This window comes from Marinomonas sp. MED121 (assembly GCF_000153025.1).
Lineage (GTDB): Bacteria > Pseudomonadota > Gammaproteobacteria > Pseudomonadales > Marinomonadaceae > Marinomonas.
Genome location: NZ_CH672431.1, coordinates 322,942 through 378,764, shown reverse-complemented (window position 1 = coordinate 378,764; position 55,823 = coordinate 322,942). Strand labels below are relative to the sequence as shown.

48 protein-coding genes and 1 pseudogene (1 of these 49 running past the window's edge) are annotated in these 55,823 nt (G+C 42.4%); 34 read left to right on the top strand and 15 right to left on the bottom strand.

All coding sequences use genetic code 11. The annotated features are described in order from the left end of the window. The first annotated feature begins 12 nt into the window (after positions 1 to 12). The 19 genes and pseudogenes from MED121_RS13270 (at position 13) to MED121_RS13180 (ending at position 21,197) form a co-directional block, all read left to right on the top strand. Positions 13 to 1,005 carry a BMP family ABC transporter substrate-binding protein gene (locus MED121_RS13270; protein WP_009834224.1) on the top strand — a complete coding sequence of 331 codons (993 nt, stop codon included), beginning with the start codon at positions 13 to 15 and terminating at the stop codon, positions 1,003 to 1,005. Between the two features lie 302 nt (positions 1,006 to 1,307). Beyond that, entirely contained in the window at positions 1,308 to 2,867 is a 1,560-nt protein-coding gene (locus MED121_RS13265) for an ABC transporter ATP-binding protein (protein WP_009834223.1), read from the top strand. Continuing rightward, positions 2,864 to 3,961, top strand: a complete 1,098-nt coding sequence (locus tag MED121_RS13260) for an ABC transporter permease (RefSeq protein ID WP_009834222.1) — start codon at positions 2,864 to 2,866, stop codon at positions 3,959 to 3,961. Before MED121_RS13265 ends, MED121_RS13260 begins: the two co-directional genes overlap by 4 nt. 10 nt (positions 3,962 to 3,971) lie before the next feature. Beyond that, positions 3,972 to 4,940, top strand: coding sequence for an ABC transporter permease (locus MED121_RS13255; RefSeq protein WP_009834221.1), 969 nt, complete (start codon positions 3,972 to 3,974; stop codon positions 4,938 to 4,940). 1 nt (position 4,941) lies between these two features. Then, positions 4,942 to 5,352, top strand: coding sequence for a cytidine deaminase (locus MED121_RS13250; protein ID WP_009834220.1), 411 nt, complete (start codon positions 4,942 to 4,944; stop codon positions 5,350 to 5,352). A gap of 111 nt (positions 5,353 to 5,463) precedes the next feature. Next, a complete protein-coding gene (locus tag MED121_RS13245; protein ID WP_009834219.1) occupies positions 5,464 to 6,273 on the top strand; it encodes a purine-nucleoside phosphorylase in 810 nt (269 codons plus the stop codon). Positions 6,274 to 6,276: 3 nt separating this feature from the next. Beyond that, the gene (gene deoC, locus MED121_RS13240; RefSeq protein WP_009834218.1) at positions 6,277 to 7,077 is read left to right on the top strand and encodes a deoxyribose-phosphate aldolase; all 801 of its coding nucleotides are present in this window, start codon (positions 6,277 to 6,279) and stop codon (positions 7,075 to 7,077) included. Position 7,078: 1 nt separating this feature from the next. Continuing rightward, complete coding sequence (locus MED121_RS13235; RefSeq protein ID WP_009834217.1) at positions 7,079 to 8,317, top strand: phosphopentomutase; 1,239 nt, start codon at positions 7,079 to 7,081, stop codon at positions 8,315 to 8,317. Positions 8,318 to 8,409: 92 nt separating this feature from the next. Beyond that, positions 8,410 to 9,414: a Gfo/Idh/MocA family oxidoreductase gene (locus MED121_RS13230; protein ID WP_009834216.1), complete on the top strand. Its 1,005-nt coding sequence runs from the start codon at positions 8,410 to 8,412 to the stop codon at positions 9,412 to 9,414. A 186-nt stretch (positions 9,415 to 9,600) separates the two neighbouring features. Continuing rightward, positions 9,601 to 9,852 (top strand): Trp family transcriptional regulator, encoded by a 252-nt coding sequence (locus MED121_RS13225; RefSeq protein WP_009834215.1) that lies wholly within the window; start codon positions 9,601 to 9,603, stop codon positions 9,850 to 9,852. 13 nt (positions 9,853 to 9,865) lie between these two features. Further along, on the top strand, positions 9,866 to 11,263 hold the full coding sequence (locus tag MED121_RS13220) for an anthranilate synthase component I family protein (RefSeq protein WP_036180472.1): 1,398 nt from the start codon (positions 9,866 to 9,868) through the stop codon (positions 11,261 to 11,263). Positions 11,264 to 11,265: 2 nt separating this feature from the next. Then, positions 11,266 to 11,928, top strand: coding sequence for an aminodeoxychorismate/anthranilate synthase component II (locus MED121_RS13215; RefSeq protein WP_009834213.1), 663 nt, complete (start codon positions 11,266 to 11,268; stop codon positions 11,926 to 11,928). Positions 11,929 to 12,147: 219 nt separating this feature from the next. Continuing rightward, on the top strand, positions 12,148 to 12,720 hold the full coding sequence (locus MED121_RS13210; protein ID WP_009834212.1) for a hypothetical protein: 573 nt from the start codon (positions 12,148 to 12,150) through the stop codon (positions 12,718 to 12,720). Between the two features lie 35 nt (positions 12,721 to 12,755). Next, positions 12,756 to 13,511, top strand: coding sequence for a hypothetical protein (locus MED121_RS13205; protein WP_009834211.1), 756 nt, complete (start codon positions 12,756 to 12,758; stop codon positions 13,509 to 13,511). A 32-nt stretch (positions 13,512 to 13,543) separates the two neighbouring features. After that, positions 13,544 to 13,874: pseudogene (locus tag MED121_RS13200) on the top strand (anthranilate/aminodeoxychorismate synthase component II); the annotation flags it as partial. A 261-nt stretch (positions 13,875 to 14,135) separates the two neighbouring features. Then, complete coding sequence (locus MED121_RS23755) at positions 14,136 to 17,147, top strand: EAL domain-containing protein (protein WP_009834209.1); 3,012 nt, start codon at positions 14,136 to 14,138, stop codon at positions 17,145 to 17,147. A gap of 86 nt (positions 17,148 to 17,233) precedes the next feature. Next, entirely contained in the window at positions 17,234 to 18,250 is a 1,017-nt protein-coding gene (locus MED121_RS13190) for a sensor domain-containing diguanylate cyclase (RefSeq protein ID WP_036180470.1), read from the top strand. An 88-nt stretch (positions 18,251 to 18,338) separates the two neighbouring features. After that, positions 18,339 to 18,803 (top strand): DUF2271 domain-containing protein, encoded by a 465-nt coding sequence (locus MED121_RS13185; protein WP_009834207.1) that lies wholly within the window; start codon positions 18,339 to 18,341, stop codon positions 18,801 to 18,803. An 84-nt stretch (positions 18,804 to 18,887) separates the two neighbouring features. After that, on the top strand, positions 18,888 to 21,197 hold the full coding sequence (locus MED121_RS13180; protein WP_009834206.1) for a PepSY domain-containing protein: 2,310 nt from the start codon (positions 18,888 to 18,890) through the stop codon (positions 21,195 to 21,197). Between the two features lie 106 nt (positions 21,198 to 21,303). Here MED121_RS13180 and trpA read toward each other — a convergent pair whose 3' ends face one another. Further along, a complete protein-coding gene (gene trpA, locus MED121_RS13175; protein ID WP_009834205.1) occupies positions 21,304 to 22,095 on the bottom strand; it encodes a tryptophan synthase subunit alpha in 792 nt (263 codons plus the stop codon). Then, on the bottom strand, positions 22,092 to 23,387 hold the full coding sequence (gene trpB / locus MED121_RS13170; RefSeq protein ID WP_009834204.1) for a tryptophan synthase subunit beta: 1,296 nt from the start codon (positions 23,385 to 23,387) through the stop codon (positions 22,092 to 22,094). Before trpB ends, trpA begins: the two co-directional genes overlap by 4 nt. Positions 23,388 to 23,612: 225 nt before the next feature. Between trpB and MED121_RS13165 the strand changes: the two genes are divergently transcribed. Further along, entirely contained in the window at positions 23,613 to 24,182 is a 570-nt protein-coding gene (locus MED121_RS13165) for a TetR/AcrR family transcriptional regulator (protein ID WP_009834203.1), read from the top strand. On the opposite strand, the gene MED121_RS13160 is transcribed toward MED121_RS13165, so the two are convergent. Further along, the gene (locus tag MED121_RS13160) at positions 24,127 to 25,389 is read right to left on the bottom strand and encodes an MFS transporter (RefSeq protein ID WP_009834202.1); all 1,263 of its coding nucleotides are present in this window, start codon (positions 25,387 to 25,389) and stop codon (positions 24,127 to 24,129) included. The two genes, MED121_RS13165 and MED121_RS13160, sit on opposite strands and share 56 nt — an antisense overlap. A gap of 172 nt (positions 25,390 to 25,561) precedes the next feature. On the opposite strand from MED121_RS13160, the gene dacB reads away from it, so the two are divergent. Further along, entirely contained in the window at positions 25,562 to 27,052 is a 1,491-nt protein-coding gene (gene dacB / locus MED121_RS13155) for a D-alanyl-D-alanine carboxypeptidase/D-alanyl-D-alanine-endopeptidase (RefSeq protein ID WP_009834201.1), read from the top strand. Positions 27,053 to 27,065: 13 nt separating this feature from the next. Here the strand turns inward: dacB and MED121_RS13150 are convergent, their stop codons facing one another. Further along, complete coding sequence (locus MED121_RS13150) at positions 27,066 to 28,244, bottom strand: MFS transporter (protein ID WP_009834200.1); 1,179 nt, start codon at positions 28,242 to 28,244, stop codon at positions 27,066 to 27,068. Positions 28,245 to 28,543: 299 nt separating this feature from the next. Here MED121_RS13150 and MED121_RS13145 point away from each other — a divergent pair, with 299 nt between their 5' ends. Genes MED121_RS13145 through MED121_RS13125 form a run of 5 tightly spaced genes read left to right on the top strand, consistent with a single transcriptional unit; the run spans position 28,544 to position 34,491 of the window. Then, positions 28,544 to 29,566, top strand: coding sequence for an ABC transporter permease subunit (locus MED121_RS13145; RefSeq protein WP_036180722.1), 1,023 nt, complete (start codon positions 28,544 to 28,546; stop codon positions 29,564 to 29,566). Position 29,567: 1 nt separating this feature from the next. Further along, the gene (locus MED121_RS13140) at positions 29,568 to 30,614 is read left to right on the top strand and encodes an ABC transporter permease subunit (protein ID WP_009834198.1); all 1,047 of its coding nucleotides are present in this window, start codon (positions 29,568 to 29,570) and stop codon (positions 30,612 to 30,614) included. A gap of 22 nt (positions 30,615 to 30,636) precedes the next feature. Further along, positions 30,637 to 32,454 carry an extracellular solute-binding protein gene (locus MED121_RS13135; RefSeq protein WP_009834197.1) on the top strand — a complete coding sequence of 606 codons (1,818 nt, stop codon included), beginning with the start codon at positions 30,637 to 30,639 and terminating at the stop codon, positions 32,452 to 32,454. Next, a complete protein-coding gene (locus tag MED121_RS13130) occupies positions 32,454 to 33,524 on the top strand; it encodes an ABC transporter ATP-binding protein (RefSeq protein WP_009834196.1) in 1,071 nt (356 codons plus the stop codon). The genes MED121_RS13135 and MED121_RS13130 overlap by 1 nt, the downstream gene beginning before the upstream one ends. Then, positions 33,517 to 34,491 (top strand): oligopeptide/dipeptide ABC transporter ATP-binding protein, encoded by a 975-nt coding sequence (locus MED121_RS13125; protein ID WP_009834195.1) that lies wholly within the window; start codon positions 33,517 to 33,519, stop codon positions 34,489 to 34,491. The genes MED121_RS13130 and MED121_RS13125 overlap by 8 nt, the downstream gene beginning before the upstream one ends. Positions 34,492 to 34,499: 8 nt before the next feature. On the opposite strand, the gene MED121_RS13120 is transcribed toward MED121_RS13125, so the two are convergent. The 3 genes from MED121_RS13120 to MED121_RS13110 all read right to left on the bottom strand — a co-directional run bounded on the left by MED121_RS13120 (position 34,500) and on the right by MED121_RS13110 (position 39,567). Next, the gene (locus tag MED121_RS13120; RefSeq protein WP_009834194.1) at positions 34,500 to 36,278 is read right to left on the bottom strand and encodes a cache domain-containing protein; all 1,779 of its coding nucleotides are present in this window, start codon (positions 36,276 to 36,278) and stop codon (positions 34,500 to 34,502) included. A gap of 321 nt (positions 36,279 to 36,599) precedes the next feature. Beyond that, complete coding sequence (locus tag MED121_RS13115; RefSeq protein ID WP_009834193.1) at positions 36,600 to 37,421, bottom strand: hypothetical protein; 822 nt, start codon at positions 37,419 to 37,421, stop codon at positions 36,600 to 36,602. Between the two features lie 373 nt (positions 37,422 to 37,794). Continuing rightward, on the bottom strand, positions 37,795 to 39,567 hold the full coding sequence (locus MED121_RS13110) for a GGDEF domain-containing protein (protein ID WP_050764584.1): 1,773 nt from the start codon (positions 39,565 to 39,567) through the stop codon (positions 37,795 to 37,797). Between the two features lie 322 nt (positions 39,568 to 39,889). Between MED121_RS13110 and MED121_RS13105 the strand changes: the two genes are divergently transcribed. After that, entirely contained in the window at positions 39,890 to 40,267 is a 378-nt protein-coding gene (locus MED121_RS13105; protein WP_036180465.1) for a hypothetical protein, read from the top strand. Positions 40,268 to 40,343: 76 nt separating this feature from the next. Next, on the top strand, positions 40,344 to 41,744 hold the full coding sequence (locus tag MED121_RS13100; protein WP_009834190.1) for an MFS transporter: 1,401 nt from the start codon (positions 40,344 to 40,346) through the stop codon (positions 41,742 to 41,744). A gap of 84 nt (positions 41,745 to 41,828) precedes the next feature. Here MED121_RS13100 and MED121_RS13095 read toward each other — a convergent pair whose 3' ends face one another. The 6 genes from MED121_RS13095 to MED121_RS13070 all read right to left on the bottom strand — a co-directional run bounded on the left by MED121_RS13095 (position 41,829) and on the right by MED121_RS13070 (position 46,686). After that, a complete protein-coding gene (locus tag MED121_RS13095; protein ID WP_009834189.1) occupies positions 41,829 to 42,929 on the bottom strand; it encodes an LPP20 family lipoprotein in 1,101 nt (366 codons plus the stop codon). A gap of 1 nt (position 42,930) precedes the next feature. Next, positions 42,931 to 43,530 carry a penicillin-binding protein activator LpoB gene (locus MED121_RS13090; RefSeq protein WP_009834188.1) on the bottom strand — a complete coding sequence of 200 codons (600 nt, stop codon included), beginning with the start codon at positions 43,528 to 43,530 and terminating at the stop codon, positions 42,931 to 42,933. A gap of 62 nt (positions 43,531 to 43,592) precedes the next feature. Beyond that, complete coding sequence (locus MED121_RS13085) at positions 43,593 to 45,284, bottom strand: hypothetical protein (protein WP_009834187.1); 1,692 nt, start codon at positions 45,282 to 45,284, stop codon at positions 43,593 to 43,595. Between the two features lie 207 nt (positions 45,285 to 45,491). Beyond that, a complete protein-coding gene (secB, locus tag MED121_RS13080) occupies positions 45,492 to 45,950 on the bottom strand; it encodes a protein-export chaperone SecB (RefSeq protein ID WP_009834186.1) in 459 nt (152 codons plus the stop codon). A 54-nt stretch (positions 45,951 to 46,004) separates the two neighbouring features. After that, positions 46,005 to 46,259, bottom strand: coding sequence for a glutaredoxin 3 (gene grxC, locus MED121_RS13075; RefSeq protein WP_009834185.1), 255 nt, complete (start codon positions 46,257 to 46,259; stop codon positions 46,005 to 46,007). Positions 46,260 to 46,269: 10 nt separating this feature from the next. Continuing rightward, the gene (locus MED121_RS13070; protein ID WP_036180462.1) at positions 46,270 to 46,686 is read right to left on the bottom strand and encodes a rhodanese-like domain-containing protein; all 417 of its coding nucleotides are present in this window, start codon (positions 46,684 to 46,686) and stop codon (positions 46,270 to 46,272) included. A gap of 128 nt (positions 46,687 to 46,814) precedes the next feature. On the opposite strand from MED121_RS13070, the gene MED121_RS13065 reads away from it, so the two are divergent. Then, positions 46,815 to 47,495 carry a hypothetical protein gene (locus MED121_RS13065; RefSeq protein ID WP_009834183.1) on the top strand — a complete coding sequence of 227 codons (681 nt, stop codon included), beginning with the start codon at positions 46,815 to 46,817 and terminating at the stop codon, positions 47,493 to 47,495. 80 nt (positions 47,496 to 47,575) lie between these two features. Here the strand turns inward: MED121_RS13065 and MED121_RS13060 are convergent, their stop codons facing one another. Next, positions 47,576 to 48,373: a DUF1338 domain-containing protein gene (locus MED121_RS13060; RefSeq protein WP_009834182.1), complete on the bottom strand. Its 798-nt coding sequence runs from the start codon at positions 48,371 to 48,373 to the stop codon at positions 47,576 to 47,578. Between the two features lie 143 nt (positions 48,374 to 48,516). Further along, complete coding sequence (locus MED121_RS13055) at positions 48,517 to 49,383, bottom strand: LysR family transcriptional regulator (protein ID WP_009834181.1); 867 nt, start codon at positions 49,381 to 49,383, stop codon at positions 48,517 to 48,519. A 193-nt stretch (positions 49,384 to 49,576) separates the two neighbouring features. On the opposite strand from MED121_RS13055, the gene MED121_RS13050 reads away from it, so the two are divergent. The 5 genes from MED121_RS13050 to MED121_RS13030 all read left to right on the top strand — a co-directional run. After that, positions 49,577 to 51,124 (top strand): aldehyde dehydrogenase family protein, encoded by a 1,548-nt coding sequence (locus MED121_RS13050; protein WP_009834180.1) that lies wholly within the window; start codon positions 49,577 to 49,579, stop codon positions 51,122 to 51,124. A gap of 89 nt (positions 51,125 to 51,213) precedes the next feature. Next, positions 51,214 to 52,482 carry an FAD-binding oxidoreductase gene (locus tag MED121_RS13045; RefSeq protein ID WP_009834179.1) on the top strand — a complete coding sequence of 423 codons (1,269 nt, stop codon included), beginning with the start codon at positions 51,214 to 51,216 and terminating at the stop codon, positions 52,480 to 52,482. A gap of 176 nt (positions 52,483 to 52,658) precedes the next feature. Next, a complete protein-coding gene (locus MED121_RS13040; RefSeq protein ID WP_009834178.1) occupies positions 52,659 to 53,582 on the top strand; it encodes a LysR substrate-binding domain-containing protein in 924 nt (307 codons plus the stop codon). A 103-nt stretch (positions 53,583 to 53,685) separates the two neighbouring features. Further along, on the top strand, positions 53,686 to 55,215 hold the full coding sequence (gene gpmI, locus MED121_RS13035) for a 2,3-bisphosphoglycerate-independent phosphoglycerate mutase (RefSeq protein ID WP_009834177.1): 1,530 nt from the start codon (positions 53,686 to 53,688) through the stop codon (positions 55,213 to 55,215). Between the two features lie 37 nt (positions 55,216 to 55,252). Then, positions 55,253 to 55,823, top strand: the 5' portion of a protein-coding gene (locus tag MED121_RS13030; RefSeq protein ID WP_009834176.1) for a peptidoglycan DD-metalloendopeptidase family protein. The gene runs 569 nt beyond the window's last position; the window shows 571 of its 1,140 coding nt (coding positions 1-571); its start codon is at positions 55,253 to 55,255; its stop codon lies off the right edge, out of view.

The window sequence follows — 55,823 nt, the reverse complement described above, 5'->3', positions numbered from 1 at the left end:
AGAGGAATTCTAATGAAAGGTGTCTTTCTTGCATCCGCTACGGCGCTAGCAATTGCTGCTTCAGCTCAAGCTGCAGATATCAAACCTGCTGTTGTTTATGACCAAGCGGGTAAATTTGATAAATCCTTCAACGAAGGTGTATACAATGGTATCACCAAATTCACACAAGACTCTGGTGTTCAGGTTCGTGAATTTGAGCCAAAAAATGAAGCTCAGGTAGAACAGGGCCTTCGTCGTTTAGCAAAACGTGGACACTCTCCAATCGTTGCTGTTGGTTTCTCTATGGCATCAGCACTTGAAAAAGTGGCTAAAGATTTCCCTGACACTAAATTCACCATCATCGATATGGTTGTAGGCTTGCCTAACGTTCAATCTATCGTCTTTAAAGAGCACGAAGGTTCTTTCCTTGTTGGTTCATTAGCTGCTATGGCATCTAAGACAGACAAAGTTGGCTTTGTGGGTGGTATGGATATTCCTCTTATCCGTCGTTTTGCTTGTGGTTATGAGCAAGGCGTTAAATACGTTTCTTCTAATGCAGACGTATTCCAAAACATGACAGGTTCTACACCTTCTGCTTTTAATGACCCAACTAAGGGTTCTGAATTGGCTAAGAGTCAGTTCTCTAAAGGCGCAGACGTAGTATTCGCAGCCGCTGGTGGTACTGGTATCGGTGTTTACCAAGCCGCGAAAGATGATGGCAAATTCGCTATCGGTGTTGATTCAAACCAAAACCACATCCAACCAGGCACTATGCTGACGTCTATGGTTAAGCGTGTTGACCTAGCGGCTTACAATGCTTATACCGAAGCGAAAGACGGTACTTGGAAGCCTGGCGTGACTGTTTTAGGTCTTGCTGAAGGTGGTGTTGATTGGGCACTTGATAACAACAACGCAGCCCTTGTATCAGATGAGATGAAAGCAAAAATTTCAGCTATCCGTGCTGATATCGTAAATGGAACTATTTCAGTTCACGATTACATGTCCAACAATTCTTGCGACATTTAATTTAAAAAGAAACAGTCGTCTGTCATAAGCAGACGGCTGTTTTTTTTGCTTACAATAAATTTTTGAAACTAATGTATTTTATAGAAACTTTTGTTGCAAAGATCACATTAGTCGCTATTGCTTAGCCTTTAAATAAAGATTAAGTACTTTTTAAGCACCGAATTTAAACTTTAAAGTGAAGCCTTAGCCAAGATATAAAAAAAATGCAGCAAACTAAGGTAGCTAGATCCTTGTTCTGAGTGTATTTTGAACAGTGCTGAAATGGCTATCTATAATTAACCGCAGATAAATCACAAATTCTTATGAATAATACTACAAGCCCATACGCGATCGAATTGCGCGATATTAGTAAGCGCTTTGGAGCAGTCCAAGCCAATAAAGACATTTGTCTTCAAGTACCCGCTGGCACAGTTCACGGCATTATTGGTGAAAACGGCGCCGGCAAATCTACTTTAATGAGTATCATCTATGGCTTTTATGAAGCCGATACTGGTGATATTGAAGTGGGTGGTGAACTTGTCAATATCCGCACCTCCGAAGATGCTATTCGTTTTGGCATCGGCATGGTTCACCAACACTTTATGTTGGTTGAAAACTTCACCGTTTTAGAAAACGTTGTTTTAGGTGCCGAAGGTGGCGCTATGCTTAAAGGTGGTTTAGATGCTGCTCGTAAAGAGCTGAAGCGACTTGAGCAAGAGTACAACCTAGATGTTGATGTAGATGCGGTGGTCGAAGACCTTCCTGTTGGTTTGCAACAACGAGTTGAAATCTTAAAAGCACTTTATCGCGGTGCGAAGATCCTCATATTAGATGAGCCAACTGGGGTGCTAACGCCACAAGAAGCAGATCATCTGTTCCGAATTTTAAAATCCCTGAAGGAACAGGGTGTGACTGTCATGATTATTACTCACAAGCTGCGTGAAATCATGGCATCCACAGATAATGTCTCTGTTATGCGCCAAGGCCAAATGGTTGCCCACAGGGTAACGGCTGAAACGGATAAAGAAGAGCTTGCTGAATTAATGGTAGGTAAGAAAGTTCGCCTAGTGGTTGATAAAGAAGAGGCTCAACCAACCAATGTTGCCCTTTCTGCTAAAAACCTAAGCTGGTTCGATGAGCAAGGGGTTAAACGCCTTAAAGATGTCAGCCTAGAATTAAAAGCAGGTGAAATTGTTGGTATTGCCGGCGTATCGGGTAACGGCCAAAGTGAATTGTTAAATGCTTTATCTGGCATAACACCTTTATCTGATGGTGAAATTCATTTCAACGGTGAAGTGATTACCGCCAAGAATAAGAAAAATGCGTCGCAAATGCGTGATCTGAAAATGGCACATGTGCCAGAAGATCGTCATAAGATGGGCCTAGTCACTGGCTTCGAGGCTTATGAAGCGGCGATTTTGGGCTATCACAACTCTGAAGCTTATAACGGTAAAATCTTATTAGACCGTAAAGCTATGTTAGATGAGTGTAATGAGCGTATGCAAAAGTGGGATGTTCGTCCTGCGGATCCTTTCTTGAAAACAGCTAACTTCTCCGGTGGTAACCAGCAAAAAATCGTTATTGCCCGTGAAGTAGAGCAAAACCCGGATGTGTTATTGATTGGCCAGCCAACACGTGGTGTGGATATTGGTGCGATCGAAAACATCCATGAAGAAATTGTTAAATTGAGAGACTCAGGTAAGGCGATCTTATTGGTTTCTGTAGAACTGGATGAAATTATGGCCTTAAGTGACCGAATTATCGTTATGTTTGATGGTGCGGTTGTGGGCGAAATTGATGCTAAAGACGCGGATGAACGCACACTTGGCTTGATGATGGCGAATGCCTTGAACGAAGAAGAAACAGCAGGAGGCCAAGCATGAGTCAGCCGAAAGTTCCGGTATGGGTGAATCTGGCCCTTATCCCTTTTATTAATATTATGTTGGCCTTTTTGGTGTCAGCCTTGGTTATTTTAGCCATAGGTGAAAACCCAATTGAAGCCGCAGGTTATCTAGTTTACGGTGCTTTTGGTTATGAGGAAGGTATAGGTTATACCTTGTATTATGCCACTAACCTGATTTTCACGGGTTTAGCGGTATCCATTGCTTTTAAAGCCGGTATCTTCAACATTGGTGGTGAAGGACAAGCTTATATAGGTGGTTTAGGTGTCGGCCTTGTGTGTCTTGCCGTAGACCAAACTATGCCTTTCTACGTGATTGTCCCGTTAGCTATTATTGGTGGTGCGGCATTTGGTGCCGCTTGGGCGTATATCCCAGCGTATCTAAGTGCACGTCGTGGTAGCCATGTGGTAATCACCACCATCATGTTTAACTTCATTGCGTCTTCTTTGATGGTTTATTTGATGGTGAACTGGCTTAAACAAGAAGGCCGTATGTCACCTAATAGCCGTACTTTTGAAGAGTCGGCTTGGCTTCCATACATGCATGAAATGCTGGCAGCGATTGGGATTAACATTGAGCAATCACCGCTTAACGCCTCTTTCCTTTGGGCACTAATTTGCTGTGTTCTGATTTGGGGCTTGGTATGGCATACACGTTGGGGCTACCAGCTACGTACTGTTGGTACTAATGCAACCGCGGCGGTTTATGCCGGTATCGATAACGGTAAAGTAACTATTTGGGTAATGCTTATCTCTGGTGCTTTAGCCGGTTTTGTTGGCCTGAATGAAATCATGGGTGTTCACCATAGTTTATTGCTTAACTTTACCGCAGGTTTTGGTTTTGCAGGTATTGCTGTGTCCTTGATGGGACGAAATCATCCGGTCGGCATTATCCTAGCCGCGATATTGTTTGGTGCGCTTTATCAAGGTGGCTCCGAGCTTGCTTTTGAAATTCCAAGTATCACGCCAGAAATCGTGGTAGTGATCCAAGGTCTAGTTATCCTCTTTTCTGGAGCGCTAGAGCATATGTGTAAAGATCGTGTTGAAGCTTTCTTCACTCGTACTTCAGCAGCTTAGGAGATAGCAGATGTTTGAAACACTTATTCTTATTTTAGATGCCACGTTACGTGTCTCTACACCGCTTATTCTTGCTGCTTTAGCAGGTTTGTTTGCTGAACGCTCTGGTATCGTAGATATTGGTTTGGAAGGTAAAATCCTTGGCGCGGCCTTTGCTGCCGCAGCCGCTGCTGCCGTATTTGGTTCTGCTTGGATAGGTTTACTCTTTGCGATTATCGCGTCGGTTGCCCTAGCGCTCATACATGGTTTTGCATGTATCACTCACCGTGGTGATCATATTGTCAGTGGTGTAGCGATTAATACCATAGTCGCCGGACTGACGGTTACTTTAGGCCTTGACTGGTTTAGCCAAGGTGGTCAAACACCCGCTTTGACAGGTGATGCAAGATTTACCTCTATTACTTTCCCATTTGCTGATGCGTTAGCGGATGTACCTGTCATTGGTCTTATCTATTCAGAGTTATTAAGCGGTCACAATATTCTTGTTTATCTCGCCTTTGCGATTGTGCCTTTTGCAGTTTGGATTATTTACAAAACTCGCTTTGGTTTGCGTCTTCGTGCAGTAGGTGAGAATCCGCATGCGGTGGATACCGCAGGTATCAGTGTTGCCTTTATCCGTTATCGCGCCATGATTATTTGCGGCATCTTATGTGGTTTAGCCGGTGCTTATCTATCGACTGCTCACAATGCTGGCTTCTTGAAAGACATGAGTGCGGGTAAAGGTTATATCGCTTTGGCGGCTTTGATCTTTGGTAAATGGCGTCCTGTCCCTGTGATGTTCGCATGTTTGTTATTTGGCTTCCTAGATGCTGTAGCGGTACGTATGCAAGGTGTTCAGGTACCTGGTATTGGTGAAGTGCCAGTACAGGCAATCGAAGTATTACCATATGTTCTGACAGTGCTATTACTTGCTGGCTTTATCGGTAAGGCGGTTGCTCCTAAAGCCGTTGGTCGACCTTATGTGAAAGAGCGGGGCTAGTATGTCATCTTCTTTAGATGTGAAAAAAGCCGTAGAACTCGCGAATAAAGCCATGAGTAAGGCCTATGTGCCTTACTCAGAGTTTAAAGTGGGTGCCGTTATCGAGACACTAAACGGTAAGGTTTATTCTGGCTGTAATGTTGAAAATGCTGCATATCCGGAAGGCACATGTGCCGAAGCGGGTGCGATTTCAGCTATGGTGCTTGATGGTGAGCAGAAAATAGACAATATTTATGTATTGGGGAATGGTGAACAGCTGGTCACTCCTTGTGGCGGTTGTCGTCAAAAAATCAGAGAGTTCTCAACGCCTGATACTCAAATACATATTTGCGGCCCAGAAGGCGTACGCAAAACCCTATCAATGGAAGAGCTTCTTCCCTTCTCATTCGGGCCTGAAAATTTGAACAAATAACAGGCTCATATTCACGCTTTCCAAGAGGGAGAGCGTGAATTCAAATCGCCAAGGAACCGCGTACTTATCACAGGAGTGGCTTACTTTATTAATTTAAAAGGAAAGACGTGTATGAAGGCTTATCAATTAAGTGCAGATTATTTGCAACAGAAAATCGGTGACCGCAAACCTGAGGTTGCTATCATTTTAGGCAGTGGCTTAGGTTCATTAGCTGAAGTAATCCAAGATCCTATCTATATCCCTTACGGCGAAATTCCAGGTTTCCCTAAATCGAGCGTCCATGGTCATAAAGGCCGCTTGGTGATTGGTCGTTTAGGCAATAAAGAAGTGGCTTGTATGCAAGGCCGTTTCCATGTGTATGAAGGTATTGCGCCTGAAACATTGCAAATCCCGATTCGTACTTTAAAGCTGATTGGTTGTGACACTTTATTGTTAACTAATGCGGCTGGTAGCTTGAACGAAGATATGGGCCCTGGCAGCCTAATGCTGATCGAAGATCACATCAATTTCTCCGGTGTTAATCCCTTAGTAGGCGAAAACGACGAGAGCATTGGACCAAGATTCCAAGATATGACTCGCGCCTATGATCCTGAGCTAAGTGATGGCATTAATGAAGTGGCAAAAGGGCTTAACATCAACCTGTTTAAAGGGGTTTATGTATGGGCATTAGGGCCAAGCTTTGAAACACCTGCAGAAATTCGTATGTTTCGTACATTAGGTGCTGATGCTGTCGGTATGAGTACTGTTCCAGAAACTATCGTAGCGCGTCATTGTGGTATGAAGGTTGCGGCAATTTCGTCTATCACCAACCTAGGTGCTGGCATGTCAGGTAACTCATTAAGCCATGAAGAGACACTAGATGAAGGCCAGAAAGCAGCAGCAGAATTGAGCAAGCTAGTCATCGCTTGGTTGGAGAGTTAAGCCATGTCTGATCAAGTAAAATCTGTCGCTGAGATGACAGACGCCGAATTAGCGAAACTGGCTCTTGGTCTATTGGATCTAACCAGTTTGAATGACGATGATACAGAAGCCAAAATTTCGTCTTTGTGTGAGCAAGCGCAAATTGAAAATGTCGGTAAAGTAGCAGCATTGTGTATTTATCCAAGATTCATCCCTTGGGCAAAACAAGAGTTAGCTCGTCTTAATATTGCTGATGTGAAGATAGCAACCGTCAGTAATTTTCCACAGGGAAGGGATAACTTGGCTGCGGCTGTCGCTGAGACGAAAGCTTGCCTTGCTTATGGTGCGGATGAAGTTGATGTGGTTTTCCCTTATCGCGCTTTAATGGAAGGGAATGAGTCTATTGGCTATAAGCTTGTGAAGGCTTGTAAAGCTGCCTGTGGCGAAAAAACACTTAAGGTCATCATAGAGTCAGGTGAATTAAAAACGCCTGAGTTGATTGCTAAGGCCAGTCAGATTTCAATTGCAGCTGGTGCTGATTTTATCAAAACCTCAACCGGTAAAGTGCCAGTAAATGCGACACCAGAAGCCGCTGATATTATGCTAACGCAAATTATCGATAGCCAAAAAGCGATTGGTTTCAAACCTGCTGGTGGTGTTAAAACAGTCGCTGACGTCAGAGAATACCTGACTTTGCTAGAATCTAAGCTAGGTAAAGAGGCGTTAACTGCGACCACTTTCCGTTTTGGTACTAGCTCACTATTAAAAGCCTTGTTAGAGGCAATGGGTGAAGCAAGCGACGGAATCACAACAGGAGCATACTAGTATGAGCCGAGCAATCATTTTAATGATGGATTCTTTTGGTGTGGGTGCGGCGCATGATGCGGCGGACTTTGGTGATGTGGGCTCAGATACCTTTGGCCATATCGCAAAAGCCTGTGCAGAAGGCCAAGCAGAAGTGGGCCGAACAGGTCCTCTTAAGTTGCCTAACTTAGAGAAAAAAGGCCTTGGTCATCTTGCTAAGGCCAGTACCGGAAATTATCCACAAGGCTTTGAATATCGTGGCCCTGTGGATGCTTTGCATGGTTATGCACAAGAGCTAAGTAGTGGCAAAGATACTCCAAGTGGCCACTGGGAGCTTGCTGGTGTACCTGTCTTATTTGATTGGGATTACTTTCCTAATACGCCTAAGTGCTTCCCTGCTGACTTTATGGCGGAGCTAAGCAAACGTGGCAAGCTAGAAGGTGTTTTGGGTGAATGTCATGCCTCAGGCACGGAAATTATTGCAAGCTTAGGCGAAGAGCATATGCGCACGGATTTCCCTATCATCTACTCGTCTGCTGACAGTGTGTTGCAAATTGCAGCCCATGAAGAAAGCTTTGGATTAGAGCGTTTATTGAGCTTGTGTCAGATCGCTCGTGATCTACTGGATGAAATGAAGATGAACATTGGCCGAGTGATCGCGAGACCTTTTATTGGTACGAATGGGGATGACTTTGCCCGTACCGGAAATCGTCGTGATCTTGCGGTTGAGCCGCCAGCTAAGACAGTGCTAAACCATCTTGCAGACGCCGGTGGTCAGGTGATTAGTATTGGTAAAATTGCCGATATTTATGCTCACTCTGGTATTACCCATAAGGTGAAAGCAACAGGGTTAATGGCCCTCGTTGATGCGACGATTGAAAGCATTAAAACCGCACCTGATAATAGTCTCATTTTCCCTAACTTTGTCGACTTTGATTCTTCCTACGGACACAGACGTGATGTCTCAGGTTATGCTGCGGCATTAGAAGCCTTTGATGCCCGTTTGCCTGAAATTGAAGCGGCGCTTAAGCCGGGTGACAGAGTCTTTATCAGTGCCGATCATGGTTGTGACCCAACCTGGCCTGGTAGTGATCATACTCGTGAGCATGTGCCTGTGATTTGCTTTGGTCCTGGTATCGAGGCAGGGGTTGATGCTGAATCAACCAGCATAGGTACCCGTAAGAGCTTTGCGGATATTGGTCAGAGCATTGCCTCTCATTTAGGATTAGCCAAGCTAGGTTATGGTGAAAGCTTTTTATAGCTAGTTAATCTCTATTATGAATCCAATAAAAACGTCCTTCTGGGCGTTTTTATTTATTGGTGATTAATGTATCTAATGAAAAGAAGGGAAATATGTCAAAACCACTTAACTGGGGCATTCTAGGTACCAGCTTTATTTCGGCAGTGATGGCGGACGCGATTTTAGCTGAGGCCAATACACATTTATACGCTGTTGCTGGTCGCTCTCTCGCGCCTTTAAAGGACTTTACCGATAAGTATGACTTCGACAAGGTCTATCAAGATTACGATGCCTTGATTGCAGATCCACAAGTGGATGTTATCTACATTGCTTTGCCGAATCACTTGCACCATGAGTATGTGATTAAAGCGGCGCAAGCAGGTAAGGCCATCTTATGTGAAAAGTCCTTGTCTGTGGATATGGCGAAAACCCAAGCAGCGTTAGATGCAGTGGCTGAACATAAGGTCTTTTTTTTGGAAGGCTTGATGTACTTAACTCACCCTTTTGCGCAAAAGATCAGCCAACTGCTGCAAACCAAGGTAATTGGTGAGGTTAAAGCAATACGTGGCAATTACAGTGCGGCTATCAGTGAATTTGTGAATCCAGAGAGTAAAGGAACTTTATATAACTTAGGCTGTTACCCACTTTCTCTTATGCATCTGGTACTGCAACAAGCTTTTGGTGATGATGTTTTCTCTGACTATCAGATTCAGGCGTTTGGTCGTCGTGGTAAAGACGGTAACATTTGTGATACCAGTGCTAACTTCCTATTTAACAATGGTGTACAAGCGCAACTGCATACAGCAGAAGACTTTGGTATGCACTCAAGCTTCAGTATCTTAGGTAGCGAAGGTTATCTCGAGCTGAAATCAAACCCTTGGTTACCCCAAGCAAAAGGTAACAAAATCTACTTCGCCAAATATGATGGGGAAGGGAATGAAACTGAGTTCGAGCATATTGAAGTGGATGCGCCAGGTAATGGTTTTGTCTCACAAGTGACTCAGGTTCGTGAAGCGTTAGAGCAAGGTTTACTTGAACTTACGCGCCCTGCGACACGTCCTCAAGACTCCTTTACCATGATGCAGTTATTAACGGACTGGGAAGCCGCTGCCTCCTAAAACCTTAGGATTGCGTGAAATGGAAGGTCGCTCAGGCGGCCTTTTTTATGCCTAGTACCAAGGATTTATATAAGAGATGTGGCATAGGTGAGAATAAAAACTGAAAATCTATTGTACTAGTACATGAATACGGTATTATGTGCGCATATTAGATAAATGGCGTTTAGCTATTAGGTGGAGTAAAGAGTGAAAGATCTAATCACCTACTTAAGAAGTGCAAGCTCAGATGACGAGATGCAGAACAAGCTGACAGGGCTTTTGACCCCAAGTGAAGTGCTCGAAATGAGCAAACGTTTGCAAATATTTGCCATGCTCAAAGAGGGTGTGCCGCAACGAGAAATTGCCAAACAACTGGGTGTCGGCATAGCGACCGTGACGCGAGGTTCGAGAGCCTTAAAAGAATTAGAACAAGCCTCATCAGATAAAGATGAGCAATAAGATGGATATAAACATGAGTGTAAAACCAGAAGCCATTAAGTTGCCGAGAAAGCCTCACTATGTGAATGTCACGGCAGATTGTGATTTTTTTGATTTGTTTAAAAAAGTCGAAAAGCGTTTTGATACCTGCTTTATGTTGGAGTCTTTGGGTGAAGATAGCTTTATCTCACGCCATTCCATCATAGGTTTTGACCCAGAAAAAATCCTCTGGGCGCAAGGCAATACGCTGACAATTGAAGAAAGAGATGGTTCTTCACAAAGTTATCAGAGCGATAATCCTTATTACTTGCTACGTGATATCGTACCGCAAAATATCTTGTCACGAAAATACTCAGGTGGTTTAACCGGCTATGTTGGTTATGATGCCATGAACTACTTTGAGCCTAGCTTGAGCCTCAATGTCAGCGATATGTTTGAAGCCTTTAAGTTTGGCCTTTATACGGATGGTTTGATTCTCGACAAGATGACAGGTGAGATCTTCTACTTCTATTATCGTGATAGCCGTATGGAGTTAATCGAAAGTATGTTGGCAGAACCTACTCCTGAAAATGGACCGCTTGTGGTAACACCACAGGGTGAATCCATGAGCAAAGCAGACCATGCTAAGGCCGTGGCTAAGGTTAAACAAGACATCATTGATGGCAAGATCTTCCAGACCGAAGTGGGCTTTAAAAAGTGGTTCACCCTAGAAGGCGATAATATCAATATCTATGAGAAATTGCGTGAAGTGAATCCATCGCCTCAGATGTACTATCTAAAGTTCAACGAACAAAAAGTCATTGGTGCTAGCCCTGAAATGCTATTCCGCTTACGCCAAGGGGAGATGGAAACCTTCCCACTTGCGGGGACCGCGAAACGTGGTGCTGATGAAACAGAAGACAGAGCCTTGGCCCGTGCTTTATTAAATGATCCAAAAGAAATTGCCGAGCATAATATGATCGTCGATTTACACCGTAATGATATTGGCCGTGTGGCGCAATTTGGAACGGTAAAAGTGCGTAGTTTGATGGATATTAAACGCTTTAGTCATGTACAGCATATTTCTAGCGAAATCGTGGGCATCATGGCAGAGACAGAAGATATGTTCTCAGGTCTTGCTAGTAACTTCCCAGCAGGTACTTTAACAGGTGCCCCTAAAATTGAAGCCATGAAGATTATTGATGATCTTGAAGGTGAAGGTCGTGGCCCTTATGGCGGTGCAGTGGGTCATTTCTCCTTTAACGGTGATTGTACCTTTGCTATTCCCATTCGTACTGTGTTTGCTAATGGCGAAAAAGCCTATGTGCAAACCTGTGGTGGTAATGTGTTTGATTCCAACGCCGAAGATGAATACGAAGAAATCCAACGCAAGTTCGCCGGAACCAAGCGCGTACTTGATCAATTTGCCCCAGCTGATAAAAAAGGAGCCTGAGTATGAAGGTTTATATTATTGATAACTATGACTCTTTTACTTACAACCTTTATCAGTTCATCGGTGAAATTCTGACCAGTGAGAAAATGCGTGGCAACATTCAAGACTTCAGTGTCGTGGTGAAGCGTAATGACGAGGTCAGCATTGAAGAGCTAAAAGCCCTGTCACCTGATCGTATTATTATCTCACCAGGACCCGGCTCTCCTGATGATGAAGCCTACTTTGGTGTCTGTGCAGACATTATCCGTGACCTAGGTAAAACCACCCCTATGATGGGCGTGTGCCTAGGTATGCAAGGAATGGTGCATGTGTTTGGTGGCAAGGTGGTGAAAGCCCCGCTGCCTATGCATGGTAAAACGAGTCCGATAGCCCACAACGGCGAAGGCATCTTTAAAGACATTCCTGACCAGCTAGAAATCATGCGTTACCACTCTTTAGTAGCAGAAAACGAAAGCTTCCCTGAGGCTTTAGAAGTGACCTCTAGTGTGGGTGAGTTGGCAGAAGCTGATTTTACTAACTTGGATGTGATTCGTGCTGGTGGTGATTTTGAAATCATGGGAGTGCGCCATAAAGAGTACCCAATACAAGGGATTCAGTTCCACCCAGAATCTTTTGCTACAGAAGGCGGTAAGGACTTGATTAGGAACTTCTTGTTTCAGTTTTAACTTAAACTAAGCCGCAATTTTCTAAAAAGCCTCGAAGAGACATCTTCGGGGCTTTTTGACTTCCAACTCTGTCGCTGCTTTGAAAATGTTCAGTAAATCTGCTTGATAATTAAGTTGAAGATGTTAAAACGCATTAAAAATCAATGTCATATGATTTTCTCACAGGGAGGTGAGTATGTTTGCCTCTTCATATCTTATTTTTAATGCGAAACATATTTAATGAAAGTCCTCGTTTTACTCTCTGCACTTTTTGTCTCAGGTGTTCTTAATGCTGCTGGTTTTGCTATCTCTAAAACAAAAGATAGTTTTAGTTTTGATAACCAAAATTACAACTCAAACTCTTACGCTACCAAACTCGTTTTTAGTGAGAGTCATCCTATTTACTTGGAGTATCGTCAATCTCAGGCTACTGATGAGTTTGACTTTTATCAAATCGGTTTGGGGGCCCTTTATAGTCTTAGTTCAAATAAACATTATGATTTTGGTACTGATTTTTACTTAGGTTATCTTGTTGCAGAAAATGACAGCTCAGAAAATGAGTTTGAATTTACAAGTATTGGTATTGGAACTTATTTTGATTATAAAGTGACGTCTCGTTTTATCATCAGTAGTTGGGCTGGTTTGCAGCTATTAAGAGAGATTACGGAAAATACAACTTGCGAAGATGGCTCGACAACAGACAGTGTGGGCAGTGGTACTTGCTCAAGTCATGGCGGAATTGCTTATTACAATGACAAATTAGGTGATGGGACCGCCAAATCATTTTCGCTTGGTTTTAAGTACTTTCTCTAAGCTTGTTCTAATTATTCGTGCCTAAGGAAAGGTAAATGAAAGATAAAAATATCTATATTCTAGTTCTTGTACCGTTAGTTTTATATGGAGTGGCTTGGTTGCTATATTCTCATCATGTTGGCAGTAACGTTTCAACAAAAAGTGATGATTGGGGCTACTTTGGCAGTTATATTGGTGGCGTCTTAGGGCCAATTTTGACCACTGCCAGTATTTTATTTGTTTGGTTTCAGTCGAAGAAAGGGCTAGAGCTTCAGCAAGAACAGTTACAACAGCAAAATTTCCAAAGCTTCATAGAAAATTATAATCACGCATTTCAAGTGCTTCAACGAGCTGAAGAAAAAGAGGTCTTCTTAGGAGGTGGTTTAAATGGTTATTTTGTTCATCATAACTCTGAAGGAACTTATAAAATAAAAAGTTTAATTGAAGATATTAAGGCGGAAATATCAAGCTCTTTCCACGAAAGTGATCTTAATAAGCATCAAGGAGAAATTGAGCATAATTTTGGAAAAATTATGGCATATCACCGAAATGCTAAATTAGATAAAGAGCTAGGTGATATGGAGCGAGATTACAGAGCTCTAGAAATATTTTTTATTGAATATATTGCAGCCTTATCCTCCTTGTATTATTTGTTTGCTAACTTCAAAAGCTTTTCAGACAGTCAAGCTAAACATCGTGATGTTCTTTTTTATGGTTTGGAAAGGTATGTTGATAATGGTAAAACCCCTCATCTGATGAAAGTATTTGATATTGGTTACGGCATATCTAAACACAACCCTTTGGTTTCTTAGTACTTTTTGAGGTTTATACTTATGAGTTCTGGCCTATGCACGGTAAAACTAGTCGCTCTTAAGTTAACCCATAACGGCGAAGGTATCTTTAAAGACATTCCTGACCAGCTAGAAATCATGCGTTACCACTCTTTAGTAGCAGAAAACGAAAGCTTCCCTGAAGCCTTAGAAGTGACCTCTAGTGTAGGTGAGTTGGCAGAAGCTGACTTTACTAACTTAGATGTGATTCGTGCGGGTGGTGACTTTGAAATCATGGGTGTACGCCACAAAGAGTATCCAATCCAAGGCATTCAGTTCCACCCAGAATCCTTTGCGACAGAAGGCGGTAAGGACTTGATTAGGAACTTCCTTTTTCAGGTCTGATTAGTACAATAAGCCAAAATTTTAAATAGCCTCGAACAATGCTGTCCGGGGCTTTTTTATCTCTGATTAAACTTAAGTTGCGACTCTTGCCTTAAATCTCAGGTGTTCTATCCACACGCTGAGGCGGGAAGACTTATTCTCAGCTTCTCTGAGCTCAGCATTCTTTTTCTCATCTGCTATCCTTTTACTGAACAGGGTTCAATATTAGAATCTATTATTTAATTAACCTGTAATATAGCTTTGGAGCCTTGGGCTGTTTGTATGAAACTCCTTAAACTTGGGATTTTAATATCACCTGTTAAGATTTTTGTGAGCGTACTTTTGCTCTGCCTATTAGTGTCTTTTTATTTTATTGACGCTTTCAAAGTAAGTTCTATCGAAAAAGCTCAGTCTGATGCTCTTGCGTTGGCTCAGCATCATGCGGCTTTAGTGAATACAACGATTGAAAAAAATATGTCTGCGAATTATGCCCTAGCAGCCATGGTTCGACAGTCTCAAGGTGAGGTTGGTTTTTTTAATACCTATGCTAAGAATCTTCATCAAATCTATCCGATCGTTTCTCACTTTACGCTTTCCCCAAATGGCATCATTCAACATGTTTATCCTTTAGCAGGAAATCAAGCCTCCCTCGGTTTGAACCAACTTGAATTTAACCCACAACAAGAAGAGGCAAACAAGGCAAAAAGTTCACGTTTACTGACTTTGGCTGGCCCCGTAAAGTTAGTTCAAGGTGGCGTCGCTATTATTGGGCGCTGGCCTGTGATGCTTAAAGATAAAGCTGGTGAAGAAGGTTTTTGGGGGTTTACTAATGTGGCTGTCACCTTAGATGCTTTATTGGAAAAGGCTAATTTTAGTGCTTTAGAAAAGCAAGGTTATGATTATCGTTTGGTTAAAAGCCTTGGTGAAGATGAAACGCTTATTTTTGCTTCTGTTGACGCTGAATTAAAGCAGGCTATCGCGATTGATATACAGTTACCTAATGATGTCTGGCAGTTGCAGCTAGCGCCCACTGCTGGATGGGTTAAATGGGCGGATTTACAGCTAGAAATTGTTTCCTATCTTATTATCAGTGGTTTGATCGCCGGCTTAGTTGCTTTGATTTGCCATATTTACCTAATTAAAAATGGGTTAGAGGGGGTTGTGAAGCAGCGTACTTTGGCGTTAACAAATACCAATAAAAGGTTAACTGGCCTATTGGATGCTATACCCGATTTTTTATTCGAAATTGATGATAATGAAGAGGTGCTTCAGTGTCATTTCCCCAGTAAATTGTTGTCGCGACGCTTTGGTACTCATATCGTGGGGCGTTACCTTACTGATGTGTTCCCTGAGAGTGTGATATTGGTTTATCAAGACTCGTTTAAAGAGGCGAAAACTGAAGGCCATTCGGCTGGTAAGAGCTTTTGTTTAGATATTGAAGGAAAAGAGCATTGGTTTGAATTGTCTGTCTCTTATTCCATTAGCTCTGATTACAATCGACCCTGCTTTGTTGCTTTAGCTCGGGATATTAGCCGACGTAAAAAGGCTGAGAGCGAATTGCGTATTGCAGCCACTGCGTTTGAGACCCAAGATGGAATTTTAATCACAGATACTCAACATAAAATTGTCAGGGTCAATACCGCTTTCCAAAAAATTACAGGCTATCAAGAAGCAGAAATTCTAGATCAAAACATCAGCTTGCTACGCTCTGGTCGCCATGATGAGATTTTTTTCCAAAAGATTTTTGCCTGTATTGATGACTGTGGTTATTGGGAGGGGGAAATTTGGAATCGGAAAAAGTGTGGTGAAATTGTTCCAGAACTCACAACTATCTCGACAGTCTATAACGACCTCAAAATACCCATTAACTATGTCTATATTATTAAGGACATCAGCCTTACTAAGCAAAATGAGCAGTTAATTAATCAGCTAAGTTATTATGACTCGCTCACTTGTTTACCTAATCGCAAGATGATTTCTGAAAAGGTTGAGCAGCTAATTAAACAGGCTCAACACCAATCTTTGACTGTTAACACCAGTGGTCATTATTTGCCTTTGATTCGTCATGCGCTTCTTTTTATCGATCTGGATCATTTTAAAAACATTAATGACAGTAAAGGATATTCCGTTGGGGATAAGCTCTTACAAGAGGTTGCTCACAGGCTCATTGATACGGTTCGTTCAACCGATATAGTGGCACGCTTTGGTGGTGATGAATTCATTCTATTGTTGGAAGGGGTTGATGTGAGCTTAGATGCTGGCAGAGCCCTGTATCGAGCAAAGAAAGTTTCTTGTTTGATCAATGATGCCTTGGCTCAGGTGTTTGAAATTAATGGGGAGCATTTTTACATTTCTTCCAGTGTGGGTATTACTGAAATTGATGAAAGCGTGGATGAAGTGTTTGATGCTTTTAAACATGCAGAGCTTGCCATGTATGAAGCCAAGTCGAGCGGCCGTAACCGTTATTGTTTTTACTCACCTCAAATGCAGGAAAAAATATTAGAGCGGGTGAACCTTGAAACCGCGATGCGCAAAGCGTTAATCAAAGATGAGTTTCTTCTTTACTATCAACCTCAATTTGATGACCTTGGTGTCTTGAGGGGAGTAGAGGCCTTAATCCGCTGGCATCATCCTGATAAGGGCATTATTTCACCTATGCAGTTTATCCCTTTAGCAGAAGACTCAAAGTTGATTATCCCTATTGGTGAATGGGTTGTGCGTGAAGCCTGTAATACTTTAGCGCGTTGGCGGGATGATCCGTTACTGAGTCAGGTGAAAGTCTCGGTTAATGTCAGTGTTATACAATTTGCTCAGGACGACTTTGTCGATTTGGTGAGGCTTATTCTTGTCGAAACAGGAGCAAGTGCTAAGCTGCTTCAGTTTGAATTAACAGAAAGTATGTTGATCGATGACAAAGCCAATATCCTGGCTAAGATGCAAGGTTTAAAAGCCTTAGGTGTTCTTTTATCTCTAGATGATTTCGGAACTGGGTATTCTTCCCTTTCTTATTTACAGCAATTGCCTTTTGATCAACTTAAAATTGATCAATCCTTTGTGCGTAATTTAAATGGGCAAGGCGATCAGCATCCTTTAGCTCTGACGATTACAACTATGGGACACAGTTTAGGTTTAGAAGTCATTGCTGAGGGCATTGAAGAAAAGGAAAGTTTGCTTAAGCTGCAATCTTTTGGCTGTAATTTATTTCAAGGATACTTTATGGGGCATCCAATGCCATTAAGTAAACTTGAAGAAGTGGGATTACAGCAATTAAGCCTGATGCAGACTGACTCTTAATAGCAAAGGTAAATAGGTTATTTTACTTATACTTAGGAAATTAGAGTGTGAAAGCTTTTATTTTAACTTAATAAATGGGGTATCAAATGGAGCATAGTTTTTTACTGGATGCTTATAGGCGTTGTGCAGAAGTACTGTCTGAAATAGCCCTTGGAGCATCTCAGAATCAAGTGTTTGAAACTTTGCAAACCATTATTGAGGAAATGGATGAAGCGCGTTTTTCCAGCATTTTGAGGCTGAATTCTCACGATGGTACCTTGCATTTAACGGTTGAAAATCGCTTGCCTGACTTTTATAACCAAGCAATTCAAGGGTTAAAAGTTGGCCCTAAAGTGGGAAGCTGCGGCGCGGCGGTCTTTTGTAATAAGCCTGTGATTGTTAATGATGTTACTACTCATGAAAATTGGACGGTTTTTAGGGAGTTAGTTGAAAAAGCGAATTTAGGCTCGTGTTGGGCAGTCCCCATCGTACTATCAAAGGGTGAAGTTTATGGTTCCTTTGCCATTTATAGTTCAAGCAAAGCGGCGCCAAGGGAAGAAGAGTTAGAGATTTTAACCTTAGCGGCTCACATCGCTGGTGTTGTCATTGAAAAACAAAAGTCAGAAAACCAACTGACCTTTAATGCGACCCATGATCCTTTAACACGTCTAAGTAACCGTAGTTTGTTTGATAATCTTGCGAGCCAAGCTCTTAGGCAATCGAAAAGAAAGCGTGAACCTATTTGCGTTTTGTTTATTGATATTAATAACTTTAAGTATGTAAATGACCATTATGGGCATGATATGGGTGATAGATTGTTATGTCTGCTGGCAGACGTATTAACCCAAGAGCTTAGAGAAGCGGATATTGCAAGCCGCCGAGGTGGGGATGAATTTATTTTAGCGCTAGTGGGGACGGGTAAAGAAGGGGCGAAAGTCCTCATTGATCGATTGTGCCAGCATTTTATGGAAGCTCAAAAAGACTTGTTTACGGATTATTCTGTGACCATGGCAATTGGTGTTGCTGAGTCTAAAAAAGGGAATTACCTCACAATTTCAGAGCTGATCAAACAAGCTGATGTGGATATGTATCGCAATAAACGTCTATTAAAAAGTAACTTTTAGCAAAAGCTGACGTTTTCCTTATCAGATTAAGTCTGGCTTAAGGTTAGCAACTTACACTCTTTCTTAATCTAAAGAAGGAGTGATTCTTATGAAACCCATTCAACGCTTAATCGTCTTACTTGCCGTATTCGGGCTCTCTCATTCTGCTTTTGCAACATCCCTTGATATGCAGGTCACCATGAAATCTTATAACGGAGATGGCGCTTACATGGCTATTTACCTCATGGATGCCAATGGTCGTCTGGTGCAAACCCTTGCTGTAGAAGGCCGTAAGAAAAAGTATCAGAAGCATTTACGAGATTGGAAGCGTGCCAACCGCTCGTTAAAGTTCGATGGTAAAACAGGTGCGAGTTTGCACAAAAAACGTAGCAGAAACTTCTTAGTCACTATCGATGATAAATACATAGACTCAAATTACTTTATCCATATCGATACCTCGGTCGAAGATAAACGTGATGTACCCTCTGATGTTATTGTGCCTTTAACCCAACAAGGCATTGGCCAAGCCATATCTGGCAAGGGTTACGTCAAATCGTTTGTCTATCGCTTTTAACCTATTTTAATTCTTTAGCGTCTTTTAACCCAGTTCTATAGCCAGTCTGTTTCCCCCTTTTCAGGCTGGCTACTAGGAGGACTTATGTCTCGTTTAATTCATACCTGGCTCGCGATTCCTGCCACCATATTTATTATTTTGATCGCCTTATCTGGCAGTATTTTATCTTTGGAGACCCTAAACGAAGCCGCAACAGCACCTAAGTTAAGTCTTGGTCAGACTTCTGTTGCGACACTTGCGGATAAAGTAAAACAAGGTTATCCAGGTGCAGAGCAGCTAACACGAACACAAAACGGGCTCTTTTTAGTCGCCTATTCAAATGATCAGGGCTATGGGGAAGACCAAATTGATCCTGTGACAGGCCTAAAAGTACAAGCCCACCAAAGGTCTGACCTTTATAACTGGATGAAAAGCTTCCACCGTTCTATGCAAATGGGAGATGCAGGCAGAATGCTGGTGGCTGTTGTTGCTTTTGCTTTACTTGCGTTGAGTATCAGTGGACTTTTGTTAATGGTTCGACGCCTTGGAGGCATCAAACATTTCTTTAAATTAGCCAAAGGCAGTACAAGTCAAAAGCTTCATATTGAATTGAGTCGTTTTGCCCTAGTCGGTAGCTTAGTTTTGACCACTACTGCTCTGTACTTAAGTGCAGCCACTTTCTCTTTGTTGCCAGAGGCAAATACCCCTGACCTTGCTTTTCCTGAATCAGTTTCTTCTGATCAAGCTTCTTTAGAGCCGTCTTTTTTAGAAGATGGAGCGAATACGCAAGCCTTACCTATCTCTCATTTACTAGCACTTAACGAAGTAGATGCCAGTGAACTTGTCAGTCTTGAATTCCCCTATGCTGATGACCCTAGCTCTGTTTACACTTTAGAGACTCAGTTTGGCCTTGGTTATATCCACCCAGAAACTGGGCATTGGTTAGATTTTCAACTTCATTCAAGTTTCTATCAAGTTAGCCAATTTATAAGTGCGCTTCACACCGGTGAAGGGATGGGGCTTTGGACACTTTTCATAGGACTGACAAGCCTGATACTGCCTATTATTGGGATAACAGGCATCATCATTTGGGTGCGTAAACGCATTAATTCAAAGGCTTTTGGACAGGCTGATAGTCTAAATTTACAAAACTATGTGCCGGCACAAGAGGCGAATATTGTTATTTTGGCAGGCAGTGAAGGTTTGAGTACTTGGCGCTTTGCTCAAGAGTTTTCACAGGCGTTAATAACGGCGGGTAACAAGGTTCATCTGAATAAAATGAATCAGGTAGAAGGCCATTATACTAATGCAACGCATGTCTTTTTTATGACATCTACCTATGGGGAAGGCCAAGCACCTTCAAGTGCGTCACTTTTCTTAGAAAAAGCGAAAGACCTTAGCTTGCCAGAGGGTTGTCAGGTCAATGTCTTAGGCTTTGGTGATAGCCAATTTACTCACTTTATTGGTTTTGCTAAGCAGGTTGATGTCTTAGTTGCCGAGAAGGGCTTTAAGCAAATGCTGCCGTTAACCGCGATTGATAAATTTTGCCAAACGAGCTTGGAAACTTGGATAGAAAACGTCTCTACCTGCCTTAATCAAAGTTTATGTTTGAAACTAGATAAGAAAAAAATCAGTCCATTTCAAATGCAACTTGTTGAGCAAAGCCATTATGGTGATGAGGTGGATGCTCCTGTTAGAATTCTGCGCTTTAAAGCGGCAACTGACCCAGAGACAGTGTTGAATCCAGCAATTGATGAGGCTTTTGCCTTAAGCTCTGATATGCCATGGCCAGAGTTTGAAGTGGGTGATCTTGTAGGCATCATGCCACCGGGTTCTGACTTTGTTCGCTATTACTCTCTGGCAAGCTGTGATCAAGATGGCATGTTAGAAATCTGTGTACGTAAACAGGTTGAAGGGGAATGTTCTGGTTTCTTACATGGCCTAAAAGAAGGGGATTCGATACAAGCCTTTATCCAAAAGAAAGCCTCTTTTAGACCCGCTCAAGATGCAAGCTCAGTCATCATGATAGGCGCAGGCACAGGAATGGCGCCGTTACAGGGTTTTATCAAACAAAACGAGAAACAAGTGCCTTATTACCTTTACTGGGGTGGCAGACTACAAAACTCGGACTTTATCTATGAGGATAATTTGAGCCAAGCTTTAGCCACATCAAAATTAAAACAGCTGCGACTCGCCTTTTCGCGATCAACTAAACCTCAATATGTGCAAAACCTATTAACCGACGATGCCAAGGATATTTCTAAACGCATTCTAGAAGGCGCTCAAATTATGGTTTGTGGTAGTAAGGTCATGGCTGATGGAGTAAGAACATCATTAGATAAGATTCTGAAACAAGAGCAGCTATCTGTTTCTGAATTAGAGCAAGCAGGACGCTATGTACAGGATGTGTATTAATAAAGGTCCTAAATTCAGATATTAAGTGCGACACTGCAATATAAGAAGCCCTGACGGTTGATACAGTCAGGGCTTTTTGTTTATGGAAAATGAGTTATTAGGTAGGTTAAGTTAATTGCGGAAAAAGCTTCGCAACCAGTGCTTTACCTGAGGCAATACCGCCTTGGTTGTAAGTGTCGAGCAAAGCTGAACCCACAATAGCTATATCCGCAAGACCTGTGAGTTCTGCTACCTGCTCTGGTGATCTGATGCCAAAACCAACGGCTAACGGAACATCCGTATGTTGGCGTATTTCAGCTAAATAGGCGACTAAATCAAACTCAGTTTGCAAGCTGGATTTTTGCCCAGTCACCCCAGAGCGACTCACGCAATACAGCATGCCAGTGGCTTGACCTGCGATCTGCTTGATACGCTCTTTTGGCATATTGGGTGTGATTAACCAAATGGCGTCCAGATTATATTCGACACAGGCGGCTTGGTATTCAGTCGCGTGCTCAATGGGTAAATCTGGCAGAATTAGCCCAGTTAAACCTTGTTCAGCTGCCTCTTTTACGAGCTTTGTAATACCAAAGCGATAAACTGGATTGAGGTAGCTCATTAGCAAAATTTTAGAGTTTGGATAATCCCGTCCTAAACGCCCAAGATCGGCTAAACATTGCTGCATTTTAGGTTCGGATTCTAATGCCTTATGACAGGCTTGAACTATGCTTGGCCCATCTGCCACTGGGTCCGAGAAAGGGAACTGAACCTCTAAGGTCTCGACGCCCATTTCAAGTAAGGTTTGCATCCATTCAAGACTGGCTCCTATGCTAGGGTAACCATAAATAACGTGCGTCATGGCCAAAGGTTGGCTTGTTAATGGCTGCTTGGCATTAATAAAGTTAGCTAACTGGCTCATGCGCTTATCTCCTTTGATAGATCCTGGGATAGATTCTTAGATAGATTCGGGTTTACATCTGACTCATGGTAGTTCTTAAGATAATCCTCTAAGAAAGGCGCAAACTCTTTATCGTCAAAGGCTTTGGCGACATTGAAAATATCTTTATCACCACGGCCAGATAAATTAATCACTATGTGCTGATCGGGTCGCATGTCTGCGGCTTCTTTAAAGGCAACCGCGAGCGCGTGTGATGACTCCAGCGCTGGAATAATGCCTTCTTTTTGCAAGAGTAATGAGCAAGCTGCTAAAACTTCTTCATCATTGGCATAGCTCATACGCACCCTTTGTGTTTCTGCCAGATGAGCAACAATTGGCGATACCCCCACATAGTCTAATCCCGCTGCGATTGAGTGTGTTTCCTGAAGCTGACCTTGGTCATCCTGTAGGAAAACGCTAGCAAAGCCTTGGGCAATACCTGCTTGGCCTAGGTTGTGTGATAAACGAATTGAGTGATCACCCATATCCATACCTCGGCCCGCCGCCTCTACACCGACCATTTCCACTTCCTTATCTTCTAAGAAAGGCGTGAATAAGCCTAATGCGTTAGAGCCACCGCCTACACAAGCATAAAGCCGATCAGGCAGTTGATCGAATTGAGCTAATGATTGGCGCTGTACTTCTTGGCCTATAACCGACTGAAAATAGGTCACCATTTCAGGGAAAGGCGCGCAGCCGCAGGCTGTACCAATCAAATAATGGCTATCTTCATAGCTAGAAGACCAGTCTCGCAACGCTTCATCTAAAGCATCTCTTAAGGTTTGCGAGCCTGTTTTGACTGGGATTACTGTGGCGCCTAACTGACGCATCCAAAAGACATTCGGGTATTGGCGTGCCACATCTTTAGCGCCCATGTAAATGGTACATTCTAACCCTAATCGAGAAGCAACCAAGGCTGTCGCGATACCATGTTGGCCCGCACCTGTTTCAGCAATGACACGTTTTTTACCCATGCGTTTAACCAATAAACCTTGGCCAATCACATTATTCATCTTGTGAGCACCTGAGTGGTTTAGGTCTTCACGTTTTAAATAAACCTGGGCGCCACCTAGATGCTGAGTGAGATTCTCACAATGAGTCAAAGGCGTCGGACGACCAGAGTACTGCTGCCATTGCTTATGCAGTTCTGCCACAAAGCTAGGATCATTCTTCGCTTCTTCAAAGGTGGTAAGAATCTGTTGCTGGCTGCTGTATAAAATCTCTGGAATATAGCTGCCGCCATATTGTCCGTAAAAGCCGTTTTCGCTTTTCATTGTGTGACCTCAAAGTGAGTGATTAATTTAACGTTCAGTTAATTAATTAACTATACCGTTTAGTTAATTTAATGTGATAATCAAATTTGGTCAAGCCCTGTCTTGATAATAATTTTGAATGAATGATTAACTAGTTGATTTAGCTTGCTTAGTTTATCTGCCTAGATAGGCAATCGTTTTTTGTGAATAGTTCTTGTGAATAGTTTTTGAGAAAAGGAAAGTGTTATGGCTCGTGGTCGCCCTTCAAAGAAGTCGCACATTATTGAAACCGCTCTGACACTGTTTAGCCGAGTGGGTTATCAAGGCACCAGTATTGATCAGGTGGTTGTGGCTGCAGAAGTCTCTAAACCCACGGTTTATAGTAATTTTTCCAGTAAACAAATTCTCTGGCATCAGGCTTTATTACGCATCTTAGAAAATGCTGAGACTGACCTTGCTGATGTCAATGATAAGGCTCAGTCGCCTTTGCAACAGTGGTTAAGAGTTTGGGATGTTTGGCTTGCTGATAAAAACCGTCTGGCGGTATACCGCATTATGTTGGGGGAGAGTCATAAGATGGAGGAGGCCAGTGTTGGCTTGTTCAAACAATTGGAGGCCTTATTTGATAAGGTGTTAGATACTGTGCTGGCTGGATTCGATAAACCGCTTAGTCCAGCGCAAATCTATGTGTTGAAAGCCACCAGTAAAGAGGCTTTGTTAATGCCCAACCTATATGAGAGTCAGGCACTAACACAAGGTGCTAATTTGTCGGCTGAGCTGACGACGCTTCTGGATTCTCTTCTGTCTCAAGATTAGCGACTTCGAACTCTCTGACTTCACGTACGCAATAAACCAAGACAGTTGGAATAATGACGGTCAAAGCGCAAAGTATGAGGACGATTTGAAAACCCAATGACTCATACAAGAAGCCTGCGACCACGATACCCAGAGGCGCAAGGCCAATCGAACCAATATGGTCATAGGCGCTAACGCGAGAAAGCATATGGCTGGGGATCGCTTGATGTAAGGTCGTTGTCCATAGAATCGAAAACATCTCCCAGCCGATTCCCCCTAGAAATGCAGCCAGCATAATCCAATGTAATTGCAGTGGCATAATTAAAGCTAAGCTAATGAAACTAAAGCTAAAAGAGGTCAAGGTAGCGACTTTCAAAGGGTGAGTGAAGCGCATATAAAATGACGCAATACCACCAACGATAGTCCCCGCACCAATGGCTGCTGCGATGAGTCCCCAATCGGCGGCGCCTCCCATCTGATCTTTTGCAACAGCAGGGCCGATCAAACCATAGACGGCTTCAACGGATGCCACAATAAAGCAGAATTGCACCACAATCACCCATAGCCATTTTCGGCTAGTAAACTCTTTCCAGCCAAGCTTGAGCTCTTGAATGATTGATTCTCCCTGACTCTTAATTTGCTTGCTTGGACGCAAACTAATCACGAGAAAAGTGGCTAGGGCAAAGGTGCCAGTGTCAATTAATAAGGTCATGCCAGCGCCAAAGGTAGCAACTAAAATACCTCCCGCGGCGGCGCCTAAGATCATAGCGCTACTACGTGCTATGCCCACAATGGCATTGGTGCCTTGTAAGTCCTTTTTCTTCACCAGTTGCGGGATTAAACCCATGGCCGCGGGTGCATGTAGGCCAAAAGCAATGCCATTGATTAGCATTAAAATAGTGAGGTTGACGATATTGGCTTGCTCAAAAATAAACAAACAGGCAATGATCAATTGAGCCAACATGGCGATAATGTCGGCAACCACTATCATGGCTTTGCGCGAAGTGCGATCAGCTATAGCGGCACCAAGCAGCATGATGATAATCGAACCTGTAATAGGCGCTGCAATGACAATGGCTGAGTCTTTGGTCGAGCCTGTTAGTTCAAGCACACCAAATGCCATGGCGATGGGTGCCATAGCCGTACCAAAAAATGAGATGAAATAGGCAATGCTTATCTTGGTAACATTGCCTTGTTTTAATAATGAAAAGATCTGTTGCTTATCCATGCAAAGTATCCAGATTCCCTAGTTAATCGAATAGGCCGTCATGTTAGTGCAGAGAAAGCGCAATAGCTAGCGCTCTCTTAGCGTTCATCTCATCTGTGTTTTAGCTAGCTAGTGGTTAAGTTCTAGGACTGCTAAGATGTTTTCTTTCAAGATTGAATGGGCAGGATGCAGAATGATTGAAGTGGTAACACAATTTAAGCAAGGGTGTTTCAAGGCGGCTTTCATCTTTCTAATCTGTTTAATTAGCATGGCTGCCCAGTCTCAAGCCCTATTAAACAATGCCCCTAAAGGCGCGCTTGTTATTACTCAGTCTGATTGGCATTCGCAAAACACCCAGTACCTTGCTAATCCTGCAAGCTTGATGAAGATATTCACTGCGACCTTGGCAACCGAAACCTTAGGCAAAAACTACCGTTTTAAAACCGAACTTGCTTATGATGAGACAAGCCTCAACCAAGGTCGATTAACAGGGCCTTTAACGCTTACGCTCACAGGTGATCCGAGTTTTACGCAAAAAGACCTACATACCTTGCTGATGACACTTGCTAAAGCGGGGGTGAAAAAGCTGGATAAGGTCGAAATTGATGCGAGCCGTTATCAAGGTCATGCTTGGAGTTTAGGGCAAGTATGGAATGATCATGGTATTTGTTTTGCCGCACCTACGAGTGCCGCCATGATCAATCGAAACTGTGTTTTTGGTAATTTGAAGGCAACAAAGCCAGGGCAGGTTGCGCATTTTTATCAAACGCCTAACTCGCCTTTAACAGTCGAAAATCAAGTGGTGACTATCGAGGCTAACAAAGCTAAAGGCTGTCAGGTGCTGCTTAAAGTATTAGGTGCTAACCACTATCGATTGACCGGTTGTATTGATGAAAAACGTAAAACCTTGCCTTTAGGATTTTCGGCAAATGAAGCGAATACCTTTTTTGCACATATTTTCATGCAAGAGCTGATTTTATTGGGGTTCGGCTCTGAGATAGAAATCAGCTTCATTGATCAAGCACCCTCTTGGCTCGCAAAAACTGATAAGAGTGTTAAGCGCATCTCGCATCATTCTGCGCCATTAACTAAGCTGGTGGCGCGTATGCTGAAAAGATCGGATAACTTGGTTGCAGATGCTTTATTTAAGGCGTCCGGTCATCAATATTTTTTAAGTGAGAACGCAGGTGCTGCCAGCTTTGAGACGCTTGATGCCTATCAAAAAGGAAGCTTGGCGCTCATGTCTTTATTAGATAAAAATCAGATAGATAGCCAAGGTTTGGTGGTACGAGATGGTTCAGGTTTATCTCGTGAAAACTTGCTGTATGCAACCAGCTTGTATCAGGTTTTGGAGCTTTGGTTATCTCATCCTAAGTTCGTTTGGTTAGTTGAGGCACTGCCTATCGCAGCACAATCCGGCACGCTAAAAAACAGAGAAAGCTTAAAACATGACATGTTAAAAGGGCGTGTTTTAGCCAAATCTGGCTCTATGCAAGGGGTGGTGAATTTAGCTGGCTTTGTGCAAGTAGCAGATGAAAATAAAGGCCTTAAATTAAGACCTTTTGTTTTTATGGTGAATCAGTTCTCTAAGTCTAAAGCGGTTAAGCCTGCCAAATTTAGTGTCGAGGAGTTATCTCTGTTTAAATTTGAGGCAGGCTTTTTAACTCAGGGCTTTAGGCCGTAATTAACGTATTCGTTTAGGCTAGTGCATTTTGTTGTTTGCTTTTATTGGTGCTGAAAAATACACAGGCCATAGCAATGATAACAGCAGGTATCATCAGCATATTTAGCATCTCCCAACCTAGGGCACTTTGCCAATAACCTGCCAACATACTGGCGATGGCAGCAAAGGCAAATACTAAAAAGTCGTTTAAGCCTTGAACCTTAGCCTTGTCACTTGGTTGGTAGGTTTTGCTTAGCAAGTTGGTGGCGCCAATAAAGGTAAAGTTCCAACCGACACCTAACATCACTAGGGCAAAGAAGAAGTGCCAATAGGTGATGCCGAACTGGTTGAGTATCAAGGCAGCTAATAAGAACAAACAACCTGCTTGAATTACCTTAGTCGTGCCAAAACGGGCAATCAGTTTGCCGGTAAAGAGAGAAGGGACGAACATGCCTAACACATGCCATTGGATAACACTGGCGGTGCTACCAAAATCAAAGCCACAACCTTGCATGGCAAGGGGTGTGGCTGTCATCACTAAGACCATGACGCCATAACCGATAACACCGGCAACCACAGCAGCGATTAAATCTGGCTGGCTTAAAAGCTCAAGATAAGATCTGGGTGTGCCAGATTGCTCTTCTAAGGTTGGTTTTTTTAAAGGTAATAAAGCAACCAAGATAGTGGTGCTGATATAAAGGATAATTAACGCGGCAAAAGCCCCAATATATTGGGTATCAGGCACTAAAAACTCAGCCCAAACAGCAAGGTTAGGGCCTAAGAAAGCGGCGAGAATTCCCCCTGCCATGATCAAACTAATGGCCTGCGGGGCTTTGCCTTCAGGGCAGTTGTCTATCGCTGCAAAGCGATATTGTTGGCCTACACCTATCGCCACCCCGAGTAAAAAGGTCGAGCTTGAGAAAAGCGCGAAATGATTGATGGAAAGTGAGTAGTAAGCGAGAAATGCGCCAGCAACGCCAATCAAGTTACCGATTAAAAATACACGCTTACGACCAAGATGACGCATCAGTAATGCAGCAGGTAAGGTAACACCCATTAAACCAAGGAATTGAAGTGCAATGGGTAAGGTGGCTAAAGCAAGATTTGGGCTGAGTTTATGACCAATCAGGGCAGTCACTGAGACCAATAAAATATTCCCCGTAATTAACAGGGCCTGACCTAAGGCTAACCCCCAAACACTGATCCCCAACATACACTCATCCTTTTATGTGACTTTTACATAAGCTTATTACTAAGAGTTATCATCATAATGCAAAAGCTCTCTTGTTAGGGAAAAGTTTCGATGAAAATAATGCAAGAAAACCAACGCAAGATTCAGCTTGTTCCTAAGAAATAACAAAGCTTTTTACCTTATTTATTTTTTCCTTCCTATTATTTAGAAGATATCTCTTATTCGGTGTTTTCTTTACTCTGTTAGTGCTTCGTTATCCCGGCTGAATGAGGTAAGTTAGGACTAAGATTAACTTTAAGTCTTTGTTATGAGGTATGTATTTGCAGGCTTATTTCTTTCGTCGTATGTTGCTCATCATTCCGACTTTTATCGGAGTGACGCTTTTGGTCTTTGCCATGACACGCTTTGTGCCTGGTGGTCCAGTGGAGCGTATGATTGCGCAAATGCAGCAGCAAACCCAAGATGGTGGCCGCGCGGTTAACTCTCAAATTTCTCAAACCCTATCTCAAGATCAAATCGATGAACTGAATGCTTTTTATGGATTAGACAAACCTGTTATAGCTGCGTATTGGGACTGGCTAAATCGCTTGGTCCGTTTAGATCTTGGTGAATCCAGTCGTTATTATGAACCCGTGTGGGACATGATAGTTGAACGTCTTCCCATCTCTTTATTTTATGGTTTCTGGACCTTTATTATCAGTTATTTGGTTTCTATTCCCTTGGGGGTATTAAAGGCCCTGAAACATGGCGGCAAGATGGATAATGTCAGCTCTGTGATAATATTCACAGGCTATGCCTTACCTAACTATGTTGTCGCTGTTCTCTTAATAAGTGTCTTCTCTTTTCAACTTGAGTGGCTGCCTATGGGTGGCTTTGTGGGGGATGATTTTGATTATTTAGATTTCTGGGACAAGGTCTGGAATATTACTCAACATGCAGTTTTACCGATGATTTGTTATGTCATAGGGGATTTTGCCATTCTTACTATGACAATGAAGAACAGCCTGTTAGAAAATCTAGCGGCAGATTATGTGAAAACAGCCATGGCAAAAGGTTTGTCATTTAAACAGGCGGTGACACGGCATGCCTTTCGTAACAGTGTCATCCCGATCGCGAGCCATCTAGGCAATGTGGTGTCTGTGTTTGTGGCAGGTTCTTTTTTGATTGAGGTGGTATTCGATATCGATGGCATTGGCTTGCTAGGTTATGACGCGCTGATGGAGCGGGACTATCCTGTGGTGATGGGGATATTAGCCGTGTCTTCTATCTTGTTGATGTTAGGGAATATCTTGTCAGATCTGTGTGTGGCTTTGGTTGACCCTAGAGTGAAGTTTGGAGCCTAAGGTGTTTAGTATTAATCCGCTCACTCAAAAAAAATTAACGCGCTTTCGTCAGATAAAGCGTAGTTACTATTCTTTTATTCTTCTCTCCTTGTTGATTCTGCTGTCTTGTATTGCAGAAGTCTTTGTTAACAGCAAAGCCCTCATGGTGAGCTATCAAGGCCAATGGTATTTCCCCACCTACACAGGAGTGAATGTTGGGGAAGACTTTGGATTAGATTACGCCTATGAGGTGGATTATCGAGTGTTAGCAAAAAAGTTTTCCGAGGAAGATCAAGGGGATTGGGTGATTATGCCGCCTGTGCCTTGGAATGCGTTCGAGCAAGACTTTGATGGTATTAATTACCCACCTAACCCTCCATCTTGGCAAGATAGCCATTATCTAGGTACCGATGTATTAGGTCGAGATGTGGTGGCACGTTTGGTTTATGGCTTTCGTATCGCCATTTGGTTTGCCCTATTAACCCTTACCTTGTGTTATAGCATAGGCGTCGTGATCGGCTGTGTAATGGGTTACATGGGTGGCAAGTTTGACCTCTTTATGCAACGGGGCATAGAGATCTGGTCTATGGTGCCTTTCTTGTATGTCATCATGATTCTGGTTTCGATTATTCAACCTAGTTTCTTTCTCTTTGTCTTGATCAATGTGATGTTTGGTTGGATGGGCATTACTTGGTATATGCGTACGCTCACCTATAAGGAAAAAGCACGAGAATATGTGCAAGCCGCTAGGGCCCAAGGGGCAGGTTTGTGGCGTATTATTTTGAAACACATTTTACCCAATACCATGGTGATGATAGTGACTTTAGCGCCTTTTGGTGTGGTGGCTAACATTAGTGCTTTAACCGCATTGGATTATTTAGGCTTAGGTTTAATGCCTCCTACCCCTAGCTGGGGAGACTTACTGCAGCAGGGGAAATCGAATATGGATGCCTACTGGATAGGCGCCTCTGTTGTGAGTGCCATTGTCTTGGTATTAACCATGGTGACCTTTATCGGAGAAGGGGTGAGAGAAGCCTTTGATCCAAAAAAATATACTCGTTATCGTTAATTTCTTACTAAGGAATAAAGGTATGAAAACAATGACTTTTTTACGGGCTAGTCTGAAAACAAGCTTAGGTGCTTTGCTTTTATCTAGCTTGGCTCAGGCGACGACCTTACCCGCTAACCTTAATTGGACATCTGGCCCTGATGCGCCGCTTTTCGCAGATAAAAATGCGAAACAAGGTGGTGTTTATAATTTGCGCTTAAGCACCTTTCCGCTGACATTTCGTACTATAGGGCCTGACTCAAACGGATCCTTTCGACCTTTCTTATTAGATGGTCAGCCGGGGCTGTTACAGATGCACCCAAATACTCGTGAGTATTTACCTTCACTGGCCACCGAATGGGCCTTTGATGATGACCAAAAGACGGTGTATTTCAAACTAGATAAAACTGCCCGCTGGTCAGACGGTGCTGATATTAGCTCGGCTGATTTTGAGTTCTTATTTGACTATATGCGCAGCGATAACGCCAAAGCGCCTTGGTATAAGGACTATTACACTAATAGCATCACAGGGATCACGGTTTATGACGAGGATACCTTTGCTCTGCATTCGGCTGATAGGTTGCCTCAAGATGATTTAATAGCGCGTTTGGGCGTCACACCCAGACCCAAGCACTTTTACCCAGATGGTTTGCCGGAAAACTTTATTAAACGCTATAACTGGAAAGCGGAACCCGTTACTGGACCTTATATCTTAGGTAAGGTTAAAAAGGGTAAGTCCATTGAGTTTGTGAAGGTGAAAGACTGGTGGGGATATAACAATCCTTATTATCAAAATCGTTATAACGTGGACAGAGTGAGATTAAAGATCATTCGTGACCAAGATGTGGCTATGAAGCATTTTGAAAAAGGCAGCATTGATGCTTTTTCCATGATATTACCTGGCGTTTGGCATAACCAAGGTAAGGGGCCACTTTATGATAAGGGCTTTATTGAAAAGTCTTGGTTGTTTAATGATACCCCTCAAGGTGCTACCGGAGTGTGGTTAAACCTTGAAAACCCTTTAATGCAAGATGCCAATGTGCGTAAAGGTATCGCTTACTCTATTAATGTGGATAAGATGATAGAGACCGCCTTATTTGGGGATTATGTCCATCTGCAAAGCTTTGGCTCAGGGAAAGGGATTTATGATCACCCTACTATGAAGGCAAAGCCTTTTGACCCTAAGCTGGCAGCTGAATACTTTGCTAAAGCAGGTTATGACTCATTAGGTCGTGATGGTATTAGGATAAATGCCCAAGGTGAACGTCTTGTATTAGTCATGAACTACTCTTGGAAGGCTCATTCTGCAAGAACGGCTGTATTAAGAGAAGAGGCGAAAAAGGCGGGACTAGACTTACAATTAAATCTGGTTGAAGGGGCAACGGGCTTTAAAGCGGCTCTTGAGAAAAAGCACCAAGCGGTGTTTCAAGGTATGGGGTCAGGGATGAAACCTGCGTATTGGCAGTATTTCCATTCTGCTAATGCTAAACCACAGACCAATAACTTTACCAACTATCAAGACCCAGAAATGGATAAACTGATCGATGCCTACGATAGCGAATTTAATGTTGAGAAAAAGGCTAAGTTCTCCCATCAAATTCAAGAAAAAATCATGGCCTGTGATTGTTTTATCCCTACCTATTCAGTGCCTTACACTCGTCTAGCTCATTGGCGTTATGTGCGTTTACCGGTCTCTTTAGGCGTTGGCTTAAGTACGGCCTTAGCAGATGAATCTGGTTTTGAATATGGTTTGTTTTGGCTGGATGAAGAGACGAAAAAAGAGACACTTGAAGCGAAAAAATCAGGGCAGAGCTTTCCCGCGGTTAACAGAGTTGAAAAGCTCGGAGTGGAATCCCTTTAATGAGTCATCGCCATGAGCAAAAACTGTTAGATGCATCATTAGATACCAAGATGATACAAGCAGAGCATATCCTTAGGGTAGAGAAACTGGCTGTCAGCTTTGAAACGGACTCTGGCCCTGTCGCTGTATTAGACGATGTGAGCTTTAGCGTAAAAAAAGGCCAAACCTTGGGTCTGGTAGGCGAATCCGGTTGCGGTAAAAGTGTCACAGCTGCCAGCATTATGGGGCTCTTGCCACAGCCATATGGCAAGGTGGTGGGCGGCGATATCTTGTATCAAGGTAATTCAATTACCGCACTCAGTTTGCCAGAGCGCTATGCTTTGCGTGGTAATCGTATTTCTATGATTTTCCAAGAGCCTATGACAGCCTTGAATCCCGTGCACACGATTGGTAGACAGCTAAGTGAAGTGTATGAGCTGCATAAACCTGAGTTAAATAAAAAGGCGCGTAAAGCATCAGCCATAGCCATGCTAAATAAGGTGGGTATTGCTGAACCTGAGATACGTTTTGATCTTTATCCTCATCAATTATCTGGTGGCATGAGACAGCGAGTGATGATAGCAATGGCCTTGGCCTGTGAGCCAGATATCTTGATTGCTGATGAGCCAACAACGGCGCTGGATGTCACCATACAGGCTCAGATTCTTGAGCTTATGGGTGACCTGCAGGCTGAAACAGGCATGGCGATTATCTTTATCACTCATGATCTTGGTGTGGTTGCTGAAATGTGTGATCAAGTTGTCGTTATGTATGCGGGCAACGTGGTGGAGCACACAGATGCATTCACTTTATTTGAGTCCCCAAGCCACCCCTATACCCAAGGGTTAATGCAGTCTATGCCTAGGCTAGACGCACCAAGTAAAACTCAGTTAAAAGCCATACCTGGCAATGTGCCTAGCTTGTCACTTATGCCAAAGGGGTGTCGTTTTAGTAATCGATGTGAATTTAGCACCTCACAATGTGAGGCATCAAAACCAGAGTTAGAGGCTTATCATAACCCTAACTTAGGCTCGCATTCAGAGACTCATTTAGTGCGTTGTTTTCATTTAGAGGATGTCAACAATGCCTGAAACCTTATTAGAGGTTCGTCATCTCAGTCAGCACATTAAACTGTCAGATTCTTGGTTTTCAAAAGCCAGTTATTTATATGCGGTAGATGACGTGTCCTTCAGCTTAAAAGCGGGTGAAACCCTTGGGCTGGTGGGTGAGTCTGGCTGTGGCAAAAGTACCTTAGCTCGCAGCATACTGAAATTGATGGAACCAAGTGCTGGTCAAATTCTGTTTAAAGGGCAGGATATAACCCAGTATACAGGGAAGCAAATGGTCTCATTACGTAAAGAAATGCAGATTATCTTCCAAGACCCTATGGATAGTTTAAATGGACGCCATACAGTGGGGGCGATTTTACAAGAACCTTTTGAAATCCACCAAATGGGTGATGCTAAACAAAGACGGCAATGGGTTGAGGATTTGCTGCTTAAGGTAGGCTTGCCGGTTGAGGCCATGGATAAGTACCCTCATGAATTCTCAGGGGGGCAAAAACAAAGGATAGGCATTGCTAGAGCTATCGCTCTTAAGCCTAAAGTGATTGTCTGTGATGAAGCAGTATCTGCTTTGGATATGTCGGTGCAAGCTCAGATCATGAACTTGTTATTAAGCTTGCAGCAAGAGATGCAATTGGCCCTTATTTTTATTGCCCATGATTTGTCTGTGGTAAAGCATATCTCAGATAGAGTGGCGGTAATGTACCTTGGTAAAATTGTTGAGTTAACGAGCGCACAACGTCTTTATGAGAAGCCCTTGCATCCTTATAGTCAGGCATTGATCTCTGCGATACCTGTTGCAGATCCGAGAAAACGCAAAGCGCGACAAGTGCTACAAGGGGATGTGCCTTCTGCGATTAACAGACCCCAAGGCTGTCACTTTGCTGGCCGTTGTCCTAAGGTCATGGCAAAATGCGAGCAAATAGCACCAAAGTTAAGTGATATCAAAGATCTTGAATTTGAGCACAAAATTGCTTGTCATCTTATTGAGTGACAGGCAATTTAGTCTTTGCCAACAATAAAGCCAATTAACGCAAGCAGTAGTGCACTTAATAGCATGATGGCGAAAATAAGATAGGTATATTCATAAATTGAAGCGAAAGCCTCTTCCTCATCAATTTCTGAAACTATGGCCCAATTGAAATTCTCGAAACTAACTCTGTCATAAGATGCGAGCACTGTGTGTCCATGGTAGTCCACGATGAGTTCAGCGCCGCTAATTCCTTCTAATGCTTTCCTAATGATGAGGTTGTCGATGCCATTCTCTTCTACTGTTCCTGATAAACTTGCTTTGACACTGTGTTTGATAGGGTCTAAGTAAGAGTTACTGCGCATCTTAAAGTCCTCGCCAACTAAAATACTTTCGCCTGTTTCTCCCATTCCCTTGCGGTTATCCATGATATTGGTAATGCCTTCCGTTGGCATTTCCAGTGCGATATATAACATGGTTGCCCCTTTACTATCTTTAATGGGCTGAGCAATAAAAGCAGCGGGTGTATCGCTGGGGATATAAGCGGCAAAGTCTACAAAAGCATAATGCCCTGTTTTGGCCGTTTCTCTGATTGCTTGGGCTAGATTGGTGTTGGCAAAGGGCCCATTAAATATGTTGGTTTGATAAGCGTCATCTTTCTTTACAGAGTAAAAGATATGACCATCAGGTTGGATTAAAAAGAGGTCGTAATAACCATAGTGCTCAATGTAATTCTCATAGTAATCTTTGCCGCGAGAGGTGGTTGGGTTGAGAGCCTCAGCGACATTAATTTCTGAAATTAACGCCCAGTGATGGTCTTTATCTAATTCGATATAATCCCAATGACTAAGCACAGGCTGGTTCTTTTTACCCATGATAATGCCTGTGCCTCTGTGCTTTGAAAGCCCCTCTATTACCGCTTTTGTTTGTACTTTATTTTGATTGGCGAAGGAGGATTCAATCGAATACTTTTCGGGAGTAGAGAACGAGTCTGAACGCATTAGATGGTCTTGCCCTACCAAATAGGATTCACCACTCCTCCCCATACCTATTCTATGACCTAGGATTTCATTGATTTTTTCAATGGGTTGCTGATAAGCAATATAGCCAATACGTTCACCTTCGAGGGTGACAGGTTTTATTCCAAATGCGGCAGGCGTATCATTACTGGGTTTGTAAGCCAGATAGTCGGCAAACTGGATTTTGTCATCGGGTCCTGATTTAGCAGCGTTAAAGGCGAAATTAAACGAGCTTTGTGTTAGGTCCTTGCTGAGGTTTTGGCCTAAGTCACTTTCTCTAATAACAGAGTAAATAATATCTCCCTCTAAATTAATGAGGAAGAAGTCATACCAACCAAATAACGCTAATAAATTATTATAATCTTTGTCATGTTGATCTAAGAGTTCTCCCCATCTAATGGGATTATCAAAAGCTTGGTTTATTTCTATTAGGTGGTTTTTGACGCTCTGCTGCGAGGCTAAAAAATGCAATTGAGCGTTATTGGCTTTCAAATAGTCTTGGATTTGAGCCTTCTTAAGATCCTGAGTGTTGGCTAACTTGGCAAATGCTTGTGAGCTCAGGGTGTTGGCGGTATCCCTAAGCACAATGAGGTCACTTTTTCTTTCTTTAAAGTAATCCAGTATGGCTTGTTTCTTGATTTGGTTAATGGCGGTTAGTTGATTGTAAACCTTTTGCTTTATATCTTGGGTACCGCTGTAGGTTGCAATTAGGCTAACTAAAACCATTGGAAGTAGGCCAATAATGACGAACAGTAAGGTGAATTTTAATCTGGATTTGACCCCTATTTTCATAACCTTTTCCTTTAAAATTTGATCAAGACTCTCTTTCTAGAAATGCTATGGATAATCAAGTTAGTAATACCTACTGTGTAGGGTAAGCAGAAAATATGCAGATAGCATGAAGGTATCAGTCGAACTTAATTGTAGATGGTTTTTATTAAATATGAGCCGCTTTCGTTTGATCCTGTTCGGAGGCTCACTTAACTGGCTAATTTCTTGTCTTTAATCACATAAATTAATTTATGTTTATTGATTTGAAGGGGTGTTTTGCCTGTTGTAGTTTATGCAGTGGACAACAGGCAATAGGATAAACTGTTTTTATGGTAGGTTATTTTAGGCGGATTTTTTTATTTCTGATTGGCCAACAATGGCTTCAATATCGCTAAGCGATTGTTTGAATTCAGCCAAGAAGGAGTTAGGAAGCGGTCTTATGCCGTCTTTAGAAAGGGTGGCAAGCTTGTGTTGTTGATGGGTGAAAATGATATCTTTTTGATATTCTTTTGAGGTCAGGCCTTTTTTAATGTTGCGATTGTGCTTATTCAGAATTTCTTTATAGATGGTTGATTCAATTTCTTCTAATTCTGCTGCACTAATCATAATTCTTGAAAGGCCTAAGCTAACAGGCGCATCAGAATTTATGAGCTGTTTTTTTAACGAATCTTCAATGCGCTTGTTTAGTTCAGATTCAGGATGGAAGTTATAAAAACTTTGTCCTTTAAAAATAAACTTATTGCCCTCTTGAAGGTTAATAATTCCCAAAATTTCCAAGCTTCTTAGGTAAGGGTAAACACTGAGTTCATCTAAACCATACTCTTCTAATAATTGAGGGAAATTATCAGACTTAAACCTAAGTTCACGATAAAAATCGTATAGTTCAGGGTAGCGGATGAAGATTTCATCTTGTGTTTTGCTGAAGAGCGTTAATTTTGAGTTCTCAAGTTCAAAGGCCAAATCATGCACTTCTTCTAAGCTGGTTTTTGCCGCTTGGCAATAGGTTAGTAGCCTTTCAAGTGCAATATTTGGGTTGTGAAGGTGACGCTTAAGGGTTGAAAGGGGGGTATCTAATTCTTTTGCTAGATTGGGGTAAGTTAAGCCATTACGCTTAATTTGAGTCCTCAATGCTAATAAAATGTATTCTGGGTTAGCTGGTCGCATGATTCCTTCCTGTTTTCTTTCTTTCTATTGCTTATATCTCATATTTACTAATATTAATAAAAAATTGTTTCAAATAATTTATCAATAAGGTTTTTTTCAAGCATCTCAGTTTACACACATTTGTAGGCAAACTGCGACACTTTATTGTGATTAATGATATATGCATTGCTTATAAGCAATTGTTTAAAGCAATAAAGAGGTTATTTCAGAAGCTTAAAAGAGAGAAGATATTAAGAAGGAAAGCACTAAACGAGTGCATTTTTGAATAAAATCAATGAGTTCTCATATCGCGTCAAAGTGACGCCTTGTTTGTCACTTTTCCCATATACCTTAAAAGAGCAGACAAAGAAGAGGTGACTTAATCGCAGTTTCCTTAGCAACATAAGGAAGTATCTGACGGTCGACCTTTTGTTAAGTCGTATAAAAGGCAGATATTGCCTCCTTGTTTCTTCGCGACTTTTTTGGCTTTTGCTGCAATTTCGGCAACCTGCAAATGGTTTTCACATTGGTTGGGTTCTAGTTGAACCACGCCAATAGCCAAGCTTAAAAGGCTATGAAAACTCATCTCACCATGTCTGTCTAATGCATACACCCCGCCAGCTTCAAGCTGTTCATTATCATAGTGTTGCTTCACTTCGGCTTCAAATTCGGTAAGAATTTTTTGACAGCTTTTTTGCCAACTATCATCTGAGAAAACCACTACAAAATCATCGCCACCTATATGAGAGATAAAGTGGCCCGCCTGATTAATATGCTTTTCAATCAGTGCTCCGACCAACTTAATGACTTCATCACCTTTGGCATAACCACAGACATCGTTAAAAGGTTTGAAGTGATTAAGGTCAAAGTAGGCAATATAAAACCCTTGTTTGGCATGCATTCTTTCATCAATTTCTTGGTTTAAGGGTACGTTACCAGGTAATAGTGTGAGCGGGTTGGAGTAAGTGGCATTTTGTATCTTAAGCTCTGTAATGCGCTTTAACAGGTCTTTCAGGCTACCCATGCCAAGATACTCTCCTTGTTGGGTAATAATGATTTCATTATTTAAACTTGTCGCATCTTGATTGGTTAATTGCATAGATACGGTGGACAGGCTGATGTGGCTTTCCACAATTAAAGCGTCTTCTGTCAGCATTTGACTGACATCGGTATTTTCATAGAGAGCTCTACCATAGGGTGTTGAAAAGAGCTCATGTAACTGACTACGACGGATTACACCTATGGGTTTATTATTTTGTAGGATGGGAATGGCCATTACTTCGGGTGCTTGACGAAACACAAGGCTAGCCGTTTTTAATTCATCTCCCACATTGAGTGTAGGGCTGAATTTGGACAAGGACATAACACTGTCACGGACGTGTTTTTGAAAGCGTCGACGGCTAAGGATTACGTTAAGTATATTGCTTTCATTTTCTGTCGGTATAGGCGTGGGTCTGCCTAATAAATACCCCTGACCTTTTTTGACGCCTAATTTAATTAACTGCTCTAGTTCATCTGATGTTTCAATCCCTTCGGCGATAATATCGCAACCCAGTCGATTGCCAATCGCTACCATGGCTCTGACAAACTCTTTTTTGACGGCATCTTGGTCAATGTTTTGGATAAAGTGCTTATCAATTTTCACAATTTCTGGTTGTATCTCAGACCAAAGCTGTAAGCCTGAATAGCCAACGCCTAAATCATCGATGGCAACCTTGAATCCCATTTTTCGGTAATGCTCTATCGTTGCATGGGATAGCCCATCATGTTCAAACTTATGTTGTTCAGAAAGTTCCATCACTATGTTATGTTGGGCAATGTTGAGCCTATCTAATATGGCAAGTGTCATGCCTTTTTGGTGCTCTGGTGAGCCTAATAAAGATGCGCTGACATTGAGAAATAATTTGCCAGGTAGAGCTAATTCAGCAAATTTTATAATGGCTTTTTCTCGGCACATTATTTCTAGTTGATGCAGTTTTTTATGTTCCTCTGCTAGGGTAAAAAGCTGCAAAGGAGAGTGTAGCGAGGAATTTTTGGGGCCGCGGGTGAGTGCTTCATGACCATATAATTCACCAGAATTAAGATCAAAAATCGGTTGGAAATAAGGTGTAATAGCCTGATTAGCCAAGATTTTTGTAAGTTCACTCGTGTGTTCTAACCTTTGCATTTCCTTCCCCGCTGATAACACAAGGCGTAGTTGCCCATGACATAATTGAAGATTAGGACAGTTTGATGACATTTAGATGACAAGGGTCTTGATTCAGGGGCCAGTGAATAATACTTGTTCGGCATTTCAGAAAAAGTGTCATCCGGTGTTGTCCCTTTCGAAAGGTGTCTCCACTGGCTGGTTTTTAATAAAAGCTAAGGTTCGTTCAATTTAGAGCTAAATGCGTTTTAATCGGCCATCATTATGCAGTAAGTGTGATAATTTAGTTGCTTAAGAAGGTGCTTAAGAATAGTTTTTGGGATTGCTTTGATATAGGACACTTATGATATTCAGTTACTTTAAAAATCTATCAAATGGTATTTTAATTTTATGGTGTTACCTGATTTGGTACCTAGTAATGGCAAGTCTTTACTTTGCCCCTGATGTAAGGCTTTGGGGAAATTCGATGGGGGTTGCAGTTATTGTCGGTACTGCCCTCATTCTAGCAACGGGGCCGCTAAATCTAACGCGAATTAGAACTCAGTTCTTTCAAGTGATGCGCTTAGTCTTATGCCCATTTTTTGTTTCAAGCTTTTCGGCCTTAACCAAAGGCAAGGGCTTTTTTCTTGTGTTTTCGCCCGTTATGCTGGAAAACCTTACTGCCGTTATCGCTTGCTTAATCTTTGTTATTGTTGCCAAGCTAGCTAAAAAATACGCTTAATAAGCGCTCTTTTTATTTCAAATAAAGCCCAAATTTGGCTCTGTTTATTGCGGAGCGTGTTTTATAAGGATGTGGCATGACTGCAGAAGAGTTGCAGCACTTTTATGATCAAAACGCTAAAGCGAGATGGTTGGCTCTACTCAGTGTGTGTTTGGCCATATTTGTTACCTCAATCAGCATGTCCGCAGCCAGCATCGCCATCCCTAGTATCGCTCGAGATTTAGATGCCAGCGCTCAGGCTGTGAGTTGGATTCCAACCAGCTTTTTATGGGGAAATATTGTGCTCTTATTGCCTGCTGGTCGCCTGGCCGACATTTTTGGGCGTAAGCGTTTATATCTTACTGGCGTTACTTTGTTTTCATTATTTTCACTTTGTGTCTTCTGGGTTGAAAATATCAACGCTTTATTAACTATGAGGGTTTTTCAAGGGTTTGCAGTTGCTCTGATTACGGCAACCTCAATGGGCATTGTTGGTGCTGTGTTTGCAAATTCAAATCGTGGTGAAGCGCTCGGGCTAACATCCTCTTCGGTTTATCTTGGTTTAAGTTGCGGTCCCATTGTTGGCGGCTGGTTAACTCAAACATTCAGCTGGCATGCGGTTTTTTGGATGCCAGCACCTGTCATGCTAGTGTCTCTTTCATTAATTTTTATGTTTGTAAAAGGAGAATGGCGAGCTCAGAAAAAAGAGCCCCTAGATAAGTTGGGAAGCCTTTTATTTGCAGCCTTTGTGAGTGCTTTCTTTGTCGGCATGTCTGATATCGAAAATAGCCTTAATTTATGGCTTTTAGGGTTAGGCCTTGCTTTGTTAGTGCTTTTCATAAAACAGCAAAATGCCGAAACCTTTCCTCTTATTAGGATTAGTGCATTAAGGGCTAATAAAACCGTTAGTCGTTCGATTTTGGCGAGCTTTTTGATGTACAGTGCCAACTTTCCCATTGTGTTTTTAATGAGTCTCTATTTGCAATTCATTCATGCATTAACGCCATTGGAGGCAGGTCAGTTTGTACTGATTCAAACCTTTATTATGATGCTGTTATCGCCTGTTGCAGGGCGCTTGTCAGATAAGTATGAACCTCGTTATTTAGCGACTGCCGGCTGCCTGAGCTTTGCCACAGGGTTAGCCATATTGTTTTGGGTAAATATGGATACACCTTTAACCTATGTGTTTATTGGGTTGGTTTTTTTGGGCATGGGCTTTGGTTTATTTTCCTCACCTAACAATAACGCAATTCTTAGCTCAGCTTCCCAGGAGCGGCTGAGTATTGCATCTGCTTTGGTTGGTCTATCACGTAATATGGGGAATATGTTTAGTACCGCGATCGTGATGATGCTGATGTCGATAACGTTAGGGAGCCAGAGTATAGGTGCTGATAATTTGGATCAGCTACTTTGGGTCATTAAAGTAACCTTTGTGCTCACACTAATGAGTGCTTTAAGCGCGAGCTACTTTTCTTTCACCCGAGGGAAAATACATTAACTCTTGCTATTTATTCTTTCTCAAATAACAAATAAGCCCCTTAGAAAGGGGCTTATTTATGGCTGTTGATTAACGGGCATTCAATTATTGAACACTTCGAAGATTACCTTGAGTTAAAAAGGTAAAAACCTCTTCAGCTAAAGCATTCGCCGCTTTCTTATACGCTGTTTGCTTAGCAATTTCGGGGGTCGCAGAAATACCACGCCCTGTTAAGCTCCAGCTAGCAAGCATGTTAGAGTTGGTTCTGTCGACTTCATCAAGTGAGGCGTTCAAGTTAACGAATTGGTAAGTTCGACCCTCTTTAACCTGCTTGTTGCTACTGATATGAAGGTTGATACGAAGTGGGCTGTTAGTTTTACTAGAAGGGGTTAGCCCCTTATTCGTTAACTCACTCCTTAATACCTTAACTAACGCTTGGCTACCAGCAGATTGGCTGCTTACTTGAATAGACAATTGTGTCAGTAGCGTCGAGAGTTGTCGTTCTAATTCTTTGATTTTATCGCTTTTGCTGGAAGCTAGATTAGCACTGGTACTGTATAGCTGCAGTAGATCTAACTTTTGAGTACGCTCTGATAAAAGGGGTAAAGCAGGTAAGACAGATTGCCATTGATCGACAAGGTCTCCTTGCTTGTTTGACTTAGTGGCAATCTCTTCTAACTGGCTATCAAGGTCACTGATTTCACGACGTAAGCGCGAGGTGATTTTTGCGCGGTCTAATCGTTGTAGGACATAGACATATTTATCCGTAGCAACATTTTCTACTGTCTCACTTTGTTCTAACACCAAGGATTCAGTGTCCATACGTGTTGTAGAAGAGAATGACTTTAACACTTGCTCTGACTGGGATGTACTTTGGCTCACCTGAGTGCTTTGAACGTTGCTTTGCGATACGGTTACTCGCAATTGATTGGCCATGTCTGCATTGGCTTGCTGACGAGCCCCTTTAATATCGGCCACCAGATCGTCGGTTTTAATCACGCTGCCCACACCATACAAATAGCGTGTATCGCTAGGTGGTGATAGCACCCAGCTTGGAGTGGTATTTTTAGGCGCACTATTCACCGGGCTAGAAGCCGCTTTACTACTGGTTTGCTCAGCGGGCTGGGTATCGCCCGATTTCAGCAAGAGTTCGGTACAGCCCCCAAGCGCTAGGCTAGTGGCTAATATTAAAGATCGAATCAACATATTAGAAGAAGCTCTTATCTGCTAGTTTTTTCAGTTTCTTCTGACCGTTCCAGACTTCTCTATTTGTGGTCATATCGATTAGCTTAAGGTCAACCTGATAGAAGGTCACACGCTTATCGCCGTCGGAATCAACAATAGAGTTAATGGTCCCTGATAAGGCAAAACCAGCCCCTTGTTCTTCACCAAATTGGGCAGCGGTTCCTTCTGCTGAGTTAAGTTCTTGGTCTTCCCTTTCTGTGCGAATATCTTCACGTTCGCTACCAGAAACAACAAAATCCACCTTACCTGCACGTAATAAAGAACGCTTAATATCATTGATAAAGGTATCTACAGGAATGTGTTCATGGCTCTTGTTACGAATGCTTTGGACGATAACGGTTGGGTTGCCAGAGTTGTTAAAGCTAAAGTCTCTAAACCATGGGAAAGACAGCATGTCAGTCATCATTTCTTCTGCAACTAGACTAGAGTCTTTATCGTTCCAGCGGTCTGATAATGCAATCTCTTCATCCACATCTACACGCTTAACACTGGTTGATCCACATGCCATTAACATCATGCTAAAGATACCAACCACAAGGGTTTTCCAAGTAAAACTCGTCATTATTTTGCTTCCTTTATTAGCAATGTCTAAATCTAAATTCGTTTATCAGGTTATATCAAATGTTAGTTAGGGTTACGAATATTCCAGACTTTAATTTGATTATTGTTTAATTCTAACTCTGCCAAGGTAAATTCTTTTCCTTGAGCATTATAGGTAAAAGATTGCTTTCCAGCATCAAGTGGTCGCCTTGTCATACGAATTTGAGCAGGTAACGTTGACCAATTACGTGTTTCTGAAGAGGCCGTTGCCAATACGGCAATCTTACCGACTAGGCCCAATAACAGGCTAGCCGTTTGATCTTGAACTTCACTACTGACTTTATAGGCCAAATAGTTACGTAAAAGTTCCCTCAATAGTGTTTCGTAAATATCACGACTTGATTGGCTTAACTGGCCTTGAATTGTAATGTCAGCTAAAGAGGTCATTCGAATGGCGTGACTACTGTTGCCGTTAACTGAGTTTGCGCTGGTTTTAAGACGCGTTTTTGCATTATTTAACACAAAGGGATCATAGTATGGGACAGCCACTCTGACAGGGGCTTCATTTAACATTTGATCTATGCCGATGGAAGACAGAGAACGCCAACCTGCATTGCCTAAAATAATGCGCTTAGTGAAAATGCCTGCGAAGCTGCTCCAAGCGCCGCCAGCTTGGTAATTTGCGAATAGGTTTAATAAACCTTGATCAGCATAAACCATGCTAAACCAACGTGAGGCATTGTTCGCATCTTGATGTGACCCAGTGTAAAAAGGCTCTAATACTAATGAATAGCTATTGGGGGCAGCATAAAGCAGGAGGTTGAGCTCTTTGCGCTCAGGTACAAACCCTTGTTCTTCTAATACGACAATTTCAGCCCCCTTGTTGTCATATTCTGCAAACAAATCTTGGTAAGTCTTATTCAGCTTCTCTTTCACTAGTACAGGGTATTCACTGCGCCAGCCACCTGCTTTTTTCATCATACGTATGGTATCAAGCCAAGCCCTTTGTCCAGCATCTTTGGGGAGGTTGTACTGCTTGGTATAACCGGCATCATAAAGCTTTGCTGCTGCTTGATAAGCAATACGAGCATCATCGTATTCGCCACTAAGCTCATATTGAAGACCTTCCATATAACGGGCAAAAGCATCATCACGATAGGCAAAGTCTTCACTATGAATACCACTGGTATAAAAGCCGGATAGCCAATTGACTGCTTTCGTCAAAAATGCCTTGTTATCACCCTTGATATCTTCATAGCTGGGTGTCAGTGCGGCAATTTCGTTCAGCTTAAGGTCAATGCGTCTAGCTTCAACTAAGGCGGCATCTAGCAGTCTTTGTTTTTCTTGGCGGCTAGTGGCTTGGTCTGCTAAAGATAAGTAATTAATGGATTTAAAAAAGTTAATATAAACCCGCTCAAAACCTGTCGGTTGAAAGTCGCCTTGCATGGGGTTGGCGAGCAAGGACCAAGAGCGGCTGCTGATACTTTCTTCTAAAAAAGTATCACTTAGTTCCTCTGCTTGTTCTAACAGCTGGTTGCTACGTTCAAAGTCACCTTGGTATTGAGCTAGCGCTCCCGTTTCTAATAACTTAAGTAGGTGATTTTGCGAACTATCAAGCGTCTCTGTTATTGACTCCTCAGCGGCTTGCCATTGACCTTGTTGAGCGAGTTCACGGCTATCGCTGATGTCTTGATTGTAGGTAGCACAACCAGACAATAATAAAACTGATAGAAGGGCTAGGTAGGCGCTTCTAAAATCCTTTTTGCATATATTCATGGGCAAACAACACAAGTATTAGGGCAATACAGGCGCAATAAAGTACCATCCAACGTATTTTCATACATCGAGCGCAAGGTTTTTTCTTACGGATACTTTTTGTTTTCGCCATGTTCTTCCCTGAGTGATTAGAAAAAATAGCAGCAGATCTTTGTTATAACACAAAAAAAAGGGCAATTAAGCCCTTCTTTTTATTAACGCATTATTTTATTGCGCTGTTTCTTCTGCTTGCTGCTTTTTCAGGCTATCCATATAAAGCGCATCAAAATTCACAGGTGCTAGCATCAAGGCAGGGAAGCTACCTTTAACACAAAGTGCGTCGATGTTTTCACGAGCATAAGGGAAAACAGTACCAGGGCAGAATGCACCAAGTGCGTGGTGCAGTTGCTGATCATCAAGACCTGCAATGGCAAATAGGCCACCTTGTTGAACTTGTACTAGGAAAGCGTTTTCACCATTGTTCTTAACATTAACGGTAACTTCTAATACTACTTCGTACAGGTTCTCACCAACTTGGCGACTTTTAGTATTTAGCTCTAGACCAACTTCTGGTTTCCATTCCTCTTGAAAAACCATAGGTGAACGTGGAGATTCAAACGAGATGTCTTTTAAAAAGATACGTTGTAATGCAAGTTGTGGTGCAACTGCTTCTGTATTTTCAGCCATTGTATTTCCTTAGTCTTATGTATTTTTTAGTATTTATAGTCTTGTTTTAATCCATTACTGAGACAGTAATGCATCTAACTTACCACTACGTTCCAAGGCAAATAATTCATCACAACCGCCGACATGATGCTCTTGGATCCAGATTTGAGGAACCGATGTTCGGCCACTCTTTTCTGTCATTTCTCGGCGTAAAGCAGACTGACCATCAACGTTAATTTCGTTGAACTCAACTTGCTTCATGGTTAACAATTGCTTAGCTCTAATGCAAAAAGGGCAATAGTCACTTGAGTAAATAGTTACTTGAGACATACGCACCTCTCTAGCTGGTTACTAATGGCAAATTAGCGCCTTGCCATTCAGCAATACCGCCTTGCATTTTATAAACAGTGTAACCTTCTTTTTGCAGCTCTTTAGCGCTAGCGCCAGAAGTCATACCTGTTTTACACACTAAGATGATGGGGTTTGATTTGTGATTCTCAAGTGTCGCCATCTGATCTTTTATTTTGGTCGCAGGAATATTCAGCGCATTGGTTATATGGCCTGTTTTAAACTCTGCAGCAGGACGAATATCAAGAACGAGAGCTGACTCGTTATTCATCATAGCGGTCGCTTCAGCAGTTGAAACGCTACTTGCGCCGCCTTTTTTCTCAACCCAAACCACTAAGGCTATTAAAACAATAAATAGGGAAACCATTTCCCAGTGGTTGGTGCCAAATTCAATTAGTTGGTTCATCATACGTATAAGACCCATTAGACCTATCAAAAAACTGCAGGCATTATACACGGCAAACGCAAGGCGTACATGGCTGAAAGAGGAATCTCAGCAAGACTTGATAGGACAAAAAGCAGAAAAGGCGTAAGGATATGACGTTTAGATTAATAAAAGCAGGGTTAAGCCTGCTCTTGATAGGCTTGCTTAGTGCGTGCGCAAATAACCCCAGCCAGCCCGCTAGCCAGAATCAGCCTACTTATTCTGAGGTTGATGAACTCAAGTTAAAGCGTTCGCAATTACAGTTCGAATTTGCACGTTTAACTGAGCTCTGGTGGCAAAGAGCAGGGCAGCTAGTCGAAACCAGCTCAACCTTGCCTTTGTGGTCCAATGATCCAGAAACCATAATTGAGATTAATCGTGTTTTAGTCGTAAAAATTAATCAGTTGAAGCAATACATAGCTGAACTTGATGAAAAAGTCATGGCGAGGAAAAAAGGGGAATTGGCAGGAGGGAAGCTGACCCTGACGTTAAAATATGGGGGTTATAAAGCAACAAACCAAGATAAAGCCTTGGCGGTTGCAAAGACGAGCATCAAGTTAGTTCAGGGGGAAACTCAGTTATGGGCCATGTTTACCAAAACAGGGCAGGCACTGCCGCAAATGTGGGTGACCTTAAGTGATAATAATGACTTATTTATTGATGGACAATTGATCGCTCAGTTAGAAAAAAGCAAAGAGCTGCCTAGCTTTATCACTAGTGTGACCCTGTATGGCAATCAAATATATGCGGCCGGCAAATTAGATATGATGCTAGCGCCTGAATTTGCTGAATAGGATGCAAAGAAAAGAGCGAATAAGTTAGCTTATTCGCTCTTTTTATATCTATTGGCTTGCTGAAGTCTCAGCTCATAAGATTATTGATTGGTTGAATCAAAGATCTTATCGGCATTCCCTTCAATGAAACTATCAAAGATTTCACCGTTCTCCATTTTATGGCGAAGGGCAAACTCGTAGAAACAAGATGGGATTTCAACTTTTTTGGCAGTAGAGAATTCAAACTTAATCTTGTCCGCCATGGTTGATGATTGTTCTAGGAAGAGTGCTGGGGTGCCTTTAATTAGACCGCCAACTTCGTTCAGAGTGTAACCTTCATCCAGTAATAATTGGTTAACGCTTTCAATCGTATCAAAGTTTTTCAAGTGATTAATGCTGACGGTAAAGTGGTTCGCTTTAAGCCCCATGGTTGATAACCAAGCCGCATACTCACTTTCTGCTGCCAGTACTTGGTACTCTTCAAAGCTAGGCTTACTCCATAAACGGCCTTGCCAAAAAATACTGGGTGATTGCACAACCTGATCAGGAATTTGGCTGACCAGTTTATTGATAACTTCTTGCGCAACTTCAGAAAGCTCATGAGAAAGTAGCTCGCTGACAAAGATTTTAGGTTGAGTTGGGTCGCTATGTTTAAAGCACTTTGCGAACAGGTGCTTCTTCTCGAACTTAAAGGCACCGTAGGCTTGATAGCCGATTTGCTCTAGCATAGGGGTTAGCTTATCTAGGCTAATAGGTGAGTTTGCAAAAGTACGAAATGCCACATGATCATTCAGTACTTTTTCACCCTTAGCTTCAAATAATTCTTGAATGCGTTTGGCTTGAGGGGTGACTGCAATATAGCTGTGCCATAGGGAGTTGAAAAAATCTTGAACTAACATCTTAATATCCTGTTTCAGTTGAACTGCATTTAACTTGTTTTAACTGTAGCGAATTTCTAGCCTAGATAACAAAGGCTTAATTATCATCTTCTCATGCAAAAAAGTTGGGCATGATTTATATCATAATCTTTAAACTGCTTTCCTTAGTTATCAAGTTGCTGTTTCTTAAGTTCTTTTTGTAAATCTTCTTTACTGTTTAATATGCTCTGCAATAGCCGACTTGGTAGGCTTTGTGATTTGTGATGGGCTAAACCAACCAGACGTTTAAAGTTGGCATCATGTAATGGACGTAAACAGATATCCGTTCTTTGGCGTGCTGAGTGTTCTGGGATAAGTGAGATGCCTAATCCTGCAGCCACTAAATCTAAAGCATATTCCTCTGTTTTAACCTGAGCTCTAACATCCACCTGAATACCTTGTTTATGAATCAGGTAGTGCCAAGATTCAATAATGTCGCAGGGGGTTCTACTAATAAAAGGTAAGCCATCGATTTGCTTAAGGCTGATACTCGCTTGCTGTGCCAAAGGGTGATGCGGTGCCATGGCAAGTACATAGTTATCTTCCCAAAGAGGGTGAAATATGTCGTTTGTTGTCAGATAGCGTTGGCAAGTAAACCTTAAGTCCGCTTGCTCTGATTCATCCACAAGACTGAGCTGTAAATTGGGAACTTGTTCTAACATGGATTTGATAACTTGACTCACTAGAGAGCCTGATAAAAAAGGCATTAGTGAAACAGAGAGATCAAGATTCGTTTGCTGGGCGGTAAATAAGTTGGGTAAGGCTTGTAGATCATTAATCATTTTGCAGGCATGCGGATACAGATCTTTTGCATTATCTGTCGCGGTGACTCCTTTCGAGTGACGAGTGAAAAGAGTGACTTTTAATGACGCTTCTAATTGGGCTATTGCTGCTGAAATAGAAGGTTGAGCAACAAAGCAACGTTTAGCAGCACCGCTTAAGCTTTGCTCTTCATATACTGCTTGGAAATATCTCAGGCTGCGAATGTCCATAATGGGTTACTCTCGTTTTGTTCTTATAGTTTTGAACTCTATTAAATTGACAAAATTAGGCAAATTTTAAATAAGTATGCTTTTGGCTATAGGAAAAAACTAGAGCACAACAAGAAAAAGTGTATTTCCCCTTTTTTTATAGCGGCAGTAATCTTGATGGAAATCGTTTAAATCTTTTCTATTTGAGGTGTTTATGTCAACGCTAACCTGTCTTGAAACTATTGGTATTAATCGCCTTCGTCAGGGGGATCATTTTTTCAGTGTGTTAACGGGTAACCATGAAGTGCTAGGTCAAGGGGATAGATTTAGTGCATCTAGCCCTATTAATGGGGAGCCACTGTCTTCTTTTAAAAATGCGAGCCTAGACCAGCTTGAATCTATTAATGAAGAAATGCGCCAAGCGTTTAAAACTTTCCGCACTATGCCGGCTCCTGTGCGTGGTGAATTAGTGCGTCGTATTGGTGATGAAGCGCGTAAATATAAAACTGAACTTGCACAGGTTATTTCATTAGAAGCGGGTAAAATTATGCCTGAAGCTTTAGGTGAGGTGCAGGAATGGATAGATGTCTGTGACTTCGCTGTGGGCCAATCAAGAATGTTGCACGGTTTAAGCATTGTGAGTGAACGCCCTGGCCATAGGATGATGGAGCAATGGCACCCACTTGGCCCTGTTGCTGTGATTACTGCATTTAATTTCCCCATGGCGGTGTGGGCTTGGAATGCCATGTTAGGCCTAGTGTGTGGTAATCCTATTTTATTAAAGCCTTCTGAAAAAGCGCCACTCTGCGCGTTAGCCATGTATAGCATTGCACAAAAAGTATTGGCTGATATGCCAGAGATTCCAAAAGCCGTTTGCAGTGTAGTAATTGGTGATCGTCAAGTGGGTGAAGCAATGGCTGCATCATCAACTTATCCACTTGTTTCTGCGACAGGTTCAACTGCTATGGGGCGTCAAGTCGCGCAAACGGTCGCGGCTCGATTAGGTCGTTCTTTGTTAGAGCTTGGTGGCAACAATGCCATGATAGTGTCCAAAACGGCGGATCTTGATTTAGCCTTAAGGGCGATCGTCTTTTCTGCAGCCGGTACCGCTGGTCAACGTTGTACAACTCTAAGGCGTCTGATTACTCATTCTTCAGTGGTTGATGATTTAGTCGCACGTCTAGTGAAATCTTATGCCTCCTTGCCTATCGGTGATCCATTGGTAGAAGGTTCGTTAGTGGGGCCATTGGTTGATGAGCAAAGTTTCAATAGGATGCAATCTGCTTTAGAACAAGCCAAAGTCCAAGGGGGAGAGGTGGTCTTTGGTGGTCAGCGTGTAACCGCTAATGTGCCTGCTGGCGGCTTTTATGTTCAGCCTGCAATCGTTCGCATTGCCCATGATGCAGCAATTGTTCAGCAAGAAACCTTCGCACCCATTCTCTATGTATTGAGCTTTGATGAGTTTGAAGAAGCCATTGAGATTCAAAACAATGTGCCTCAAGGTCTGTCTTCGGCGGTATTTACTGAAAGCATGCGTGAAGCTGAGGTCTTTATGTCTCCAGCGGGTTCTGACTGTGGTATTGCTAACGTCAATATTGGTACCTCAGGTGCTGAGATTGGCGGTGCATTTGGGGGTGAAAAAGAAACCGGCGGCGGTCGTGAAAGTGGCTCTGATGCCTGGAGAAATTATATGCGTCGTACCACAAATACTGTGAATTATGGTGGTGACTTACCATTGGCTCAAGGCATTGTTTTTGAGTAATTAATGCCTTGAAACCTTAGTTAACCGGTTAAGAGTGAAGGCTTTTTGCTAAGTCCTCACTCTTAATTTCTAGATTGCAGGAGCCCCAAATGCCAGATACTAATCTCTCCCTATGGAAGGCAAGCGCTGAAGATAAACTTAATTTCCCCTTACTAAAAGGGTCGATGAAAGCGGATGTTGCTATTGTTGGTGCTGGCTATTCTGGTTTGTCCTGCGCCCTAGAGTTGGCTAAAAAAGGGCTGAAAGTCGTTGTTCTTGAAGCCAATACGGTTGGTTATGGTGGCTCAGGGCGCAATGTTGGTCTTGTTAATGCGGGATTATGGATGCCGCCTGATGAGGTTGAAAAAACCATAGGGAAAGAGGCCGCTGATGTTTTGTATCATGCCTTAGCTAAAGCGCCTGATTTGGTCTTCTCCCTGATTAAGGAAAATCAGATCAAGTGTGAAGCGACACGAAAAGGCACTTTACATGCTGCCGTTGGAAAAAGTGGCTTACGACAGTTAGAAAGTCGCTACTTACAACTCAATAGCCGTTCTGCTCCTGTCGAGCTGCTTGATCAGAAAGCTGCGCAATCACGTATTGGCTCCGATTGTTTCTCAGCGGCTTTGTTTGACCCAAGAGCAGGTACGATTCAGCCACTTTCTTATGTGCTGGGTTTGGCAAAAGCAGCTATGGGTTTCTCGGCTCAAATTTTTGAGCACACAAAGGTGTTAAGTATTAAGGGTGAAGCAAATGGCTATCACTTGATGTGTTCTTCTGGGGCAAAGGTTGTTGCTGATAAAGTGGTATTGGCAACCAATGCATATTCTGAGCACATCTTTCCCGAACTTAAAGCTTCATTTGTACCGATTCAATATAGTCAGTTTGCCAGTCAGCCTTTAGCGGATGATGTGCTTGCTCAAATTTTGCCTGGTAAAGAGGGCTTGTGGGATACCTGTACAGTGATGAGTTCATTGAGGTTGGATCAAGCGGGGCGTTTAATCTTTGGAGGAATGGGCGGTGCGGGGTTGAATACCCGTTTATTGCAATGGGCAGATAAACGCATTCATAAACTATTTAAACACCTACCTAAGTTAGATTGGCAATATGCTTGGAGTGGTCAAATTGCATTTAGCCAAGACCATTTGCCCCACTGTCATCAGTTAGATGCGGGAGTGTATAGCTTAATTGGTTACAGTGGGAGAGGTATAGGGCCAGCCACGACTATGGGTAAAGAACTCGCGCTGCATTTGCTTGATGAAAAGCATGTCATGCCTTTGGCGCTGACAAAATTGAGTCCGGTTTCAATGCGAGAGATGAAACGTTCCTTCTATGAAGTGGGGGCCCATGTCTATCATGTGGGGCAGGTTTTGACATGATCTTGATAGGTTTGAATCGGCTTTAAATATTGTTATCACAGTATTTTTAGATTTTTGGGCTATTTCGGGGCGTTTTTTCGAAGAAATGGCGAATTTCCTCAGTTTTTTGTGTTGTCTTAGATCAAACTCGGTTACAGTTTCTACCTTCTTAATGTAACAAGTTGTGGCAAATTTAAATGCGCCGATACCTACCTTCGTCTACCGCCCTCAAATGTTTTGAAGCGTCTGTCCGTCACCTAAGTTTTACCCGTGCTGCACAAGAACTGCATTTGACTCAAAGTGCGGTGAGTCGACAAATTAGAAACCTTGAAGAATTCCTTTCGAGAGATCTTTTTATTCGCCTCAATAAACGTTTGGTTTTGACGGGTACGGGTGCCGCTTATTACAAAGAAGTGGTGCCTTTGTTAGACAGCATGGAAAGCGCTTGTTTAAAAATGTTACACCGGGAAGACGAAAAGATATCCTTAAATCTAGCGTCGTTACCGACTTTAGCCTCCTATTGGTTAGTCCCCAAGTTAGCTGATTTTCAGCGCCTTCATCCTCAATTTAATATTAAGGTGAATGCGATGGATGTGACGGATAATCTTGACCCCAAAAAAGTAGATGTGATTCTGCATTATGGGGGTGATCATTGGCCTAAAGGCGTCTCTCATCACTTAATGAATGAACATGTTATTCCTGTTTGTTCCCCTTCTCTTCTAGCTGAAAAGGGTCTCACTCTTGATACTGCAAAGCGCAGTGACATTAGTTTGTTTCCTTTAATGCACCTTACATCCAGAAGTAATGCTTGGTCTGAATGGATGGCGCAGCAAGAGCTAGCTGCAAGCCATTTAACTGGGCCTGGCTTTGAGCATTTTCATATGCTGTTAGAGGCGGCTAAATCTGGTATGGGCGTTGCGATTATGCCGACCATGATAGTCAAAGATGCACTTGCCTCAGGTGTATTGGTTGCCCCGTTTGGCGATGCTTGCATGACGCCACATGAGTATTTCTTATCTTATCCTGCGAATAAAGCCGATTTAGAGCAGGTAGTGACATTTCGTGACTGGCTCTTAGGGCAACTAGAAATGCCTTCGACTGTTACTGCTGCTGTTAGTTAAACCAACAAAATTTAGCTTATGTCACTGAGATCTTGTAACAAAATTACAAGCCTGTGTTAGTATCGAAAGACAACGATTATTTAACTTAACGGGTATCGGTACAATGGCGAAAAAGACAACCGCACTTTTTATTTTGGATGGCTGGGGTTATAGCGAAACATCTAAGTCAAATGCAATTGCAGCGGCAAATACGCCTAATTGGGATAAATTATGGCAAACAAGACCCCATAGCCTGATTCAAACATCTGGCATGGCAGTGGGATTACCAGAAGGTCAAATGGGTAATTCTGAAGTTGGGCACATGAACTTAGGTGCTGGTCGTACTGTTTATCAAAACTTTACCCGTATTGGCAAAGCCATTGAAGATGGCAGCTTTTTTGATAATGAAGCCCTTGTTAATGCGGTAGATACTGCGGTTAAAGCAGATAAAGCGGTTCATATTTTAGGCCTTCTATCTGCGGGTGGTGTTCATAGTCATCATGAGCAAATTATGGCCATGAGTGAAATGGCAGTAAAACGTGGTGCTAAGAAAGTTTATATTCATGGTTTTACTGATGGACGTGATACGCCACCGCGTTCAGCTCAGGCACCTATTGCTGATCTTGAAGCGAAATTAGCGGCATTGGGGACGGGGCGTATTGCGACTCTGACTGGTCGTTACTTTGCGATGGATAGGGATAACCGTTGGGAACGTGTTGAAACAGCTTACGATGCCATAGCGCTAGGGCAAGCTGAGTGTCATGCAGCAACGGCCGAGCAAGCAATTTTAGCTGCTTATGATAGAGATCAGAATGACGAATTCGTACCTGCGACAGTTATTGGTGATGCGGTGACACTTGAAGAAGGCGATGCGATTGTTTTTGCTAACTTCCGTCCTGACCGTGCTCGTCAATTAACCCGTGCTTTTACGGATGCTGATTTTAGTGGTTTTACACGTAAAGCAACGCCAAAATTAGGGGCTTTTGTCACCTTTACTGAATATGCTTCTGATATAAAAGCAAGCGTCGCCTTCCCGCCTGTTGCCTTGAGTAATACCTTGGGTGAAGTACTCGCCAAGTTGGGTAAGACTCAGCTGCGTATTGCTGAAACAGAAAAGTATGCTCACGTTACCTTTTTCTTCAATGGTGGTGAAGAAGCGTTATTTGAAGGTGAAGAGCGTGAACTTATTCCTTCTCCTGATGTTGCTACTTATGATCTAAAACCAGAAATGAGTGCACCAGAAGTAACGGATAAACTGGTGGAAGTTATTTCTGCTGGCACTTATGACACTATTATTTGTAACTTTGCTAATGGTGATATGGTAGGACACAGTGGTGTGTTTGATGCGGCAGTGAAAGCGGTAGAGGCAGTAGATGCTTGTATTGGTCGAGTGTTGGCTGCCTTAGAATTAAACGCTGGTTCATGCTTAATTACCGCAGACCATGGTAATGTTGAGCAAATGCTAAGTGATGACGGTACTCAACCATTAACTTCTCATACTATTGAGCCTGTGCCTTTAGTGCTTGTGTCTCCAGATAGCAGTTTATCAGTGAAAAGTGGTGCATTAAGTGATATTGCTCCCACTATCTTAGAGATAATGGGGATTGAAGTACCGACTGAAATGACAGGACGTAGTCTACTAATACATTCTTAGTAGACATAAATTTGATTCGAAAAGTGGTAATGACTTTATGGGAAAAATTTTATCAATCTTGTTGATTGGTATTTGTTCCTTTTTTTCACTTCAAGCAAGTGCCGCAGAGCCTAAATCTGCGGCTGAAGCTGAGCAACAGATTAAAGCACTGCAAGAAGAGCTTAAATCCCTTGGTGAGTGGCTAAAAGAAGCACAATCAGAAAAATCACAAGTTGAAGGGCAGTTAGAAGAGAAAGAAAAGTCGATAAATGAGCTTCTGAAACAAATTGAAACCATTCAAGACAATATTAAACAGAGTGATGGCCAGCTCAAGGAGCTGGCCGTTAAGCAGCAAACGCTGAAAATAAGTATTCAGCAACAGAATCAACAAATAGCCGCCCAAATAAGGGCGGTTTATCGTTCTGGCGAGCAAGAAGGCATGAAATTTTTGCTCGATGGACGAACCCCTGAAGAGATAATGCGAATGGTGAGATACAACCGATATTTCTCCCAAGCGCGCCAATCTTTAATAAATGGCTATGGAATACAGGTAAATGAACTAAGCTTAATTGAAAAGAGCATGCGCTCTCATAGGGCACAGCAAGCGCGTGAACAAGCGCGTTTAGTTG

Coding starts and splice junctions, on each gene's coding strand:
- MED121_RS13270 (WP_009834224.1), top strand. CDS start 13: ATGAAAGGTGTCTTTCTTGCATCCGCTACGGCGCTAGCAATTGCTGCT.
- MED121_RS13265 (WP_009834223.1), top strand. CDS start 1,308: ATGAATAATACTACAAGCCCATACGCGATCGAATTGCGCGATATTAGT.
- MED121_RS13260 (WP_009834222.1), top strand. CDS start 2,864: ATGAGTCAGCCGAAAGTTCCGGTATGGGTGAATCTGGCCCTTATCCCT.
- MED121_RS13255 (WP_009834221.1), top strand. CDS start 3,972: ATGTTTGAAACACTTATTCTTATTTTAGATGCCACGTTACGTGTCTCT.
- MED121_RS13250 (WP_009834220.1), top strand. CDS start 4,942: ATGTCATCTTCTTTAGATGTGAAAAAAGCCGTAGAACTCGCGAATAAA.
- MED121_RS13245 (WP_009834219.1), top strand. CDS start 5,464: ATGAAGGCTTATCAATTAAGTGCAGATTATTTGCAACAGAAAATCGGT.
- deoC (WP_009834218.1), top strand. CDS start 6,277: ATGTCTGATCAAGTAAAATCTGTCGCTGAGATGACAGACGCCGAATTA.
- MED121_RS13235 (WP_009834217.1), top strand. CDS start 7,079: ATGAGCCGAGCAATCATTTTAATGATGGATTCTTTTGGTGTGGGTGCG.
- MED121_RS13230 (WP_009834216.1), top strand. CDS start 8,410: ATGTCAAAACCACTTAACTGGGGCATTCTAGGTACCAGCTTTATTTCG.
- MED121_RS13220 (WP_036180472.1), top strand. CDS start 9,866: ATGAGTGTAAAACCAGAAGCCATTAAGTTGCCGAGAAAGCCTCACTAT.
- MED121_RS13215 (WP_009834213.1), top strand. CDS start 11,266: ATGAAGGTTTATATTATTGATAACTATGACTCTTTTACTTACAACCTT.
- MED121_RS13210 (WP_009834212.1), top strand. CDS start 12,148: ATGAAAGTCCTCGTTTTACTCTCTGCACTTTTTGTCTCAGGTGTTCTT.
- MED121_RS13205 (WP_009834211.1), top strand. CDS start 12,756: ATGAAAGATAAAAATATCTATATTCTAGTTCTTGTACCGTTAGTTTTA.
- MED121_RS23755 (WP_009834209.1), top strand. CDS start 14,136: ATGAAACTCCTTAAACTTGGGATTTTAATATCACCTGTTAAGATTTTT.
- MED121_RS13190 (WP_036180470.1), top strand. CDS start 17,234: ATGGAGCATAGTTTTTTACTGGATGCTTATAGGCGTTGTGCAGAAGTA.
- MED121_RS13185 (WP_009834207.1), top strand. CDS start 18,339: ATGAAACCCATTCAACGCTTAATCGTCTTACTTGCCGTATTCGGGCTC.
- MED121_RS13180 (WP_009834206.1), top strand. CDS start 18,888: ATGTCTCGTTTAATTCATACCTGGCTCGCGATTCCTGCCACCATATTT.
- trpA (WP_009834205.1), bottom strand. CDS start 22,095: ATGAGCCAGTTAGCTAACTTTATTAATGCCAAGCAGCCATTAACAAGC.
- trpB (WP_009834204.1), bottom strand. CDS start 23,387: ATGAAAAGCGAAAACGGCTTTTACGGACAATATGGCGGCAGCTATATT.
- MED121_RS13165 (WP_009834203.1), top strand. CDS start 23,613: ATGGCTCGTGGTCGCCCTTCAAAGAAGTCGCACATTATTGAAACCGCT.
- MED121_RS13160 (WP_009834202.1), bottom strand. CDS start 25,389: ATGGATAAGCAACAGATCTTTTCATTATTAAAACAAGGCAATGTTACC.
- dacB (WP_009834201.1), top strand. CDS start 25,562: ATGATTGAAGTGGTAACACAATTTAAGCAAGGGTGTTTCAAGGCGGCT.
- MED121_RS13150 (WP_009834200.1), bottom strand. CDS start 28,244: ATGTTGGGGATCAGTGTTTGGGGGTTAGCCTTAGGTCAGGCCCTGTTA.
- MED121_RS13135 (WP_009834197.1), top strand. CDS start 30,637: ATGAAAACAATGACTTTTTTACGGGCTAGTCTGAAAACAAGCTTAGGT.
- MED121_RS13130 (WP_009834196.1), top strand. CDS start 32,454: ATGAGTCATCGCCATGAGCAAAAACTGTTAGATGCATCATTAGATACC.
- MED121_RS13125 (WP_009834195.1), top strand. CDS start 33,517: ATGCCTGAAACCTTATTAGAGGTTCGTCATCTCAGTCAGCACATTAAA.
- MED121_RS13120 (WP_009834194.1), bottom strand. CDS start 36,278: ATGAAAATAGGGGTCAAATCCAGATTAAAATTCACCTTACTGTTCGTC.
- MED121_RS13115 (WP_009834193.1), bottom strand. CDS start 37,421: ATGCGACCAGCTAACCCAGAATACATTTTATTAGCATTGAGGACTCAA.
- MED121_RS13110 (WP_050764584.1), bottom strand. CDS start 39,567: ATGCAAAGGTTAGAACACACGAGTGAACTTACAAAAATCTTGGCTAAT.
- MED121_RS13105 (WP_036180465.1), top strand. CDS start 39,890: ATGATATTCAGTTACTTTAAAAATCTATCAAATGGTATTTTAATTTTA.
- MED121_RS13100 (WP_009834190.1), top strand. CDS start 40,344: ATGACTGCAGAAGAGTTGCAGCACTTTTATGATCAAAACGCTAAAGCG.
- MED121_RS13095 (WP_009834189.1), bottom strand. CDS start 42,929: ATGTTGATTCGATCTTTAATATTAGCCACTAGCCTAGCGCTTGGGGGC.
- MED121_RS13090 (WP_009834188.1), bottom strand. CDS start 43,530: ATGACGAGTTTTACTTGGAAAACCCTTGTGGTTGGTATCTTTAGCATG.
- MED121_RS13085 (WP_009834187.1), bottom strand. CDS start 45,284: ATGAATATATGCAAAAAGGATTTTAGAAGCGCCTACCTAGCCCTTCTA.
- secB (WP_009834186.1), bottom strand. CDS start 45,950: ATGGCTGAAAATACAGAAGCAGTTGCACCACAACTTGCATTACAACGT.
- grxC (WP_009834185.1), bottom strand. CDS start 46,259: ATGTCTCAAGTAACTATTTACTCAAGTGACTATTGCCCTTTTTGCATT.
- MED121_RS13070 (WP_036180462.1), bottom strand. CDS start 46,686: ATGATGAACCAACTAATTGAATTTGGCACCAACCACTGGGAAATGGTT.
- MED121_RS13065 (WP_009834183.1), top strand. CDS start 46,815: ATGACGTTTAGATTAATAAAAGCAGGGTTAAGCCTGCTCTTGATAGGC.
- MED121_RS13060 (WP_009834182.1), bottom strand. CDS start 48,373: ATGTTAGTTCAAGATTTTTTCAACTCCCTATGGCACAGCTATATTGCA.
- MED121_RS13055 (WP_009834181.1), bottom strand. CDS start 49,383: ATGGACATTCGCAGCCTGAGATATTTCCAAGCAGTATATGAAGAGCAA.
- MED121_RS13050 (WP_009834180.1), top strand. CDS start 49,577: ATGTCAACGCTAACCTGTCTTGAAACTATTGGTATTAATCGCCTTCGT.
- MED121_RS13045 (WP_009834179.1), top strand. CDS start 51,214: ATGCCAGATACTAATCTCTCCCTATGGAAGGCAAGCGCTGAAGATAAA.
- MED121_RS13040 (WP_009834178.1), top strand. CDS start 52,659: ATGCGCCGATACCTACCTTCGTCTACCGCCCTCAAATGTTTTGAAGCG.
- gpmI (WP_009834177.1), top strand. CDS start 53,686: ATGGCGAAAAAGACAACCGCACTTTTTATTTTGGATGGCTGGGGTTAT.